The following is a 57333-nucleotide window of genomic DNA, read 5'->3' as shown; positions in this document are numbered from 1 at the left end:
AGGGGGCTGAGCAGCGCCAGCAGCAGCGCAGGGATCAAAAGCAGACGACCTTTCACGGCGGAAATCCTCACAAACAGGTTCATGCAACGGACGCGTCGAGCACCACAGCGGCGCGGCCGGTCAACAGGATGCGTGCGCCGCTGCGCACGGTGAATCGGTACAACACGTTGTTGCCGTCGCCACCGACGCGTTCGGCTTCGATGTCGAGCGGCGAATCGATGGTGTCGAGGCGCGGCACGTGCGCTTCAACGCTGCGCACGCTGGCGAGAAAGCCGGCGCGCGGGCGTGCTTGCGCAGCATCGCACAGGGCGCCATGCACGGCCATCGCCTGAGCGGCGTACTCGATGCCGCAGACAGCAGCCAACTGGCCGTGCGAGCGCAACGGGTTGGCGGCGTCACGATGGCTGGTGGCGTTGCAATGGATGTGGGCGTCGTCCCAGGCGACGACGGTGTCGAGCAGGCACATCGCGCCACTGTGCGGAATGCGCGCGGCGATCCAGTGGCGGTCGAGCGGCGGAGATGGCTGCGCGCTTGACGTCATGGCGTGCCGAAGGTGATGTCGACCCGCACGCGGGTATCGGGCAGATAGTCGAGCACGACGTTGGCTGCGCGCCGTGCCGCCAACGCTTCCAGCAGTGGCAGCGCGCGGGCCGCGGCGTTGCCGTGCCACAGCGCTTCCAGCTCGGGTTGCGCCAGCGCTGTTGATACCGCGTCGGTTAGCGCGACATCAATGCGCGCGAGCGTGCGCGGGCCTGCTTCGGGCGCGAGCACCAGCGCCACCGCAAACGTATCCGGCACGGGCCGCACCGCGTTCAACGGTTCGGGGTAGTCGCCGTCATATGCGATCAGCAGGGTGGGTGTGGCGTCAATCGCGACTTGGCAGAGGCTGTCCAGTAGGCCGGCGGCAAAGCTGCCGTCGTATGCGCACAGCACATTGGACGGCGCCATCGCGTGCGTGGCGATGCTCCAGTAGCCGGCCGGCGCGTTGTGCACGGAGTTGTGGAAGCGCGTGGGCGAGAGCTTGCGATCGTCGCCCGCCAGGGTTTCGCAGATGGCGTGGCAGTTATGGCCGTCGCCGCCGGACGAGCTGAAGACGGTGGCCAGCGAGGCGGCATCGCGTCCGCTGGCTGCGACGGCCTCGTGGCCGACCGCGAGCGCGAGCTTGACCACGGGCCCCGTGCGGCGGCGCTCGACCGATGGCAGGCCGTCCGGCGGCGGCAACTCGGTCGGTGCGTGTGCGTAGGGCGCACGGCCTGCGAGCACGTCGGCCGTGTGCGGCCAATCCCGCAGGCCGGGGCCCAGCACGCCGATGCTTTCGATAAAGGCGCTCAGTCGGGTCATGATGACAGGCCCACGTGGTCTGCACGGCCGAAGACCAGGCTGCAATTCGTGCCGCCAAATCCAAAGGCGTTGCTGAGCGCCGCGCGAACACCTGCGTGACGGCTCGTCGTCAGGTAGTTCACGGCCAAGGCCGGATCGCACTGCGCAGTGTTGATGCAGGCCGGCAGCAATTGATGGCGCAGCGCCAGCGCTGTGATCACCGCTTCCAACGCACCTGCCGCGCCCAGCGTGTGGCCGGTCGCGCCCTTGGTCGAGCTGCACGCCGTGCCGTCGAACATCGCTTGGATGGCGCGCGCCTCCGCTGCGTCATTGCTGGGCGTGCCGGTGCCGTGCAGGTTGATGTAATCGATGTCTGTTGCGGCCAGGCCGCTTGTGGCCAGCGCTTGCGCCACGGCAGCGCGGGCGCCCAATCCTTCGGGATGCGGCGATGACATGTGATGCGCATCGCTCGATTCGCCAATGCCGAGCAGCAGGATCGTATCGTCGTCCACCGCGCCCTTCGCCTCAGGGGCGCGCTCCAGCAGCGCAAAGGCTGCCGCCTCTCCGATGGAGATGCCGTCGCGCGCCGCATCGTACGGCCGGCACGGTTGGCGCGACAGCAGCTCCAGCGAGTTGAACCCGTACAGCGCGGTCAGGCATAGCGAATCGACACCGCCCACGACCGCCGCATCGATCAGGCCCGCAGCCAGCATGCGCCGCGCCGAGGCAAACACCTTGGCCCCCGACGAACATGCCGACGAGACCACCATGGCCGGCCCGCTCAATCCAAAGTAGGCCCGCACAAACGCTGCGGGCGAATAGATGTTGTGCGTCTGCGCGTAGTGAAAGCTCGCCGGCAGCGCGCCCGTTTGCGGATCGCGCTGCTGGTAGGCGCGTTCGGTTTCGAGAATGCCCGACGTGCTGGTGCCGATGAACACGCCGACGCGCGCGGCGCCATGGCGAGCCTTGGCGGCTTCAACGGCTTCGGCAAAACCGTCCTGAGTGAGGCCGATCTGGGCGAGCCGGTTGTTGCGGCAGTCGAAATCAGCCAGATCCGCGCGCACGGGCGTCGCGTCGGCGCCAGGCACTTCGCCGATCCACGTGTCGAGATCGGCGCGCGGGAACTTGCACGGCGTGAGCCCGCCACGTTGCCCGCGCAACGCGTCGAGCGTGGCGTCAAGGCCACGTCCGAGGCAGCTTGTGGCGGTGAAATGCGTGAGCAGGACGGGCTTCACTGGGGATGATGTCGCGGCAATTGTGGGGTGGGATGGTTCGGCAGACTGGTGTGCCGATCGTCAACAAATTTTATCAAATGGTCATTTGCGGGCGGGTGGCCTGCGCGGGCTGAGCCGGGAGGGCAGCGCGCAACGTCGTCCACTGCAATTGCGCGTGCGCGGCGGCTTCAAGCACATTCGGCAACACGGCCAGCAAAACGGGCGAGCCGTGTGCGTCGTGCGCCGCATGGCCATCGTGAAGCAGCAGGATGTCTTGCGGCGCCAGACCGTGCAGCAAGCGGTGGGCAATGGCTTCGGCGTTGCGGGAGCGGGTGTCGAAGCCGCGGCGCGTCCAGCTCGCCAGCTGCAGACCAAGCTGACACAGCACGGGCTCCAGAAACGGATTGCGCAGTCCGGCCGGCGCGCGGAAGAACAGCGGGCGCGTGCCGGTGATCTGCGTGAGCGTGTCTTGCGCGGCAGCAATCTCGCGCCGCAACGCGCCCGGCCCCTGCAGCGAAAACGTATGCCGGTGGCGCTGACTGTGGTTTTCCACCGCGTGTCCGCGCGCCACGATGGCCTCGACGCAGTGGGGGTGCCGCTGCGCCAATTCGCCGATGCAGAAGAAGGTGGCCTTGGCGCCGTACTGGTCGAGCATGTCCAGCACGCGCGGCGTGACATCGGGGTCGGGGCCGTCGTCGATGGTCAACGCAATCTGCTGGCCGGCCGTGGCGGGCAGATGCGTCCAGTTCGGGCCGAGCCAGTTGCTGCGTGGCCACAGACCGCCGGCCATCAGCACGAGATGCGAAGCGATGACGCTGCCGCCGGCCCACGGCCATGTCGATGGGGCGGCCGCAACGGCAACCGCCGCGCCCGCGTGCAGCGCCAGCGCGCCGTTGATCAGCGGGGTCGGCTTCCAGCGGCGGGCCGCGCCAGGCGATGTGGTGATCGGTGAGTTCATGCGGCGGCGTGCTGATCGTGATGGGCGCGCGGCGCGAGGATGGCGGCAAACACCAGCGCGAGCATGGCGCCCGGGCCGACGGTCAGCCCGAATGTTTCCAGCATCGGCACGCGGGAAAACGCCAGCAGGCCGAAGCCGGCCACGGTTGCCAGGTTGGCTACCAGCAGTGACACCAGCGTCTGGGGCGCAATGGCCTGCGTGCGTTGATTGAAGAACAGCGCGTAGTTCGAACCCACGGCCACGATCAGCAGCATGCCGACCAGATGCAGGATGGTCAGCGGCACGCGCGCCACCGCAAAGCCGGCCGTCACCACCAGCACCGCCGCCACCAGGGGCGCCAACGCGCGAAGGGTGCGCTGCGGTGAGCGCAGCGCCACGAGCAGCAGCAACGCGATCGCCGCAAAACCGGCGAGCGACAGGCGAAGGTCTTCCCGCACGTAGTTCACGTACAGCCGATCGGCCTCGGCCTTCATGTCGACGAAGAGGGCGCCCGGCACATCCGCATGCTCCACAGCGGTGCGAATCGGCGCGGCATCCAGGCTGGATGCGTTGAATGCGCTTTTCAAACTGGCCGGCGCAGCTGATGGTGCGCGCAACGGCAGCATGGCGCTCCATTGGCCGGCGCGTTCTGTCAGCAGTGCGTCCACCGCCAATGCCATCGATGTGCCCTTCAGGTCCGCGCGCCGTAAAAGTGGTTGCGCGCGCGCTGCATCTACATCGGCGACAAACGGGGCGAAGAGATCGGGCTTCACGCGGATCGGCTGATCTTCAACGGCGCCGCGCATGCGTGCCGCCAGCGTGTCAGAGGGGGGCAGGCTTGCGAGGCGCGCGCGCTGCGTGGCATCGCTCGGCAGATAGCGCGCGGGGTTCTCGAAGCCGGCGAGCACGCCGTTGTCCACCAGCGGTTGCAGTTGTGCGGCCACTTTTTCGGCACCTTCAAGCGCGGCTTGCTCGGTCGTGGCGGGAATCACCACCAGATAGCGCACGTCGGGCGCCCCCACATCTGCGCGCAGGCTGGCGTCGAGCGCCTGGCTCTTCGCAGGTACGGGGCTCAGCGCAGCGAGTTCGCGGCTCCACAGGCCATCGCGATGCAGCACCAGCGCCGCACATGCACCCCCGAGCACCACCGCCAACACCCAGCGCAGGCGGGGCGCGGCAGACGTCGCCCGTGCCAGACAGGCGCCCACGCGCGATACATCCCGCGTCGCCACGTCTGCACCACGCAGATGCGGCAGCACGTAGCGCGTGACAAGCGCAGCCGTCACCAACCCGACAATCGAATACAGCCCCAACTGCACGAGCCCCGGAAAGCCCGAGAACAGCATCGACGCAAAGCCGCACACCGAGGTCAGCACACCCAGGCGGATGGTCGGCCAGTACGTGGCAATCCATGCACGCAAGCTGTCGTTGGGGGTGGCGCCACGCAGGCGGGCCGATTGCACGAAGAGGTAGATCGAATAGTCGACCGCCTCGCCGATGAGCGTGGTGCCGAACCCGAGCGTGAGCCCGTGCACCGCGCCAAACGTAAGACTGACCGCCGCTACGCCTGCCGCCACGCCAGACAGCACCGGCAGCAAGCCCAACGCTACCGTGCGAGGCGATCGGTACACCATCAGCAGCAGCGCCACCACCAGCACGAGGCTGACGGTGGAAAGCCGCTCGACGTCGCGCTTGATGGTGTCGCGCGATTCAACGGAGAACACGCCCGGGCCCGTCATCAGGATGCGTGCTGAGGCAGCGTTGGGCACCTTGCGTGCAACCGCATCGAACGTGCGGCGCACGGTATCGATGGCCTGCGCCTGAGCGTCGGTGTCGGAGCCGGCTGCCGTTGTCTGCACGACCAGCACGGCACGCTGGCCATCGCGCGACGCCCACACGCCGTGCATTGATGACGGCAGCGCGGTGTTGTCGAGTTGGCTGACAAGCGCCGCCACCTCGCCGGTCGGGTCGCGCGGCAGCATGCTCTTGGCAAACAGCCCGGCTGACGAACTGAGCAGGTCCAGACTCTCGCCCAGCGCCGCGTGCAGGCCTTCAGCGGAAAAGCGTTGCGGCGTGACAGCTGGGCTGAGCACGTAGCGGTGGTCGAAGATGAACTGACGGTCGCGCGCCTCGCTCACGGGCTCACCGTTGTTGACGGCGCTGAATTGCGGGTCGGCACGCAGCGATGCGGCGAGCTGCTTTGAAAGCGCTGCGCGGGCGGCCGCGTCGCTGCCCTCGATGCCGACGAGGATGAGTCGTGACACCAGCCCCTCGCGCAACTGGTCGACCAGCACGCGCTGCTCCGCACTCGGCGAGCGCGGCAGAAACGCCGACAGGTCCGCCGTAAAGCTCGTCCGCCCGATCACGACCGCGCACAGCAGCAGGCCGGTCAACCAAACCAGCACGGCGGGCCGCTGCAGGGCGTGCAAGCGATTCATCTGCGCGGCGTCCTTAATTGCCCGGCACGCGTTGCAGGCGCATCAGCGAGTGATCGCCGTCGGCCTGGCGGATGGCGACGCTGCGCAGCACATCGCGCGTGCCCTCCAGCGTGATGGTGCTGACCACCTGCCGCATGCGTGCGTCGAGCGGCGAGAGGGTGAGCGTCCAGTCATCGCCGTGGCCAGCAATGGCGACCTTGTAGATCGCTTCGAGCGCATAGCGGTTACCGGCCAGCGTCGCGCGGATGCTCTCTATAAAAGCGCCCAGCTCGGGGTACTGCGACAGCGGCATCGTGAACTTGCGCTGGTTGCGCTCCACGGTCAGCTTGTCGCCGTCAATCACGAGGTGTTCGGGCTTGGGGGCCAGCGTGTGCTTTTCCAGATGATCGGGCGCCACGAACACCAGCTCGCCGGACGATTCAATGGGTTGTTGCGCAATCGACAGCGTCTTTGTTTCTGTAAACGTGGCGCGCCCCGACTTGTTGCGTGCAAGCGTGGACATGAGGCGGTCGAGCGTCCAGGCGGTATCCGCTGCGTGGGCGGCCGTTGCCAACATGCTGGCCGCGAGCATGGCCAGAAGGGCGCGGAGGAATGGGCGCATTGCAGTCATGGCGTTTGGGTGGTCTGGCGCTCGGCCGGGGTGGCATTCTGCGCGTCGGCTGCGTCGGCATCCTGCCAGAAGTCGAAGTAATTGAACCAGTTGTACGGCGCTGCGCGGCAGTAATGTTCAACGCGCTCAACGTAGCGGCCGAGCGCGGCCTGCACGGCGGCTGCGCGATCTTCGCGGCGCACGTCGGTGAAGTCCGCCAACGGATCGAAATGCACGGCGTAGCGATTGCCGCCCAAGTGCAGCCCTGTCATGAACAGCACGGGGCGCTTGAGCATGGCGGCCATGTGCAGTGGCCCCAGCGGAAACGCTGCCGGGCTACCGAGAAAATCCAGCCGCTGGACGGATGGCCCAGCATCGCGCAGCAGCGTGCGATCGGCCAGCATGCCGACGAGCCGGTTGTCGTCCAGCGCCTCGCGCACGTGCAGCATGGCGTCTACGCGCCCCAGCGGAATGACCTCCGGCGCCGCCGCCGGGTTGATGGCGGCAACCGCGGCGTTGATGTTGCGTGCGTTCTCTTCATACATGGCGACGGCCACGCGCAGATCGGGCACGGTGCGGCCGAGCGCGCGCACCACCTCGAAGCTGCCCAGGTGCGCGCCCAGCAGGAATGCACCGCGCCCCTGCGCCAGCACGTCGTGTATGTGCTGCTGGCCCTGCAACCGGATGTCGAACAGGTCGAAGCGCCCGCTGATCAAGTAGATGCGGTCATGGATGGTCGTGCCGAAGGTGAACATGTGGCGGAACACGTCGCGCAGCGTGGCTGGCCGGCCGAGGGCGCGGCGCAGATAGTCACGCGAAGCACGTCGCGCCTCCGGAGAGGCCGCCACGAAGTACACCGCAATCAGCCACAGCAGGACCCGGCCGAGCGGCCGCCCAAGCCGCAGCGAGAGCCACGTCATCGCGCGCAGCAGCGCGAGGTTGCTGCGCTCCGGACGCTCGGCCCAGTCGGTGCGCTTCATGCCGCAACGCCCTCCGGCGCCGATGCGGACAGCACGCCGCTGGCCACGTCGCGCTCGCCCGCGCGGATGGTGAAGCGGACGGCGTTGCTCGCCGTCGTCTCGAACGCGAGGTCGAGCAACTCCCCGGGTGTCGCAGGACTGAGAAACTTGGCCGAGCTGATCTTGCACGCATCGAGCGAGCGGCCCAGCGCCGCACCAATCGTGTGGAGCGCATGGTCGAGCAGCACCACACCCGGCACGATCGGGTGGCCTGGAAAATGCCCGGGCAACGCCGGGTGATCTGCGGGAATGGTGAAGCGCATGGCGGGCTTGTCTGCGTTGCGGTGCGAATGCTGTGCGACCAGCGCGGCCAGCACATCGCGCGCCAGTTTGCCGGTTTCGTTGCGCGGCAGCGCGTCTACCAGCAGCAGCGGGCGCGGCAGGAATGCTGCATCGATGCGGTCATGCAGGGCGCGCAGCACGTCCGCCGCGCTCAGGCCCGGCGCCACGACCAGTGCCACCAGGCGCGTGACTGCGGCGCTGCCGTGCGTATGCGGGGCGGTGGATGCATCGTCCGGCATGTAGAACACGCCGTCTTGCACACCGGCAATCGCGTTGAGCTGATGATTCAGATACGCCAGCGACGAGCGCTTGCCGGCAATGTTGATCAAATCGGTCTTGCGGCCGTGCAGGAGAAAGTGCGTGTCGTCGATCAGCTCAATCACATCGCCCATCGGCACAGGGGTTTCGACGTGGCCGCCATCGGCCCACACCGTTGGGCCATCGTCTTCGGGCGTGCCGGCGCGGGATTCCATGCGGATGCCGGGGTACAGATGCCATGCGGTGTCCTGCGCGGTACGGCGCGTTGCGACCTGGCCGGTTTCGGTGCTGCCGTAGATTTCCAGGAGCGGTGCAGACAGGCGCGTCTCGGCCTCCCGCGCCAGCGCCTGCGACAGCGGCGCAGTGGCCGACAGTACGAGCGATGCGCTCGGCAACGCGGCGTTCGATGCCAGCAGCGCCCGCAGATGCACCGGCGAGGTCACCAGCACGCGTGGTTGCGGTACGGCCTCAAGCGCCTCGCGAATGTCCGCCGGATAGAACGGCTGCCGGTTGCTGAATGCCAGACCGCCCTGCAGCGCCAGCAGCACCGTCACCTCAAACCCGTACATATGCTGCGCTGGCACGGTGCCGACCAGCGTGAAGGCGCGCCCGTCGTCCAGGCCAAGGTGCGCGACTGCCGTGCGCATGCAACGCACCAGCGCGCCCCATGTCTTGCGATGCGGCACCGGCGTGCCGGTGGATCCCGACGTGAACAACACCGCCATGACTTGCGACGCGTCGATCTGCGGCACGTCAACGAGCGTTGCTTCGACCGTCAACGCATCGGGATAACGAAAGCCCGGCAGGTCGACCGGGCAGGCGGGCGCATCGTGCAGGCAAAACACATCGGGCGCGAACGCCGAAAGCTGACGCACCATCTGCGGCGTCTGCATGGGCGGCAGCAGACTGATCTTGCCGGCCAACAGCGTCGCGCACAGCCCGACGGCAAAGCGGTAACGGTCTGCGCACGCGTTGAACACGTGGCCGCCCGGCGGCAGCGTCGCGGCCAGCGCCATCACATCGGCCACGAACGCACGTGCGGAGACGGGCGCGCCGTCACGCCAGGCCAGCGTGTGTTCGAGTGTTGGATGGGAGACCAGCGGGTAAGTCGGCATGAAGCGAACCTTGAGGGCGTGTGGGTTCAGCGGGAGCGCTCTGTGGCGACGGGTGTGGCGTGCCCGGATTGCTGCGATTGTCGATAGGCGCGTACCGCATCGAACAGACTGGAGTGTGGCTCGCCGCGCAGCACGATGCGGCGGCACAGGTATTCCGCCACGAACATCGCGCCCACCAGCGGCAACGACAGGTAGTTCGCAAACGTGGACCACGTTACGGTCGAGGCCGCGGCAAATAGCAGCGTGGACACGGCGGCGGTTGCCAGGAAGAACAGCGTCCATGCGAGCGTGACCCGCCGCGAGTAGCGCGCGATGCGAGGCGTGAGCGTGCCGTGCACCATGTGGGCAAAGCGCGTGCACAGCGGCTCGCGTCCTGCCACCAGCGTGCGGCCGAAAACGTAGGCCATCATCAGGTTGAAGCTTGCATGTTCTGCGTACAGGCCCCAGTCAAAATGCGCTGCCAGCGGCGCGCGGGCCGCCCACAGCATTCCGCAGACGAGCAGCCACAGCGGCAACACCCATGCCCGATGCGTGGAACGTGTGGCTGCGACCAAGGCAATTGCCAACGGCGGCACGAGCGCCATCGCCAGGCCTATGCCATGCGCGCCCGGCGTGGCCGCTGCGTAATGCGCACCGGCCTGATACGCCACGACCGCGCCCACGCCCGCAGCGCCCCGCGCAAAGCGGGTCAGTCGCTGCATGGCAGAGCAGGGTGGGAGGAGCGGCGCTGCATGGTGATCGTAGGTGGGTGCGGCAGTTTCATCGTAGGGCGGAGCACATTCTAGGGCCCCGGGCCGGTCTCGCCCGAACCGGCGCCGGCGTGTTTGTAACCGGATGTACGGCGGCCGGCCGGCCCTGCCGTCGCGTCCCTTGCCGCTTTGCGGCGCCCCGCAAGCCGTTGAATCGTTTGCGTCACTTCGGGCAGGCGCCGCCATATGCGGTCTTTGTCACGGTTTCGCGCTATACGGGGTGTGACCCTTCGTCTAGAATCCGCGTAGCTTAAACGACCCCCTTTCACAGGCTGGGCTGGACAAGGCAGGGGCTTCGGGCAAGGAGATCGTTGCGGGCTCTGGCCGCAATCCCCGCCGCACGCCGCCTGTGGTTGCAAGACCGATGAACGACCTGGAAAAAGAGCTCGCCGCGCTCATGATCGGCGAACTGAATCTCGAAGACATTCAACTCGATGCCCTGACCGCCGACACACCGTTGTATGGCGAAGGGTTCGGGCTCGATTCCATCGATATCCTCGAAGTGGCGCTGCTGATCTCGAAGAAATACGGCTTTGAGCTGCGCTCGGGCGATCCCGATAACCAGAAAATCTTCGCCTCGCTGGGCTCGCTCGCGGCCTACGTGGCAGAACACCGCACGCGATAGGCTCGCGCCAGCGCCCGACGCATTCCGTTTTCAACGTTTGGCCGGACCGACGCCATGCCGATGACCGGCGCTTCCACTTCGCACCTCGTTCTGATTCCAAGCTACAACCCAGGCCCCAAGGTTGACGACACCGTGCGCAGTGCGCGCGCGCAGTGGAACCCGGTCTGGGTGGTGGACGACGGCAGCACCGACGGCAGCACCGAACGTCTGCAGGCGATGGCCGCGCAAGACCCGGGGCTGCGCGTGATTGTGCTGCCGCGCAATCGCGGCAAGGGCGTGGCCGTACTGGCCGGGCTGGAAGCCGCTGCCGCTGCGGGCTTTACCTACGTGCTGACCATGGACGCCGACGGGCAGCATCCCGCCAACCTGATCCCCGAATTCATGGCTGCCTCGCAGGCGGCGCCCGACGCGATGATCCTCGGCCAGCCGGTGTTCGACGCAACGGCGCCGCAGATACGTGTGCACGGCCGGCGCCTCTCCAATGGCTGCGCAGACATCGAGACCCTGTGGGCCGGTATTGGCGATACGTTGTTCGGCTTTCGCGTCTATCCGATTGCACCGCTGGCCGCGATCATGCGCCGGCATATATGGATGCGCGGTTTCGATTTCGACCCGGAAGCGGCGGTGCGCCTGTGCTGGGCGGGCGTGCGTCCTGTCCGGCTGGCGGCACCAGTGCGCTACTTTCGCGCACACGAGGGCGGGGTGTCGCATTTCCGGTACCTGCGCGACAACATCCTGCTGGTCGGGATGCATCTACGCCTGGCGGCTGAGGGCATGCTGCGCTTGCCCTCGATGATTGCGCGACGGGTGCAGCGCGGCTGGTAGCCTGCGGCGGCCGGGTTTAGACCGCTTCGGTGGTCGCCCTGGCCTGGTTCAGAAGGGTTTCTGCGGCCTGCCAGGCCTGTGACGCGGCGGACGGATCGCCAATCGCGCGGGCGTCGGCCGTGGCGCCTGACAGCAGCATCACATACACGCCCGCGAGCTGTCGCGCCGCATTGGCGGGCACCACATCCTTGAGCAGCGTTTCCATCATTGCCAGCAGATCGTCGCGGTAGCGCACTGCCACGTCGGTCACCTTGGGGCAGGTGGCGCCAAACTCCGCCAGTGCGCGCTCGAACAGGCACCCTGCAAACTCGGGGGTGCGGAACCACGTGCCGTACCAATCGAAGATGCCCTTGAGGCGGGCAGTGGCGTCGGGCATGGGGCTGAGCGTCTCGGCAATGCTGCCCATGACGAAGGTATAGCGCTGCTCCAGCACTTCCTTGATCAGATCTTCCTTGCCGGCAAAGTGCCGGTACAGCGTCATCCGAGCGACGCCGGACTCGTCGATGATCCAATCGACGCCCACGGGGTGAAAGCCGTGCTTGGAAAACAGCTCGCCGGCCTTGTCCACCACCTGTTGGCGCTTACTTGCGCGCATTGCTACCTCTCTTGATTGCCGAGCCGCATCTTAGCATCGGCCCCTTGTTGCGACCTTGGCGGCTTGCCCCGAAAACGGTCGGCTGCAGCGTGTTGTTGCTTCGTCAGCTTTACGCTTTGATAACACAACGGCACACGCTTCACGCTAAAGTAGACCGATCTATATCATGTGCCCGCAAATCCTGCGGGGGCGCGGAAGAGAAAGCGTTGCGCAGCCGATCTGGCGGCTGCCGGTTTTGCGAACGGGATCGCAAAAACGACCGGCACTCGCCAGGCTCTCAACGGAGTTTCTCTCCAATCAACAGCAACAATAAAAATGAGGGTCAGGCGAATGCGGAATCGTTTGCTGATGTTGGGGGTCGTGTCACTGCTGGCAGCGTGTGCCCAGCCGCAGCCGCCCAGCGATGTGGTGCGGGTGTGCGATGACCGCGGCTGTGCCGATCGGCCGAAAGCCCAGGTGGCGTTTGATCAGGCAAATATCCCCGACGAAGATCCGCGCATTGCGGCACTCAAGGAAGTTGCCAAGCGGGAGCCCAAGGCCGCGTACGACCTGGGCCTGCGCTATTTCCGCGGCGACGGCGTCCGCCAGGACAGCTACCAGGCGCTGAACTGGATGCGCGAGGCTGCCGAGCACGGCAACCTGCAGGCGCAAAAGGCGCTCGGCGCGTTCTACCTGTTCGGGCTGGAAGAGATGGGCTCCGACCCGCGCGAAGCTGAAAAATGGCTGTCGATTGCCGTGAGCCGCGGCGACAAAGAATCGAAGAAGCTGCTTGAGCAGGCACGCGCGGCCAAGAAATCCGACGAAGACGACTACAAGTGGCGCACGCAATGGCGCAGCACTTACTACGGCTATTGGTATTCGGGTTATCCGTACCTCGGCGTCTGGCGCCAGACGAGCTGGTACTGGTACTGAGCAGACGCCGCAGTCATCCGTTTCAAAGCGTTTCAAGGCCGTTCGGGGAGGGGGAAAGCCTGTTGCACACCCCGTACGCCTGATCAAGGGGGGCTTATTGAGTCGCAGGACGCATAAGCCGAACATCGACTCAATGTGAGCCACACAACAATATGAAAACCAATCTTCTCAGCCGCACTGCCAAGGCCGCAGGCGTAGCACTGATCATCTCTTCCCTGGCTGCGTGCGCAGGCGGCGGCATGGTGACGCCGGGCGGTCAGAACGCCGGCGTGAGCGGTGCTGCAGCCGGCGGCTCCAGCGTGGGTGCAGACCCGACGCTCGAGCGCTGCGCCTCGCCGCTGGGCACCATCGCCATGGATGATGGCCGCAATGCCGACTGGTACGGCCAGTTCGGCAGCGCCACCAAGGTGACGACCATCGACCCGCTGCTGCGCATGGCCGTGCAGCAATCGAACTGCTTCGTGATCACGTCGATCGGCAACCAGAAGACCGACGCACGCCTGTCGCGCATCACCGATCTGCAGCGCAACTCCGGTGAATACCGTGCCGGCTCCAAGCAGCAGAAGGGCCAGCGCGTGGCGGCTGACTACTACATGGAGCCGCAGATCATCATCAACGACTCGCCGATCGGCGGTGTGGCGGGCGCCGTGGGCGGCCTGCTGGGCAACAGCGCCATCGCCGCGCTGGCCGGCAGCGTGAGGTCGAAGGCTTCGGTCGTGACGCTGACGCTGTTTGACGTGCGCTCGGCCGTGCAGATCGCAGCTGCGGAAGGCAGCTCGACGGCGACGAACTATGGCGCCGTGCTGGCCGGCTTCGGCGGCGGCGTGGGCGGCGGTCTGGCCGGCTTCTCCAGCACGCCGGAAGGCAAGGCCACGGTGGTCGCCTTTATCGACGCGTGGAACAAGATGGTCGTCGCGTTGCGCAGTTACAAGGCGCAGGACGTCAAGGGCGGCCTGGGCCGCGGCGGTCAGCTCAAGGTCAACTGATCGGGCTCAACGGGGCCCGCACTGAGAGGGGACTCCAGCGCCCGAAGGTGCGAAAGCAAAAAGCCTGCGGCGGTTGCGTCGCAGGCTTTTTGCTTTTGAAGCGGGGGTGCGCTCAGCGCGCGTCTTTCGGCTTGTCGCCCTTGGGCAGGCTTGCTGCTACGGCTTGAGAGACGGCGTTGCCCCATGGGGACACTCGCGTCCAAGCAGGGTGGGAACCGATTGTCTGGGCAGCGCTTCCTCGCTAGCCTGAGACTTTGCAGCGGAGGGTTGCGCGATGAGCTGGCAGAACTGGGTCGTCTCAAGGATGGTGCGCAACCAGGTCAAGAAGCCGACCGAGCGGGAACCCTTCGACCCCATTGCGACCCGCCTGCACGCTGAAAAGCGCAAGATGCCCGTACCGGTCGAGCTGCCGCCGGACTGGCGCATCGTGCCGGCCCATGGCGCTGGCGGCGACGGCCTCACCGGCGAATGGATCGAACCCGCTGATCCCGACCTGCATGCCGATGCGCCCGTCGTCCTTTATCTGCATGGCGGCGGCTATTTTTTCTGCAGCCCGCGCACACATCGCCCGATCACCATTGGCCTCGCCACGCATGCGCGGGCCCGCGTGTGCGTCCCGGACTACCGACTGGCACCCGAACATCCGTTTCCAGCACCGGTGGAAGATGCGCTCTTCACGTATCGCACGCTGCTTGCGCAGGGCGTGGCGCCATCGCGCATTGTGGTGGCCGGCGATTCCGCGGGCGGCGGGCTGGCGTTGGCGCTGCTGGTGGCCTTGCGCGATGCGGCTGACCCGCTGCCCGCCGGCGCGGTGCTGTATTCGCCGTGGACGGACCTGGCAGCCACCGGCCAGAGCCTGATCGACAACGATGAATCCGACGTGATGTTTCGCGGTGCCTGGATGGCGCACGGTGCGGCGCTGTACCTGGGCGATTCGGGCGCGCCGACGGACCATCCGCTCGCCTCGCCGTTGTATGCCGATTTCACGGGCCTGCCCACGCTGCACTGCTATGTCAGCACCAGCGAAGTGCTGCGCGATGACACCCTCCGAATGGCCGAGCGCGCGAGGGCTGCCGGGGTATCCGTTTCGGTAGAAATGGGGCGGCGGCTTCCGCACGTGTGGCCGATCTTCTATCCTTTCCTTCCAGAGGCGCGCGCAGCGCTCAAACGATCGGGCGAGCAGATCAGGCGATTGGTCGCCGCCCAGCATGAGAACCGAGAACCGGTGGAACTGACACCGGCATGACCCAACCGATGGCGCCCCTGCGTAGCCCGGTCGGGATGCGCAAACGGGGAGCCCAGCATGCGTCGGGTGGTGGTATTGGGATTGGTGCTGGCCGCGGCGGCCGGCGCCTGGCAATGGAGTCGGCTGCATCGGCTGAGGCTGGCGGATGTGCGTTTTGCGCCGATCGAAAATGTCGCCGCCGCGACAGGCACTGCGGGCGGCCCCACCTTCAATGCCAACAAATCGCACTGGCTCAAGGCGTGCGACCAGGCGCTCGGCCCGATGCGCGTGGAGGTGCGCGCCACTGAAACGCCGCTGTCTTTCTCCAACGACCGCTCGGTCGATCAACTCACCGCCGAAGCGCCGCCGTACGACCGCTCAGCGCGTGTGCTGGGCAAGACGTACGCGACGCTGGTCGCACGCTTCGACGTCAACAGCCGCTACATGGCCATCGCCACACAGCCGGCTACGACCTGCCTGCGGCCGTCCATCTCGGTGGAGCTTGTACTGAACAACTTCCGGGTGACGGTGGCGCGCGAATTTGCGCCGGGCACTTGCGCGTACAACGCCATCCGCGAGCATGAGTTGCGGCATGTGGCCGTCAACCGAGCGGTGCTGCCGCACGCCGCCGAGGTGATCCGCAAGGAGATCGAGAGCGAATACGGCGGCCGGCTCTACTTTGGAGACCCAGACCGCATTGCCGCAGATCTGCAGGCAGCGCTCACGCGCCATTGGCTGCCGCGCGTGCAATCGCTGATCGAACTGGGGCTGCAGGCGCACGAGCAGATCGATACGCCGCGTGAGCAGGAGCGCATGAGCCGCGTGTGCAACGGCGAGGTGCAAGCCGTGTTGCAACAACTCAGGCGCGGCTAGCCCTGATCGGGCAGGTTCAGGCGGCCGGGCGGTGCGCGGCGCGAGCCTGCAGTTGCGTGACAGCCTGGTCGACGATGGCTTCGGGCGGCAGCGCGATGTCGACGATGACCGCGTCGGTGGGCTCTTCCAGTGCCTCGAACTGGCTGCGCAGCAGGTTCGGGTTGAAGAAGTGGTCTTTCCGTGCAGCCAGACGGCTTTGCAGCAGATCGAAGTCGCCCTTCAGATAGACGAACTCGGCATTGCCGGCGGGGCCGCGCAGCACGTCGCGGTAGCGTTGCTTGAGCGCGGAGCAGGCAACCACCAGCGATTGTCCGGAGCTGGTCTTCTCATCCATGTAGGCGCGGATGGATTCGAGCCAGGGTTTGCGGTCGTCATCGTTCAGGGGGATGCCGGCGTGCATCTTGGCGCGGTTGGCCTCGGAGTGGAATTCGTCGCCATCACGGAAAGCACAGCCGAGCCGCTCGGCAATCTTCTGGCCCACCGTGGATTTGCCGCAACCCGAAACACCCATCACTACTACGATCATCGTCATTCCCTACGTGCAAGAAAGCGCAAAACGTCAGGCCGGCATGTTAGCGCGTTGATGGCGGCATCCACCGATTTTTGCTGCTGCAGCGCAGCAATTGTTCCGCGTCATTGTTCGTCCGGCAACGGATTGCCAAATACGTCAAGCTGCGTCAAATTGCGGTGGAAGCATTGGTTACAAATCATTCAGAACAAGGCCCCAAAAAGGCCAACGTTGATTGGAGGAGACATCCATGGCTGGTGAGGTTTTCGACGCGCGACCGCGCAACGGTGTGTCGTATGTCGTGGGCGATACGGCGGTGCCGCTGGCGCACGTGACGGTCTCGGCGTTGCTGGCGGAAACAGTACGCCGCTGCCCCGACGACGAGGCGGTTGTGTTCCGCGAACAGAACGTGCGCTGGACGTGGCGTGCCTTTGCCGAACAGGTCGATGCGTTGGCCGCCGGCCTGCACGCGCTGGGGCTCGAACGGGGAGACCGCATCGGCATCTGGTCGCCCAACCGCGTCGAATGGGTGCTCACGCAGTTCGCGACAGCGCGCCTGGGGCTCATCCTCGTCAACATCAACCCGGCATATCGGCTTTCAGAGCTGGAGTACGCGCTCAATAAGGTCGGCTGCAAGGCCATCGTGGCGGCCGAGGCGTTCAAGACCTCCCGCTATCTCGAAATGCTGCAGACGCTCGCGCCAGAACTGGCGACCGCGCAGCCCGGCGCGTTGAACGCGGCCAAATTGCCGGCGCTGCGTTGGGTCATCCGGATGGGCGAGGCCGAAACCCCCGGCATGCTGAACTTTGCCGACGTCATTGCGCGCGGAAAAAGCGTACCCGTTGATGCGCTGGATGCCATTACGACCAGGCTGTCGCCTGACGACGCCATCAATATCCAGTTCACCAGCGGCACGACCGGCGCGCCCAAGGGCGCCACGCTCACGCATGTCAACGTGGTGAACAACGCGCGCTTTGTTGCCATGGCGATGAACCTGCAAGAGGGCGATCGGCTGTGCATTCCCGTGCCGCTGTATCACTGCTTCGGCATGGTCATGTCGGTGCTCACCTGCACGGCCACGGGCGCGTGCATGGTGTTTCCGGGCGAGGCGTTCGATCCGCTGGCCACGCTGCGCACGGTGGCGGAAGAACGCTGCACGCAACTGCACGGCGTGCCGACGATGTTCATCGCGCAGCTCGATCATCCGGATTTCAAGAGCTTTGACGTATCGACGCTGCGCGGCGGCATCATGGCCGGATCGCCTTGCCCTATCGAGGTGATGAAACGCGTGGTGTCGGAGCTGAACCTGCGTGAAGTCACCATCGCGTACGGCATGACGGAGACGAGCCCGGTGTCATTCCAGAGCGCCGTAACGGACCCGCTCGACAAGCGCGTGACCACTGTCGGCCGTATCCAGCCGCATCTGCAGGTCAAGCTGGTGGATGGCGCGGGAGAGGTCGTGCCCGTGGGCGAAAAGGGCGAGCTGTGCACGAAGGGCTATTCGGTCATGCTCGGCTACTGGGACGACGAGGCCAAGACCGCCGAATCCATCCACGACGGCTGGATGCGCACGGGCGATCTGGCAACGTTCGATGCCGAGGGCTACTGCAACATCGTCGGCCGCGTGAAGGACATGCTCATCCGCGGCGGCGAGAATGTGTATCCGCGCGAGATCGAAGAATTCCTCTTCCGGCATCCGAAGGTGCAGGCCGTCAACGTGTTTGGCGTGCCCGACCCGAAGTACGGCGAAGAGGTCTGCGCGTGGATCGTGCTCAAGCCCGGCCAGCAGGCCACGGAAGAAGAGATTCGCACGTTCTGTCAGGGCCAGATCGCGCACTACAAAATCCCGCGTTATATCCGCTTCGTCACCGAGATGCCGATGACGGTGACGGGAAAGGTGCAGAAGTTCGTCATGCGCGACCGCATGATCGAAGAACTCAAGCTGACGGTGGCCGCCACGGCCTAAAACCGGAGCTTGCGGTTTCGCCGCTGAAATGCCAACCGGTTGCGCGCGGCTTTTCGTTGCCTTGACGATGCTTGCCGCGCGCAGCTTTGTTCGCCTGCCTGGGCAACGCCCGGGGTAAAAACCGAGACACGATTCCCGCGTGCGTCTTGCTGATAGGGGGCACTCGCAATCAAACGGCCACATAAGGCCGCGTGTTCGCGATGTGCATGCCATCGAGGCGCGCAACACGACGCGACGTGCGCCACGGCACGCTCACCCGCCGGCGACCCACCGCTCACGCAATGTGAACGACGAGGCGGCGGTGTATCACGCCTGAAACACCCACCCAATCGTCCGTCTCAAACATCTTCGCTGCGCGCATGCGTGCGTGTGGTTTGCGTCTTCGCGCGAAGGTCATGCGTGCCATGGCTGCCATGCGTGACACGACGGTGTATCGGTGCCGCAACCGAAAAGGCGCCAACAGCCCCCCAAAAGTTGCATGTGTCGACACGATTGCGTGGCACGGCGCGCGCCCATGTATGCGCGTGCCGGTGAAACTTTTGCGTTTTCAAACGCTTAGAACACCCGTGTGGGGCGGGCCGGGAAGTTGGCACCGATTATGCAAACGAGCCGCCCCGGGGTGGGTCATGTTTTTCCCACAGGCAGAGCGCGCCGGCCTCACTGGCTGCGTTTCCAGCCGTCCCTCTCACCTTTATGGAGTGCGTTATGAAGAAGACCTTACTGGCCACCGCGATCGCCATGGGATTGGGGGTCTCTGGCGTTGCATTGGCCGACATCGGGAACACGGCGTCCGGCGCGGGTGACAAGACCCAAACCAATACGTCAACCATCAACAGAACCAACACCAGCACAGACACGACGACGAACACCGCAACCACCACAACCACCACGGCAACCGATAACTCGAATCAGCACAACAACCAAAGCCAGGGCAGTAACCGCGACAACAGCGGCTGGGCCAATGCAGACGGCTATGGCACCGCCGCCGCCAACAACGGCGGTATGGCAACGGCAACATTCACCAACTCCTTTAACACAAGCAAGGCAATTGCAGTTTCGAAGCTGGATGGCACCGTCACCAACATCAGCGTGTCGGGCATCGGCAACGTCGCCACCGACAATGGCGGCTCGGCCAATGGCGGTGCCGGCGGGCGTGGCGGATACGGCTACGGCGGCACAGGCGCTGGCGGCAATGGTGGCGCTGGCGGTGCAGGCGGCAGCGGTGGCGCGGGCGGCAGCTCGGGCAGTGTCACGCACGGCAGTGCGACCAACGGCGGCGCAGTGGCCGGCAACGGTGGCAATGGCGGTGGCGCTGCAGGCAACGCAGGCGGCGGTGGTAGCGGCGGCAGTTCCGGCACGCTGTCGGCGAGCTTGGGCGCGGGCCTGGGTGGCTTGGCAGGCAGCGCCAGTGCGGCGGGCGGTGGCGCTGGAGGCAGCGGCGGCGGTGCCGGTGGCTCCAATGGCGGTGACGCCAATCACCATCACGGCTCAGGCTCAGCAACGGGCGGCGCTGCAGCCGCGGCCGGCGGAAACGGCGCGGCGGGCGGTAACGGCACCAGTGGCAGCTCTACAGCGTCTGGTGGCGCAGGCACTGGCACGAGCGCGGCCACCGGCACCAGCACGGGCGGCGCAGCAGGTGCGGGCGGTGCAGCTACCAACGTGGCCGGCAATGGCGGCGCAGGCGGCAGCGCGACCAACGGCAGCGCAACCAACGGCGCGGCATCGTCCACTGCGGGCAATGGCGCTGTGGGTGCAGTCGGTGCGGCCGGCGGTGCAGGCGGCGTGGGCAATGGCGGTGTCGGCAACGGTGCGGTGGGTGGCACCGGCGGTGCAGGCGGCACGGTCATGGTGGACGCAGGCACGTTCAACATGTCCAACGCCATGACCAGTGTCGGCCAGTCCGCTGCCGGGGTGATGATTGCGAACCAGAACAGCGGCTTTGCATCTCTCGTCCAGCAAAGCGTCAACGTGCAGGCCAACCTGAATGTCGGCCATTGAGTCGACATCGGGTGTGAGCGGGGAAGTGCCGCTGCGCGTGCGTTGATGTTGCGCGCATGGCGGTGGACAGGGCCGGACCGCATCCGTGGTCCGGCCCGCAGTTGGAGCGTATAGGAGACATTCGATGCGATCCGACAGAAGAACCACAGCAGGATGGGCAGCATGGTGGTTGGCATGCGGCCTGGCAGGGTGGCCAGCGGCAGCGGCGATGGCGGCGGACGATGCGTCCATCGCAGACGGTGCTCAGACAGCCAATACGGAAGCGGTGCGTCCCCCGGTCGCCGCGGCCGTGTCGGTGCCTGGGTTCGGTCATGCGGTGGGTGCAGATCGGCTCGACAGCTATCGCGGCGGCACGCAGGATCTCTACCAGACCGTCAATGACGCGCGCCTGTCGGGCACCGTGAGCGACAACGCCGCCGTGAACGTGGCGACGGGGTCGAACATCGTGCGCGACGGCTCGTTTGCCAACGCCAGCGGGATCCCCACGGTCATCCAGAACAGCGGAGCGAACGTGCTGATCCAGAACGCCACCATCGTCAACGTGCAGTTCCGGCCTTGAGTTCGTTGTGAAGGACGGAATGATGCGCAAGGCGTGCGGTGCAGTGCTGATGGCACTGATGTGCGGGCCCGCGTTGGCGGGCGCGATCGACATGCTCGGCACGGGCGGCGGCACGTATGCCGTGCCCGTGACGAGCATGAAGGCCGCGCGCTATCTGCGCACCGTGCATCAGCGCTTCGACTTCAGTTGCGGGTCGGCCGCAGTGGCGACGCTGCTCACGTATCAGTACGGCTATCCGGTGAGCGAGCAGGCTGTGTTCCAGGCCATGTACGAGCATGGCAACCAGGAGAAGATCCGGCGAGAAGGCTTTTCGCTGCTCGACATCAAACGCTATCTGCAGTCTGTGGGCTTTGAGGCCGATGGTTTCGAGCAGCCGCTGGATGCATTGAAGGACGCCCACTTGCCGGCCATCGTGCTGTTGACCGAGAACGGCTATCACCACTTCGTGGTGGTCAAGGGCGTGCAGGAAGGGCGCGTGCTGGTGGGCGATCCGGCCATGGGCACACGCGCGATCCCGCGTGCGAGTTTCGAGAGCATGTGGGACAACCATTTGCTGTTCGTCGTCCACAACCGCGAGGCGGGGGCGACGTTCAATGCCGCATCGGATTGGCGCGTGGCACCGCGTGCGCCGCTGGAGGAGGGCATGGACCGCAGTGGCCTGGGAAACATCGTCGTTCCCAAGCACGGTCCTTCCGACTTCTGAGCATCGTCTGCATGGCAGTCCGGTCGTCCGGCAGGAGGGCATCATGAAGCGGTTTGGCAAGATGGCGTGGGCCGGCTGGTTTGCGCTGGCTGCGGCCGGGCATGCGTTTGCTGCCGGCATGGATGGCATGGATGACAATCCCGTCCATGCCTGGCACGCCGTGTCCGAAGACAAGCTCGACGACATGCGCGGCGGGTTTGATGTGCCCTCGCTCGCAGGGCTGCGCATCTCGTTCGGCATCGACCGGGCGGTCTACGTCAACGGCGATCTGGTGGCGAGCGCATCGGTCAACATCCCCGATGTGGCACGCATGACGGCCACCCAGGCGCAGCAATTGGCCTCGGTGGTCAACACGGTCAACCTCGTGCAGAACGGCCCCAACAATGTCGCACCGCCCGATGTGAGCGCGGGCGCGGCAGCGGCGGCCACGGTCATCCAGAACAGCCTGAACAACCAGACGCTGCAGGCGGTGACGACCATCAATGCGGCGGTCAACAGCCTGCCGCAATTCCGTCAGATGAATCTAGCCAACGTGCTGCAAGGCGCGTTGGCCAACGTCGCCACCACACTGCACTGAGTTAGAACTGGATCGGCAGGCGAAGCGTGACGGTCAAGTCAGGCGTGTCGCGCGTCAGGCCTGCCCCCACCGACAGATTCAGCGACATCTTGGGCGAGAGGCGGTACGAATATCCGACCAGCAACGTTCCCAGAATTGTCCGCACCGAGCCCGGCACACGCTGGCCGTTCTGCTTGGTCGGCGCGATGATGCTCTGGTCGTAGCCAATCGAGAACGATGCCTTTTCGTTCAGCGCCAGCCCCATGCCGAAGTTCAGGCCGATGATGTCGCCGGCTTTCACGTTGCCCAGGAACTGCTGTGAGCCGTCCACCAGGTTCAGGCTCACGTCCTTGCGCTCGAAGTTGTGCAGGTAGCTGATGCTGCCGAAGAAAACCGCCGGGTCTGTCGGGAACAGCCACGTCAGCCCCGGCTGAACGGCGAAGAAGCCCGAGCCCGTGGGCTGCTGCAGAGGCAGGCCGGTGCCCGTGGTGTTGCTCACGCAGCGCGTCACGCAATCGGTGGTGACTTCAAACGGATCCTTGCCGGTGCGTGTCTTGAAGCGCAGCCAGCCGATGTAGAACGGCTTGTCGACGCCGCCCGCATTGATCTGGTAGCGCGCGGTCAGTTCCACATCGCCAATGCCGCGCCCATGCGAGCTGAAGGCGTTGTCTGTCGCGGTGCCGGTGAACAGTTCGCGGCTGACGGTGTCGCTGGCGCTGTACACATAGGGCACGCGCGCTTCCAGTTCCCAGCGCCGTGCCAGGCCGTAACGCAACGCAACCGTGCCCGTGAGCGTGGTGGTCTTGACCTGCCGTACGTCGATCAGCCCGATCAGCAGCGCGGGGATGATGGTGTAGCCCACCAGCGCCACGCGGTCGGACGACGAATACGCCATCTGCAATGACGGCTCGACGACGACCTTGCCCGGCGGTGTAAGCGCGCTGGGCTCATCGAAGATCTGCGCGATGCGTGGCGGCCGGTCAGGCGGCTCCGGCGGTTTGCCGACAGGCGTGGTGCCGGGCTGGTCGTTCTGCGCAATTTGCGATGCGTCGCCTGCCGCGCCAGGGGCACCGGCACCGCGCACGGTGTCGAGGCGGCCATCGCTCATGCCGAGCGCGCGCCGCATGCGCCGCAAGTGCGTTTCCTGTTGCTGGATCGAGCGCTTGAGTTCCTGCAGGCGCGCCTGCGTATCGGCAAGCTCGCGCTGCAGCGCTTCCAGGCTAGGTGGCTTGTCGTCCACCGGCTCGTTGGTCTGTGCAAGTGCCGACCTGCCGCACAGCAGCAGGCATGCGCACGCAACCGCGCGAAGCGGCCCCCATGGTGCGTTCTTCATGGCAATGTCCCCGTCGAGAGCGCCCTGTCCACGAAATGCGGATGGGCCCTTCACGATTTCCCCCGGGTGGCGTACTGCGGATACCACTATAGGCGAGCGGTCGTGAAACGACAGGGCGGAGCCGTCCACAAAATGGACGAGGCCGAACTGCCCGTTTGGTGGATCGCTCAGGCAAGAAAAAAGGCGCCCGAAGGCGCCTTGCGTGTCTTGCGTAGCGTCAGCGCTTACTGACGTGCATTGCGCAGGTTATCCGGCCACGGCGTGTTGTAGTTTGTGCGGAACGGGTTGATGTCCAGCCCGCCGCGCCGCGTGTAGCGCGCATACACGGCCAGCTTGACGGGCCGGCACTGGCGCAGGATGTCGGTAAAGATCCGCTCCACGCATTGCTCGTGAAACTCGTTGTGCTCGCGGAACGAAATCAGGTACTTGAGCAGCCCTTCCTGGTTGATCGGCGCACCCACATAGCGGATTTGCACGCTGCCCCAGTCCGGCTGGCCCGTTACAAGGCAATTGGACTTCAGCAGGTGCGACACCAGCGTTTCTTCGACCGGGCTTTCTTCCTCATCGGCATGCAGCAACTCGGGCGTGGGCTGGTAGACATCCGTTTCGATGTCCAGGCGGTCGAGCAGCAGGCCATCGAGCTCGCCCATCTTCTGCCGGGCAAATTCCTCCTGCGGCACGATGCGCACTTGCACCGGCGCGCCGCACGCCTCCGACAAATCGTGGTGGATCAACTGCTGCAGCGCTTCGTGCGACGCCACCTTCGTCTGGTTGAACGAATTCAGATACAGCTTGAACGATTTCGATTCAACGATGTTGGGCGAGTCCGCCGGCACGATCACGGTACCGACAGCCACCTGCGGCTTGCCGCGCAGGTTCAGCCACGACAGCTCGTACAGGTTCCAGAGATCCACGCCGAAGAAGGGCAGGGGCGTGCCGGCGGCGAGGCCGATCTCGTCGCGCTTGCCCTGGCGCGGAATCGGAAACAGCAGGCTCGGGTCGTACTCCGTCTTGTAGGCGGAGGTCTTGCCCAGCGGCGAATGTTCGGGTTGGTTGCTCATCACAAAAACAGGCTGTAGACGGGGTTCTCGCTTTCGTCCCAATAGGTATAGCCCAGCGTGGCGAGGAACGCCTTGAACTCGCGCTTCTCGTTCTTCGGTACCTGGATGCCGACGAGGATGTTGCTCGAATCCGCGCCCTGATTGCGGTAGTGAAACAGGCTGATGTTCCAGTTCGGGCTCATGCTCGAGAGGAATTTCATCAGCGCGCCGGGCCGCTCGGGAAACTCGAACCGGTAGAGATGCTCGTTTTCCGCCAGCGGCGAACGCCCGCCCACCATGTAGCGGATGTGCTGCTTGGCCAGTTCGTCGTTGGACAGGTCCAGCGTCGGGAAACCGTGTTTGCGGAAATTCTCGGCAATCTTGTCGCCCTCTGCGCGCGACGCAATTTGCACACCCACGAAGATGTGCGCGGCGTCCTTGCTGGCGATGCGGTAGTTGAACTCCGTCACGTTGCGCGACCAGCCGACCAGCTCGCAGAAGCGCTTGAAGCTGCCGCGCTCTTCGGGAATCGTCACGGCAAACACGGCTTCGCGCGCCTCGCCCACTTCGGCGCGCTCGGCCACGAAGCGCAGGCGGTCGAAGTTCATGTTGGCGCCGCTGGCCACGGCCACCAGCGATTCGTTCTTCAGCTTGTGCGTCTCGGCATACTGCTTGAGGCCAGCCAGCGCCAGCGCGCCGGAAGGTTCCAGCAGGCTTCGCGTGTCCTGGAACACGTCCTTGAGCGCCGCGCAGATGGCATCCGTATCGACGGTGATGATCTCGTCGACCAGCTCCCGCGTGATGCGGAAGGTTTCCTTGCCCACCAGCTTGACCGCGGTGCCGTCGGCAAACAGGCCGACGTCTTTCAATTCGACGCGCTTGCCCGCCGCCACCGAACGCGCCATGGCGTCGGAATCCACACTCTGCACGCCGATCACCTTGACGTCCGGCCGTACGGCCTTCACGTAGGCCGCAACGCCGGAGATCAGACCGCCACCGCCGATCGAGCAGAAGATGGCGTGAAGGGGCTGCGGATGCTGGCGCAGGATTTCCATGGCGATCGTGCCCTGACCGGCAATCACGTCGGGATCGTCGAACGGGTGCACGAAGGTATAGCCGTGCTTTTCCTGCAGCTTGGCGGCGTGGTTGTAGGCGTCGGAATAGCTTTCACCGTGGAGCACGACCTCGACCCACTCGCCGCCGCGCGAGCGCACGCCGTCGATCTTCAACTGCGGCGTCGTCACCGGCATGCAGATCACGGCCTTGCATTCCATCCGGGCCGCGCTGAAGGCCACCCCCTGCGCGTGGTTGCCCGCCGACGCCGTAATCACCCCGCGCTTGCGCTCGGCCGGCGTGAGCGAGGCCATCTTGTTGTAGGCGCCGCGCAGCTTGAACGAGAACACCGGCTGGTCATCCTCGCGCTTGAGGTAGACACGGTTGCCGGTGCGCGCCGACAGGTTTGGCGCGAACTTCAGCTCGGTTTCCACCGCGACGTCATAGACCTTCGCAGTCAGGATTTTCTTCAGGTAATCGATGGCCATGGTGCGGACCGGGTTGGACGTGAACAGAGCCCGTAAGCCTATCACGCGGCGTCTTGTGCGCCTTGTCGGACCGGCGTGCCGGTCGGTACACTGCCTCGGCCGCGTCCGGGCGGGCGCGGCGCATCATCGGCGAGAGGCCTCCATGAACACCCCGTCGTCTTCCTCGGAGCGTGCCGGGCGCGCACGCCGCGGTCGCAAAGTCTGGTCTGGCACGCAGCACGTCATTGCCTACGGCATGCCTCCGCTGGGCTGGCGTGACCTTTATCACCACGCGCTTGAAGTCAACTGGCCGACCTTTTTCGCGCTGCTGGCGACGATGTTCCTGGCGCTGAATGCGGTATTCGCGGGGCTGTATTCGCTGGGTGACGGCGCGATCGCGAACCAGTCGCCGCCGGGCTTCGTGGGGGCCTTCTTCTTCAGCGTCGAGACGCTGGCCACGGTGGGCTATGGCGACATGCACCCGCAAACGCTCTATGCCCATGTCATCGCCACGCTGGAGATCTTCATCGGCATGTCGGGCATCGCCATGGCGACGGGGCTGGTATTTGCGCGGTTCTCGCGCCCGCGCGCCAAGATCATGTTTGCCCGCAACGTTGTCGTGCGGCCGCTCAACGGCAGGTCCACGCTGATGCTGCGGGCAGCCAATGCCCGCCAGAACGTCATCGCAGAGGCCACCGCCCGGCTGCGCCTGATGCAGGACGAGGTCTCGCCCGAGGGCTACTCGATCTACAAGATCCACGACCTGAAGCTGGAGCGCAGCGAGCACCCGATCTTCCTGCTGGGCTGGGTGATGATGCACGTCATCGACGAAACCAGCCCGCTGCATGGCGCCACCGCAGAATCGCTCGCCGCCGGTGACGCCTTGCTGCTGCTCACCATCGAGGGCGCCGACGAGACCGCCGCGCAAACCGTGCAGGCGCGCTATTCCTGGCGGCATGACGAGATCCGCTGGAACTATCGGTATGCCGACCTCATCCGCGACGAGGGTGGCGTCACGTCGGTCGACTACGACAACTTCCACCTGATCCATCCGATCGAGACGCCCCCGCAGGCACAATGAGCGGCTTGTCCGATTCCAACGCGCACTCCCCGTGGCTCTGAACCTCGTCTGGCTCGCCTTCTTCCTCGTTGCCTTCGTTACCGCATGCGTTCAGGTGGTGCAGGGCGACATGGAAGTCTTCTCGCGCATGTTGACCGGCATGTTCGATGCCGCGCGCACCGGTTTCGAAATTGCGATCGGCCTGACCGGCATGATGGCGCTGTGGCTGGGCATCATGCGCGTGGGCGAGCGCGCCGGCGTGGTCGATCTGTTCGCGCGGCTCGTGAACCCGCTGATGCGGCACCTGTTTCCCTCCGTGCCAGCCGGCCATCCCGCCAACGGCGCGATGATGATGAATGTCTCGGCCAACGTGCTGGGGCTGGATAACGCCGCCACGCCGCTTGGTCTACAGGCCATGCGCGAGTTGCAGCAGATCAACCCGCAGCCGCAGCGCGCCAGCGATGCGCAGTTGATGTTCGTGGTGCTCAACACGGCTGGCGTGACGCTGGTGCCGACGTCCGTGATCGCCATCCGCCAGGCCATGGCGGTCAAGCAGGGGCTGGTCGGCTTTAACGCGGCAGACATCTTCCTGCCGACCTTGCTGTCCACGTTCATCGGCTTCTGCGCGGGCATTGCGGCGGTGGCGTGGTACCAGCGCATCAACCTGTTCAAGCCTGCGCTGCTGGCGTATTTCGGCGGCTTTGTCGCGGCGATGGGGCTGCTGTTTGCATGGCTGCGCCAGTTTCCGCCGCAGCAGATGGCGGCGTGGATCGGACTGATCGGCGCGGGCGCCATCCTCACCATCGTCGTGGCGTTCCTGGTCTGTGGGGCAATTCGCCGCATCAACGTGTACGAAACGTTCGTCGATGGCGCCAAGGATGGCTTTCAGGTGGCGATCGGCATCGTCCCTTATCTGGTGGCGGTGCTGGTGGGCATTGCCGTGTTTCGCGCGGCGGGGTGCATGGATTTCCTGATGCAAGGGCTTTCCGCGCTATTCGCGCACCTGGGCATCGACACGCGCTTTGTGCCGGCGTTGCCCGTGGGGCTGATGAAGACGTTGTCCGGCGCCGGTGCGCGCGGCCTGATGGTCGACGTGATGACCACGTACGGCGTCGATTCCTTCCAGGGCAAGCTGGCCGCCATCATCCAGGGCTCGACCGAGACCACGTTCTACGTGCTGGCGGTGTACTTCGGCAGCGTCGGCATCAAGGACACGCGTTATGCATTGGCGTGTGGCCTGTGGGCCGACCTGATCGGGCTCATTGGCGCCGTGCTGGTCGCCTATCTGTTCTTCGCCTGAGCGGCTAGGGCGGCCCCCAAGCGACGCCGCGACCGCCCGCCCTCTACAATCGACCGCATGGAACAGTGGATCGACACGCTTTTTGCCACGCTTGCCCTGCCCAAGGTCGGGCTGCCTGCCATCTTCGTCGTCAGTTTCATCTCGGCGACCCTCCTGCCGCTGGGCTCAGAGCCGGCGGTTTTTGCTTACATCAAGCTCAATCCGGACATGTTCTGGCCGGCCATCGTAGTAGCCACGCTCGGCAACACGCTGGGCGGTGTGGTCGATTGGTGGATGGGCTACGCGGCCAAGCTGGCGCTGGTGCGCTACCACCTTGCGCGCCGCCGCCGTCAGCACAACACCGAGCACGCCCAGCACGTGCCGCACCCCAAGCGCCACCGCGAGCCTCCGCTCGATAAAAAATACTTCCGCTGGATGCGCCGCATTGGGCCGGCGTCCCTGTTGGTGTCTTGGCTGCCCGGCATTGGCGACCCGCTCTGCACGCTGGCCGGCTGGCTGCGCCTGAAGTTCTGGCCCAGCGTCATGTACATGGCCATCGGCAAATTCCTGCGCTATCTGGCCATGACTGCGGCCTTGATGACCCTCCCCGACGGCTTCTGGCACGGCATCCTCGGTTGGATCAAGAGCGTGATGATGTGACGTTTGCGTGGTGCATGCGGCACTTTGGCGACCTTGCGCTTTTCGCAAGCCATTGAAAACGCGGCGGTTTTGCCGCCCATGTCACCGGCAGGGATACCGTTGCTGCGACGCATCAACGGCGCACGTTGCAGTACAATCGCCCTTTAAAGACCGCGCGGCTTGGGCCCTCTTTGCCGCGCCCTCCCTCCCCAGCGGCACGCCATGAATGCCCCACTTCTGATCGACGCCAAACTCACGGCGCAGGACGCTGCGCCCCGGCTGCGCGAGATTCCCTACAACTACACCTCGTTCTCGGATCGGGAAATCGTCATCCGTCTGCTGGGCGAGTCTGCGTGGCAAATCCTGGACGAACTGCGCGCCGAGCGTCGCACCGGCCGATCGGCACGCATGCTGTACGAAGTGTTGGGCGACGTTTGGGTGGTGCGCCGCAACCCCTATCTGCAGGACGACCTGCTCGACAACCCGAAGCGCCGGCAGATGCTGATCGACGCACTCAATCACCGCTTGGCGGAGATCGAGAAGCGCCGCGTGGCCGACCACGATTCGCACCACGACCCCGTGGGCGACGAGCGTGCCAGCAAGGTCGAGCAACTGGTCGTGCATGCACGCCGCGCCGTCAAGGCATTCCAGGAAGAATTCGCCCAGGTGTACGACCTGCGCCGTCGCGCACAGAAGGTGCTCGGCCGCGTCACCGCGAAGGACAACATCAAGTTCGACGGCCTGTCGCGCGTGTCGCATGTGACCGACGCCACCGACTGGCGGGTCGAATATCCGTTCGTGGTGCTCACGCCCGATACGGAAGAAGAGATTGCCGGGATCGTCAAGGGCTGCTTCGAGCTGGGTCTGACCATCATCCCGCGCGGAGGCGGCACCGGCTACACCGGCGGCGCCGTGCCGCTCACACCGTTCTCGGCCGTCATCAATACGGAAAAGCTGGAGCGGCTGGATGCGGTCGAGATGACGGACCTGCCGGGCGTCGACCATCCCGTGGCGACCATCTACTCGGGCGCCGGCGTGGTCACGCGTCGCGTGGCAGATGCGGCTGACAAGGCTGGCCTCGTCTTCGCCGTGGACCCGACTTCGATCGACGCGTCGTGCATTGGCGGCAACGTCGCCATGAACGCGGGCGGCAAGAAGGCCGTGCTGTGGGGCACCGCGCTGGACAACCTCGCCTGGTGGCGCATGGTTGACCCGGATGGCAACTGGCTCGAAGTCCAGCGCCTCAATCACAACCTCGGCAAGATTCACGACGCGCCGGTCGTCACGTTCGAGCTGAAGTGGTTCGACGGCAACGCGCCGGTCGGCGCCAAGCTGCTGCGCACCGAAACGCTCACCATCGAAGGCCGCAAGTTCCGCAAGGAAGGGCTCGGCAAGGACGTCACCGACAAGTTCCTGGCCGGCCTGCCCGGCGTGCAGAAGGAAGGCTGCGACGGCATCATCACGAGCGCGCGCTGGATCCTGCATCGCATGCCCAAGTCGATCCGCACCGTGTGCCTGGAGTTCTTCGGCCAGGCGCGCGACGCGATCCCGAGCATCGTCGAGATCAAGGACTACCTCGACGCCGAGACCAAGAAGCCCGGCGGCGCAATCCTCGCCGGTCTGGAGCACCTGGACGAGCGCTACCTGCGCGCGGTCGGCTACGCCACCAAGAGCAAGCGCAACGCGTTTCCGAAGATGGTGCTGATCGGCGACATTGTTGGCGACGACGATGATGCCGTGGCGCGCGCCACCTCGGAAGTGATCCGTCTAGCGAACGGCAAGAGCGGCGAGGGATTCGTGGCCGTGAGCCCCGAAGCACGCAAGAAGTTTTGGCTCGACCGCTCGCGCACGGCCGCGATTGCGAAGCACACCAACGCCTTCAAGATCAACGAAGACGTGGTGATCCCGCTCAATCGCATGGGCGAGTACACCGACGGCATCGAGCGCATCAACATCGAGCTGTCGATCAAGAGCAAGCTCAAGCTGACCGACGCGCTGCTGGATTTCTTCGCTGGAAGCAACCTGCCGCTCGGCCGCACCGACGACGCCAACGAAATCCCCAGCGCAGAACTGCTGGAAGACCGCGTGCAACAGGCGCAGCAACTGCTGCGTGCCACGCGCGCACGTTGGCAATACCTGCTGGACCATCTCGACACGCCGGTCACCACGGCGCGCGCAAGCCTCATCGGCCTTGGCCTGGGCTACCTTGCGCAGACCATCGACGACCGTCTGGTGAATCAGCCCGACGCTAACCTGTTCCACCTGCTGCAGGATCGGACGATCCGCGTGTCGTGGAAGGCGGAGATTCGCGCAGAGCTGCGCAAGATCTTCAACGGCGGCGAGTTCAAGCCGATCCTCGACGAAGCCCAGGCGATCCACAAGAAGGTGCTGCGCGGCCGCGTGTTCGTGGCGCTGCACATGCATGCCGGCGACGGCAACGTGCACACCAACATCCCCGTCAACTCGGATGACTACGACATGCTGCAGGACGCCCACAAGGCGGTGGCCCGCATCATGACGCTCGCGCGTTCGCTGGACGGCGTGATCTCGGGCGAGCACGGCATCGGCATCACCAAGCTGGAATTCCTCACCGACGACGAGATCGCCGACTTCGCTGCCTACAAGCGCCGCGTCGATCCGAACGGCCGCTTCAACAAGGGCAAGCTGCTGCGCGACATCAACGACCCGCAAGGCCTGGCCGCTGATCTGCGCAACGCCTATACGCCGTCGTTCGGCCTGATGGGGCATGAGTCGATCATCATGCAGCAGAGCGACATCGGCGCCATCTCGGAGTCGATCAAGGACTGCCTGCGCTGCGGCAAGTGCAAGCCGGTGTGCGCCACGCACGTGCCGCGCGCCAACCTGCTGTACAGCCCGCGCAACAAGATTCTTGCCACCTCGCTGCTCATCGAGGCCTTCCTGTACGAAGAGCAGACGCGCCGCGGCGTGTCGGTCAAGCACTGGGAAGAATTTGCCGACGTGGGCGACCACTGCACGGTCTGCCACAAGTGCGTGACGCCGTGCCCGGTCAAGATCGACTTCGGTGATGTGTCGATGAACATGCGCAACCTGCTGCGCAAGATGGGGCAGAAGAAGTTCAACCCCGGTACCGCAGCGGCGATGTTCTACCTGAACGCGACCAACCCCGAGACGATCAACCTCACGCGAAAGGTGATGTTCGACTGGGGCTACAAGGCGCAGCGTCTGGGCAACGACATCCTGAAGAAATTCGCGAAGAAGCAGACCGCCCGTCCGCCCGCTACGGTCGGTAAGCCGCCGGTGCGCGAGCAGGTGATTCACTTCATCAACAAGAAGATGCCGGGCAACCTGCCCAAGAAGACGGCGCGTGCCTTGCTGGACATCGAGGACAACGAGATCGTCCCGATCATCCGCAACCCGAAGGCGACCACGCCGGACAGCGAGGCGGTCTTCTACTTCCCGGGCTGCGGCTCGGAGCGCCTCTTCTCGCAGGTGGGTCTGGCCACGCAGGCAATGCTGTGGCACGCCGGCGTGCAAACGGTGCTGCCGCCGGGCTACCTGTGCTGCGGTTATCCGCAGCGGGGCACCGGCCAGTTCGACAAGGCCGAGAAGATCGTCACCGATAACCGCGTGCTGTTCCACCGCGTGGCCAACACGCTCAACTACCTCGACATCAAGACGGTAGTGGTGAGCTGTGGCACCTGCTACGACCAGCTGGCCGGGTATGAATTCGACAAGATCTTCCCGGGTTGCCGAATCATCGACATTCACGAATACCTGCTGGAGAAGGGCGTGAAGATCGACGGTGTGCAGGGCACGCGGTACATGTATCACGACCCCTGCCACACCCCGATCAAGACCATGGACCCGACCAAGCTGGTCAACCAGCTGATGGGCGGCAACATCGGCGCCGACGGCCAGACCCGCGCGATCGAGAAGAACGACCGCTGCTGCGGCGAGTCGGGCACGCTGGCGATTTCGCGCCCCGACATTTCCACGCAAGTCCGCTTCCGCAAGGAAGAGGAGATGCAGAAGGGCGCCGACAAGCTGCGCAGCCTTGGCCAGACCAACGGCCAGGGCGAGGCGTTCAACGGCGACGTGAAGATCCTCACGAGCTGCCCGGCGTGTCTGCAGGGTCTGTCGCGCTACACCGAAGATGTCTCGGTGCAGGCCGACTACATCGTGGTCGAGATGGCGCGTCATGTGCTCGGCGAAACCTGGCTGCAGGACTACGTTGCGCAGGCCAACGCCGGCGGCATCGAGCGCGTGCTGGTGTGACGACGATCGAGCGGACGCCAGGCTGCGCGCTGTGCGAGGCGGATGGCGGCGAGCCCGTCTGGCGTAATGCCAAGGCGCGCGTGGTGCTGGTCGAGCACGCGCGCTTTCCGGGCTTCTGCCGGGTCATCTGGAACGACCATGTGGCCGAGCAGACCGATTTGTCCGATGCCGATCGCCACTGGCTGATGGAAGTCGTCGCCCGGGTCGAGCGCGTGCTGCGCGCCGACCTGGCGCCGGACAAGATCAACCTCGCCAGCTTCGGAAACTTCGTGCCGCATCTGCATTGGCACGTCATTCCGCGCTATCGGTGGGATACACATTTTCCGGAAGCCGTGTGGGGCCCCGATCAGCGCGCGCCCGATACCGCGCGCATGGCCGAGATCACGGCCAAGCTGCCGGCGCTGTCGTACGCGCTGCAAGCGGCGCTGGCCGACGCTTGAGCCCGTCGGCGATAGCGTCGGGTAACGCCTGGTAACGCATCGCCACGTCGTGCGCGGAACCCCTGTGGCGCGCACAACGTCTGACTCTCTTTCTGTTGCGCCAACGCCCTCGCCATGACGACTCCGCGCACCGCCGCCACGCCCGATTCCCACAAGGATTCCATCTCCGAACTGACCGTCCATCATGGGCGGCTCAATCTCTCGGAGACCTGGCAACTGATTCGTCCGTACTGGTTTTCGGATGATCGCCACAAGGCGTGGGGTCTGCTTGCCCTGGTGATCGGTCTGAACCTGTTCCTGGTCTACATGAACGTGCTGTTCACCGATTGGAACCGGCTTTTCTACAATGCGCTCGAGCAGAAGAACTACGGCGAGTTCTGGGCGCAGCTGCTGCGTTTCTCATGGATTGCCGCGCTGCTGATCATTGGCTCGATCATGCGGCTGTACTACTCGATGATGTTGCAGATGCGCTGGCGGACGTGGATTACCGGCAGCTTCCTCGACGACTGGCTCGGCAAGCAGGCGTTCTACCGCCTCGAGCAGACGCGTAGCGCCGACAACCCCGACCAGCGGATTGCCGACGACCTGCGCACCTTCACCGATGCAACGCTCACCTTGGCGCTGGGGTTCCTGAATTCGGCTGTGACGCTGGTGTCGTTCTTCGGCATCCTGTGGGCGGTGTCGGGGCCGCTGGCGTTCAGCCTGGGTGGCCACGACTTCGTGATTCCCGGCTACATGGTGTGGTTTGCGCTGCTGTACTCGATCGTGGGCTCGGTCATCATCCATTTCGTGGGGCGGCCGCTGATTGGGCTGTCATTCCAGCAGGAACGTTACGAGGCGTACTTCCGTTTCCTGCTCGTGCGCGTGCGCGAGAACAGCGAGAGCATTGCCCTGTACCGCGGTGAGCCGACCGAGAAAGCCATCCTGAGCGGCCGCTTCGAACGCATCCGCACCAACTGGAATCAGTTGATGGACTACACGCGGCGCCTGACTTTCGCCAGTTCCGGCTATGCGCAGTTCGCCATCATCTTTCCGTTTCTGGTGTCGGCGCCACGCTACTTTGGCGGCACACTCACGCTGGGCGGGATGATGCAGGTCGCCACCGCGTTCGGGCAGGTACAGGACGCGATGTCGTGGTTTGTCACGAACTACCGCACGCTGGTCACCTGGAAAGCGTCCACTAACCGCCTGATCGAATTCCAGCGCGCCATCCGCGCCGCCGAGCGCGAAGAAGAGCACCGCGCCGGCGTGCGCGACGTCGAGGTCGAAACAGCGGCCGTACCCGCTATCGAAGCCCGCGGTCTCGCGCTGAACCTCCCGAACCGCAAGCCCGAAGATTTGCTGGTCGAGCCATTCGACATGACGCTCGCACGTGGTGAGCGCGTACTCGTCAATGGCCCGTCGGGCTGCGGCAAAAGTACGCTGGTCCGCGCCGTGGCGGGTATCTGGCCGTATGGCAGCGGCCGCATCGAGGTGCCGGACGATGCCCGCGTCCTGTTCCTGCCGCAGCGCAGCTATCTGCCGTCCGGGACGCTGGCCGATGCGCTTTCGTATCCGGATCTGGCCACCCAGTACACCGCTGAGCGTCTGACCCAGGTGTTGAACGCGTGCCGGTTGCCGGCACTGACCGACCTGTTGGACGAGGTGAGCAACTGGAGCCTGCGCCTGTCCCCCGGCGAGCAGCAGCGCCTGGCTTTTGCGCGGGCGTTGCTGCAGCGCCCCGATTACCTTTTCCTCGACGAGGCCACCAGCGCACTCGACGAAGACACCGAGGCGTTCATGTACAGCCTGATGCTCGAATCGATGCCTGATGTGACCATCGTCAGCGTGGCACACCGCAGCACGGTGGCACGATTCCACCATCGCCGCCTGCGCTACATCCCCGAGGGCGATCCGTTGACTGCGGTAAGCTATCGGGTGGTGGAAGAGCCTGCGCACATGGCACTGGCAGCTTCCTGAAACACAGTTTTTTGACTCGACGAGACGTTTTTCATGGCCGGACTTTCCGCCGACACCCCGCACCCGACCGGCATCACCGTGCATACGCAATCACGCGTGCTGGAGATCGCCTTTGCCGATGGCAAGCAGTTCAGCCTGCCGTTCGAATACCTGCGCGTGCTGTCGCCGTCGGCCGAAGTGCAGGGGCACGGGCCCGGCCAGGAAGTGCTGCAGACCGGCAAGCGCGAGGTGGGCATCGTCGGCGTCGAGCCGGTGGGCAATTACGCGATCCGGCCGCTGTTCTCCGACGGCCACGATTCGGGCATCTTCGATTGGGCTTACCTGTACCGCCTCGGCATCGAGCACGACATGCTGTGGCAGGCCTATCTCGATCGCCTGGCCGCTGCCGGCGTCGACCGTGACGCCCCGATGGCCGAGAACGCCGGTCACGCCTGCGGCCACAGCCACTGATTTCCGATTCACTTCGCAGCGCCTGCGCGCTGCATCCGTATCCCTTTCTGTCATGAGCCAAACCCACTTCGGATTCCAGCAGGTCGAAGAGCAGGAGAAGGCCGGCAAGGTTGCCGGCGTGTTCCATTCCGTCGCGAGCAAGTACGACGTGATGAACGACCTGATGTCCGGCGGCCTGCACCGCGTGTGGAAGATGTTCACCATCGCCCAGGCAGCGGTGCGCCCGGGCTACAAGGTGCTCGATATTGCCGGGGGCACAGGTGATCTGGCCAAGGCTTTTGCGCGCCAAGCCGGCCCCACCGGCGAGGTGTGGCTGACCGATATCAACGAGTCGATGCTGCGCGTCGGCCGTGACCGCCTGCTCGACGCCGGCGTGCTGACGCCCACTGCGCTGTGCGACGCCGAGCACATTCCCTTTCCGAATGCTTACTTCGATGTGGTGACAGTGGCTTTCGGCTTGCGCAACATGACGCACAAGGATCGCGCGCTCGCTGAAATGCGCCGCGTGGTGAAGCCAGGGGGCAAGGTCATGGTGCTCGAGTTCTCCAAGGTGTGGCAGCCGCTGGAGAAGGCCTACGACCTGTACTCGTTCAAGGTGCTGCCGTGGTTGGGCAGCAAAGTGGCGGGCGACCCCGAGAGCTACCGCTACCTGGCCGAGTCCATCCGCATGCACCCGGATCAGGAAACGCTCAAGCAGATGATGGAACAGGCCGGATTGGACTCGGTCGAATACTTCAATCTGACAGCGGGGGTCGTGGCGCTGCACGTCGGCCGTCGCCTCTAAGTGTTTCCGTCGTTCCACCAGATGGGCGATGTAGCGCGCTGCGGCGATATGCCACGATCCTTCACATTGAATTTCGGCATTGACGTCTTCATCTAACGGCGTCACTGCCATTGGAGAGAAGACAGCGATGAGTTTGCACTGGGGTGGAAAATTGATGGCGGGCGCGCTGGTCGCGACGCTCGCACTGGGCACGGCAATCGACGCCAACGCTAAGCGCATGGGCGGCAGCCGCAGCATCGGCAAGCAGTCGTCCACCGTGACGCAACGCCAACAGACGCCGCCGGCCACAACGCCGTCGCCGACACAGCAGGCCACACCCGCCGCGCAACCCTCGCCGGCTGCACCGGCTCCGACGGCGCCGGCCGCAAAGCCCGGACGTAACTGGGGCGGCATGCTGGGTGGCTTGGCAGCCGGTCTGGGTATCGGTTATCTGCTGTCGAAGTTCGGTCTGGGCGCGGGCCTTGCCTCGTTGTTGTCGAACCTGATCCTGATCGCGCTCGTCGCGTTCGTGGTGATGTGGATCATCCGCAAGGTGCGCGGCAGCCGTCCGCAAGGTCCGGCCTACGCCACGGGTGGCCCGTCGCTGGGCGGCGACCGTGAGCCGTACGTGCCGCAACCTGCCGCACCGGCCCCGCAGGCTTCCGCACCGGCGGCCGCATCGCTCAACACCGGCAATACGTCGGGCCTGGGCGCTGGCGCGGCAACCGCTGCGCAGTCGTGGAACCTGGGTGGTCCGGCGGCTTCCAGCGCGCAGGCCCTCAACGCGCAGCCTGCTGCGGCCGCACCGCAGCAGCCGTGGGGCGTGCCGGCAGATTTCGACACGCAAGCCTTCCTGCGCAACGCCAAGGTCTACTTCATCCGCCTGCAGGCGGCTTGGGATGCCGGCAATCTCAATGACATCCGCGAGTTCACCACGCCGGAGATGTTTGCCGAGATCAAGATGGACCTGGCTGACCGCGGCACGTCGCCCAACAAGACCGACGTGGTCTCGGTCGAAGCCGAAATGCTGGGCATCGAAACGCAAGCCCCCGAGTACCTCGCGAGCGTGCGCTTCTCGGGCATGATCCGCGAAGAAGCCAATGCGCCGGCGCAGCCGTTTGCCGAGGTATGGAACCTGACCAAGCCGACGCAGGGTGCGGGTGGCTGGGTGTTGGCGGGTATCCAGCAGCTGCAGTGATGCTGTAACAACTTGAAGCGCCGCAAAACGGCCGTTTCAACATTCCCCGTAAAATAGGGCCCGACCATCTGGTTCGGGCCTTTTTTGTTGCCCCCGCCAGCCCGCTTCTTGCTGCTTTCTTGCTGTTTTTGCGCACCATCACCGCATGTCTTCGACAGCCACTTCGTCTCCGTTTCCGCTTGTGCTGATGCAGCCGCTGCTGCTCGCGCTCAACCATCTGCTGCGCCAGGAGCCCTGGGCGCAGGAGACACTGCGCCCGTTCGCGGGCCGCGTGGCGCGCTTTAACCTGGCGCCCATGTCGATGACCTTGCAGGTGGATGCCACCGGCTTGGTGACCGCTCCCGACCCTGATGTTGAACCGGCCGTGACGGTTGTCGTACCGCTCGCGGCCGCTGCGGGCGATTACGCCACGGGCGGGCAGGCCGCCGTGCTCAAGCACGTGCGCATCGACGGCGAGGCCGAATTTGCCAACGTGCTGTCCACGCTGCTGCGCAATCTGCGCTGGGATGCGGCGGAAGATCTCTCGCGCGTGTTTGGCGATGTGATCGCGCAGCGTATGGTGAGCGGCGCGCAGGCCGCCCGCACCGAGGCCACGCGCGTCAGCCGTTCGCTGGCGGAATCGGTGGCGTCGTACCTGACCGATGAGCAACCGACGCTCGTGCGCCATGCGCGCCTCGCGCAGTTCGCCGCCGACGTGGCGGCACTGCGTGATGCCGAAGCGCGTCTGGTCAAGCGGCTGGAGCGGCTCGAAAAGCTCCCGCGACCTGCTGCCCGGACCGCTCGTCAGGGTGAATCGGCATGACGCGCTTCTTCCGGCTGGGCAAGATTGTTTTCGTCATCCTGTATTACGGGCTGGATCAGCTCGCGTTGTCGGGCTTCAAGAGCCGCCGCATTCGCGCGCTCGTCTGGCTGCTGACGCTGGGTCGCAAGCCCAAGCTCCCGCGCGGTGAGCGCCTGCGCCTGGCGCTTGAACAGCTCGGCCCCATCTTCGTGAAGTTCGGGCAGGTGCTGTCGACGCGGCGCGATCTGCTACCGCCCGACGTGGCCGACGAGCTGGCCAAGCTGCAGGATCGCGTGCCGCCGTTCGACCCGAAGGTTGCGGCAGCCATCGTGGAGAAATCGCTCGGCAAGCCGCTGTCGGCGCTGTTCCATCGTTTCGATCATCACCCGGTGGCGAGCGCGTCGATCGCGCAGGTGCATTTCGCCACGCTGCGCGGCGGCCCGGACGACGGCCGCGAGGTGGCGGTCAAGGTGCTGCGCCCGGGCATGCTGCCCGTGATCGACAGCGACCTCGCGCTCATGCGGGACTTGGCGACCTGGATGGAAAAACTGTGGGCCGATGCCAAGCGCCTGAAGCCGCGCGAGGTGGTCGCCGAGTTTGACAAATACCTGCACGACGAGCTTGACCTGATGCGCGAGGCGGCCAACGCCAGCCAGTTGCGCCGCAATTTTGCCAAGTCCGACCTGTTGCTGGTGCCGGAGGTCTTCTGGGATTGGTGCACGTCTGAAGTGTTCGTGATGGAGCGCATGCACGGTATGCGAATCTCGCACACCGAAGAGCTGCGCGCCGCCGGCGTCGACATGCACAAGCTCGCGCGCGACGGCGTGGAGATTTTCTTCACACAGGTCTTCCGTGACGGCTTTTTCCATGCCGACATGCACCCCGGCAACATCCTGGTGAGCGTGGCGCCCGAGACGCTGGGCCGCTATATCGCGCTGGATTTCGGTATCGTCGGGGCGCTGTCGGAGTTCGACAAGAACTACCTCGCGCAGAACTTCCTGGCATTTTTCCAGCGCGATTACCACCGCGTGGCCGTGCTGCACATCGAGTCCGGCTGGGCGCCGGAAGAGACGCGCGTGGAAGAACTCGAAGGGGCCATCCGCGCATGCTGCGAGCCGTATTTCGATCGGCCGCTGGGTGAAATTTCGCTGGGTCTGGTGCTGATGCGGCTGTTCCAGACCTCGCGCCGCTTCAACGTGGAAGTGCAGCCGCAGCTCGTGCTGCTGCAGAAGACCCTGCTCAACGTCGAGGGCCTTGGCCGCCAGCTCGATCCGGATCTGGACCTGTGGAAGACGGCCAAGCCATTCCTCGAACGCTGGATGCACGAGCAGATCGGCTGGCGCGGCTTTGTCGAGCGCCTGAAGGTGGAGGCGCCGCAGTGGGCCAACAAGCTGCCCGACTTCCCGCGGCTGGTGTACCAGATTCTGGATCGCCGCTCCCGCGAGGATGGCAACGCGCAGACCGCGGCGCTCACAGCGCTGCTTGCCGAGCACAAGCGCACGAACCGGCTGTTGTCCGCAGCCTTGCTGTTCGTCGGCGGCTTCGCGGTCGGCATCATTGCGACGCACGTGCTGGCCTGGATGGGCCGTTACTGAACCGCTGTCAACTTTCGAGCGCCATGGCCCAACCGCCCGTCTTCCAGTCTCGTGACGCCGCCGATCCCGCTTTCTGGGACGAACGCTTCAGCCGCGAGCACACGCCCTGGGACGCCGCCGGTGTGCCCGCCGCGTTCCGGCAATTCTGCGAAGCGCAGCCCGCGCCGCTTTCCACGCTGATTCCCGGTTGCGGCAACGCCTACGAAGCCGGCTGGCTGGCCGAGCGCGGCTGGCCGGTCACGGCCATCGACTTTGCGCCGAGTGCCGTGGCATCAGCCAAGACCGTGCTGGGTTCGCACGCCGACGTGGTCGAGTTGGCGGACTTCTTCCGCTTTTCGCCGCCTCGTCCGGTGCAATGGATCTACGAACGCGCTTTCCTGTGCGCCATGCCGCGTCGTCTGTGGCCAGATTACGCCGCGCAGGTGGCAAAACTGCTCCCGCCTGGCGGGTTGCTGGCCGGCTTCTTTGCCGTGGTGGAAGGCCGAGAGGCGGCGCCCAAGGGGCCGCCGTTCGAGACCACGCAACCCGAGCTGGATGCGCTGTTGTCGCCGGCGTTCGAGCGCATCAGCGATATGCCCATCGCCGAGGCCGATTCCATTCCGGTGTTTGCCGGGCGTGAGCGCTGGCAAGTCTGGCGCCGCCGCGCCGATTGATGCGTTTTCCCGGTCAGTGTTGGTGCAAAGCAACATGGGCCGTGGTCAACAAAAAGCCTGCCGACGCCCGTTGCGGGCGGGTGCCTGGAAATCGGGCAAACGGGGCGGCGTTCGTGGTCGCGCCGATGCCCCGGCACCCGGTCCCATCGCTATAATCCGGCCACTTTGCCCGCGCCCAGGGGCCCAAAACCTGGCCGCCATGGGGTTTTCCAGCTTCTTTCCGCGCTGCCATGCTGATCTGGTTTGTCATTATTTACTGGGTAATTTCGGTCGGTATCGGCCTATGGGCTGCACTGCGGGTGCGCAATACCGCCGACTTCGCCGTGGCTGGCCGCAGCCTGCCGTTCTACGTCGTGACGGCAACGGTGTTCGCCACGTGGTTTGGCTCCGAGGCGGTGCTCGGGATTCCCGCAGAATTTCTCAAGGATGGCCTGCACGGTGTGGTGGCCGATCCGTTTGGCTCGTCGCTGTGCCTGATCTTGGTGGGTTTGTTCTTCGCCAAGCCGCTGTACCGGATGAACCTGCTCACCATTGGTGACTTCTATCGCAACCGCTTTGGCCGCGTGGCCGAAACGCTGACCACCTTGTGCATCGTCGTGTCGTACCTGGGCTGGGTGGCGGCGCAGATCAAGGCGCTGGGCCTGGTGTTCTACACCGTGTCTGACGGCGCGGTCTCGCAAGACCTCGGGATGATGATTGGCGCGGGCAGCGTGCTCGTCTACACGCTGTTCGGCGGCATGTGGTCGGTGGCGGTGACGGATTTCATCCAGATGATCATCATCGTGATCGGCATGCTGTACATCGGCTGGGAGGTGTCGGGGCAGGCTGGTGGCGTGGGCACGGTGGTGGCGCACGCGGCGGCTTCGGGCAAGTTCTCGTTTTGGCCGGCGTTCAACCCGATCGAGGTCATCGGCTTCGTGACGGCGTGGATCACCATGATGCTCGGCTCGATCCCGCAGCAGGACGTGTTCCAGCGGGTGACATCGTCGCGCACCGAGCGCATCGCCGGCACGGCGTCGGTGCTGGGCGGCGTGCTGTACTTCATGTTTGCGTTCGTGCCGATGTTCCTGGCGTATTCCGCCACGCTCATTGACCCGGAGATGGTCGCAAAGTACATCGACACCGATTCGCAGATGATTTTGCCGAACCTGGTGCTGCAGCATGCGCCGATCTTCGCGCAGGTGATGTTCTTCGGCGCGCTGCTCTCAGCCATCAAGAGCTGCGCGAGTGCGACGCTGCTGGCGCCGTCCGTGACGTTTGCCGAAAACGTGCTGCGCCCGCTGTTGCCCAACATGGACGACAAGCGCTTTTTGCGCGTGATGCAGGCGGTGGTGCTGACCTTCACGGTGCTGGTGACGTTGTTCGCGCTGAACTCGCATCTGTCAATCTTCCACATGGTCGAAAGTGCTTACAAGGTAACGCTCGTGGCTGCTTTCGTACCGCTGGCCTTCGGTCTGTTCTGGAAGCGTGCGACCAAGCAGGGCGGTCTGCTGGCCATCATCCTGGGCCTCGCGGCATGGATCTGGTGCGAAGTGTTCCTGCCCGATGCGATGCTTCCGCCACAATTGGTTGGCCTCCTGGCCAGCTTTGGGGCGATGGTCCTGGGCTCGCTCGGACCGCAGTGGATCGCGAACCGCGCGCCGACCACCAAGGCGGCCACGCAGGCCTGAGCGCCTTGCTGCAGGCGTGCGCGGTGTGCCACTTTGTCGCGCATCGCCATCGCCCGATCCGAATCTACGGTCGGGAATTCCCGCAAAAGGGTTTATAATTCAAGGCTTTGCGCGCCAGCACTTGTATGGCGCGCAGTTGCCCCAATCTTTCGCAAGCCCGTGCGTATTTCCCGCACTGCGTTCGCGGTCTGGGCGGGCAATCCAATCGCTTACTTGTCATTTGTTTGTTCCAGGGTGAGGACACCATGCCGATCTATGCTTATCGATGCGACGCCTGCGGCCACGCCAAAGATGTGCTGCAGAAGATGAGCGACGCGCCGCTGACGGATTGCCCCGCATGCGGCGCGCCGGCGTTCAAGAAGCAGCTCACTGCTGCCGGCTTCCAGCTCAAGGGCTCGGGCTGGTATGTGACGGACTTCCGCGGCGGTTCGGGCGGTGCATCGGCTGCGGCGCCCGCGACCGGTACGGCGGCCAAGGCGGATGCCGCTGCGCCCGCCGCCGCACCGGCCGCGTCGTCGGACAGCGCGTCGTCCAGTGCGAGCACGCCGGCTGCGTCCGGTGGTTGCGGCACGTCGTGCGCCTGCCACTGATCGCATCGCTCACCTTTCGGTCCATCGCTCCATGAAACAGAAAACCAGCGCACTCAAGACATGGTTCCTGACCGGTCTTCTGGTGCTTGTCCCGCTTGCGATCACGCTGTGGGTGCTGTCGCTCATCATCGGCACGATGGACCAGAGCCTGGCGCTGCTGCCGTCGGCATGGCAGCCCGATCAGCTATTTGGCCGGCGCATTCCTGGCGTGGGCGCGATTCTCACGCTGGCGTTCATCCTGATCGTGGGCGTGCTGGCGCACAACTTCATCGGCCAGAAGCTGGTGCTGTGGTGGGAAGCGCTCGTGGGCCGCATTCCCGTGGTCGGCCCGATCTATTCGAGCGTGAAGCAGGTGTCGGACACGCTGCTTTCGTCCAACGGCAATGCGTTCCGCAAGGCCCTGTTGGTGCAATACCCGCGCGAAGGCTCATGGACGATCGCGTTCCTGACTGGCCGCCCCGGCGGTGATGTCGAGAACCACCTGCAGGGCGAGTACGTCAGCGTGTACGTGCCGACTACGCCCAACCCGACATCGGGCTTCTTCCTGATGATGCCCAAGGCTGACACCATCGAGCTGGACATGACGGTGGATGCGGCGCTCAAGTACATCGTGTCGATGGGGGTCGTGGCGCCCGAAGCGCTGCCGCGCCGCATGGACCCGCCCGATGCCTCGCCACAGACGGAGGACCGGTCGCCGGCTCAAGAGCCGCGCGACCCTTCGAATCCGACCGCGCTGCCCGCAGAGGGCGGCGCCATCGCGGCACCCTGAGCCGGCGATACGAACGAAGTCGAATCGACCCCGGCCCCCCGATCAACTTTCACGCGCGACGCTTTCTTGGCGGCGCGCTTCGCGGAAAAACACAACATGCAAATGCGTACTCAATACTGCGGTCAGGTCACCGAACAACTGCTCGGCCAGAGCGTCACGCTGTCGGGCTGGGCCCATCGTCGTCGTGACCACGGCGGCGTGATCTTCATCGACCTGCGCGACCGTGAAGGCCTGGTGCAGGTCGTGTGCGACCCGGACCGCCCGGAGATGTTCAAGGTCGCCGAAGGTGTGCGCAATGAGTTCTGCCTGCAGGTGAAGGGCGTCGTGCGCGCCCGCCCGGAAGGCACCACCAACGCCAACCTGACCAGCGGCAAGGTCGAAGTGCTGTGCCACGAGCTGACGGTGCTCAACGCTTCCGTCACGCCCCCGTTCCAACTGGACGACGACAACCTGTCCGAAACCACGCGCCTGACGCACCGCGTGCTGGACCTGCGTCGCCCGCAGATGCAGTACAACCTGCGCCTGCGCTACAAGGTCGCGATGGAAGTGCGCAAGTACCTGGACGACAAGGGCTTCATCGACATCGAAACGCCGATGCTGACCAAGAGCACGCCGGAAGGCGCGCGCGACTACCTCGTGCCCTCGCGCGTGAACGCCGGCCAGTTCTTCGCGCTGCCGCAATCGCCGCAGCTCTTCAAGCAGATGCTGATGGTGTCGGGCTTTGACCGCTATTACCAGATCACCAAGTGCTTCCGCGACGAAGACCTGCGCGCTGACCGCCAGCCCGAATTCACCCAGATCGACTGCGAAACGTCGTTCCTGACCGAGCAGGAAATCCGCGACCTGTTTGAAGAGATGATCCGCACGGTGTTCAAGAACACCATGTCGGTCGAGCTGGACGCCAAGTTCCCGGTGATGGAGTTCCGCGAGGCGATGGCCCGCTTCGGTTCGGACAAGCCGGACCTGCGCGTCAAGTTGGAATTCACCGAACTGACCGACGCCATGAAGGACGTCGACTTCAAGGTGTTCTCGGGCCCGGCCAACGCCGAAGGCGGCCGTGTCGTGGCACTGCGCGTACCGGGCGGTGCTTCCCTGTCGCGTGGCGATATCGACGCCTACACCAAGTTCGTCGAAATCTACGGCGCCAAGGGCCTGGCCTGGATCAAGGTCAACGAAGTGGCCAAGGGCCGTGACGGCCTGCAATCGCCGATCGTGAAGAACCTGCACGACGCGGCGATCGCCGAGATCCTCAAGCGCAGCGGCGCACAGGATGGCGACATCCTGTTCTTCGGTGCTGACCGCGCGAAGGTCGTCAACGACGCGATGGGTGCGCTGCGCCTGAAGGTAGGCCATTCGGACTTCGCCAAGAGCAACGGGCTGTTCGAAGACGCCTGGAAGCCGCTGTGGGTGATCGACTTCCCGATGTTCGAGTACGACGAGGATGACGCGCGCTGGGTTGCCATGCACCACCCGTTCACGAGCCCGAAGGACGAGCACCTGGAATACCTGGAAACCGATCCGGGCAAGTGCATCGCCAAGGCGTACGACATGGTGCTCAACGGCTGGGAAATCGGCGGCGGCTCGGTGCGGATCTATCGCGAAGAAGTGCAGAGCAAGGTGTTCCGCGCGCTGAAGATCAACGATGAAGAAGCGCGTGCCAAGTTCGGCTTCCTGCTGGACGCACTGCAGTACGGTGCGCCTCCGCACGGCGGTATCGCGTTTGGTCTCGACCGCGTCGTCACGATGATGGCCGGCGCGGACTCGATCCGCGACGTGATCGCCTTCCCGAAGACGCAGCGTGCGCAGGATCTGCTCACGCAGGCCCCGAGCCCGGTCGACGAAAAGCAATTGCGCGAATTGCACATCCGCCTGCGCGCCGCCGAGGCCAAGGTGGCTGCACCGACGGCCGCAACGAGTGCCTAAGCGCCCGCGCTGACGCTCCACAACGAACCGCGCCGCCTGACAAGGGCGGCGCGGTTTGTTTTTGGGCGCCTGCCAGGCAACGCGCAGCAATCGGGAACATTGCGTGCTAAACCGAATCTTTCGTTTCTGTCACGTTGGGTGACAACGAAGGAGGAGTGTTTAGATGGACTACATCGACTTTGCGCGCACATGGGTCGTCGCCCACGCGGAGTTCCTGCTCACCTGGCTGATCGCCGCGCTGGTGGTGATGCTGCTGGCCTGGATCGAAATCCGCCGCGCCACCCGGCGCGCCGCCGTGGCGATGGCCGAGGCTGTGGCCACCACGGTTGCGGCCTGCGTGCCAGAGATCGCGGCAGCGGCGCAGAGCGCACATCCCGGCGTACCTGTATCGGCGACGTCTCCGGGTCTGGCGGAGGCGATGCGCGCGCTGGGTCACCTTGCGGCAGAGCGGATGCGGTGGCTGCACGCGGTCGCCAACCTGCGTCTGCCCGAAACGGCGTTGCCTCCCGCCGCACCAAGCATGCCGGTGCATCCCCTTGTCTACGACACGCCGCGCCCCCTGGCCGAAGCTCACTTGGCGGCAGAACTCCGCTTTGCCGACCACGCGCGTGTTCTGCAGGCCGAACGCCGCGCCCTGCAAGCGCTGGAGACCGCTGAACGTGAGGGCACCAGCGAATTGCATCGCATCGAGCGCGAGACCTCGGCCATCGTTGAACGCTTCGATCAGGCCAACGCTCAATCGGAGCAGACGGATGTGCAGCGCTTCCTCATTCAGAAATTCAACACGCTGGGCAATCGCGAACGCGAGTTGACCGCACAGCTCGCTGCGCTGCGCCAACAAATCGGCGAGCGTACAGAAGCGTTGTGGGCGCAATCACAGCGCGCGGCCGAAGACTATGCTGCGATGCTCGATCCGCTGCTGGCCGCGGCCCGCCGCGAGTTGGGTCACGAAACGGTGGCGGATGAGACGGCGCTGTGGCTCGCCCGCACGCGCACGGGTCAAGGGCCGCTGCGGGCCGCCTGATTGTTGCCACGGCATGGCGGCACGCTGAACGTCACGGTGGCACGCTTCTGGCTGCGGTAAGCTATTGCCTCGCAGCGCGATCGCGCCGCCCATCGAAGCACGCAGCAACCGCACCCATGTCGCACAAGATTCCCGTCTCCGTTCTCGTCGTCATTCACACGCCCGATCTGCATGTGTTGGTGATGGAGCGGGCAGATCGTCCGGGCTTCTGGCAATCCGTGACGGGCAGTTGCGATGCGCTCGACGAACCCCTGTCTGATACCGCCCGCCGCGAGGTGTTCGAAGAAACCGGTATCGACTCGGCCCAGCATCATCTGATCGATTGGGGCCACCACATCGAATACGAGATCTACCCGCATTGGCGGCACCGTTACGCACCGGGCATCACGCGCAACACCGAGCATTGGTTCGGTTTGCTGGTGAGCGGCAAGGTGCCGGTGCGGATGTCCCCACGCGAGCATGTGCAGGCCGAATGGCTGCCCTACCAGGATGCCGCCGCGCGGTGCTTCTCCCGCAGCAACGCCGAGGCCATTTTGCAGTTGCCCGAACGCCTTGCTGCCTATCACGCGCGTCAGGCCGCACTGACAAAGGACCGAGCCTGACATGCTCCGTTTGCGCGTTGCCACCTACAACATCCACAAAGGCGTGACAGGCATCGCGCGGCGCGTGCGCGTGCATGACGTGCGGCAGGGCCTGCATACGATGGACGCCGACATCGTCTTCCTGCAGGAAGTACAGGACCGCAACGACCGCCTGGTTGCCGCCGAGCTGTTCGATCCGAACTACACGCAGCTGCGCTACCTTGCGACCGACGTCTATCCGCACTCGGTCTATGGCCGCAACGCCGTCTACGAGCATGGCCACCACGGCAACGCCATCCTCTCGCGGTTCCCGATCCTGCTGTCGGAAAACCTCGATATCTCCGACCACCGTTTCGAGCAGCGCGGCCTGCTGCACGCCGTGACCGATCTCGGCTTTGGAGAGGTCCATTTGCTGTGCGCTCACTTCGGCCTGTTTGCCCGCAGCCGGTTGCGGCAGGCAGAGGCGCTCGTCGATCGCGTGCGTTCCGTCGTGCCACCGGATGCGCCGCTGGTGGTGGCGGGTGATTTCAACGATTGGAACAACCGGCTCGATCGCATGATCTGCCAGGCGCTGGGTGCGACCGAAGTGGCCGACAAGGCCGCCGATGCGCGCCCGGTGCGCACTTTCCCGAGCCACATGCCCTGGTTGCGGCTGGACCGCATTTACGTGCGCGGGTTTGAGATCGAACGTGCGCATGCGTTGACGGGCCGCGAATGGGCGCAGCGCTCTGATCACGTGCCCCTGCTGGCGGAACTGGCACATTCATGAGGGTCGTTCGCGATGCAGGGCCCCTGCGCTCGGAGTGGCGGCGGGGTAAGCCCCTGCCGGGCAACGACGTCGACCTGCTGTGCGGCGGTGCCGAGTTCTTCCCAGCCTTGATCGAGGCAATCGACGCCGCGCAACGCCGCGTTGCGCTCGAAACCTACATCTACAGCGACGACGCCACCGCCCACAGCGTGACAGAAGCGCTCGCCCGCGCGGCGCGCCGCGGCGTGGATGTCAACCTGACCATCGACGGCTTCGGCACCGGGCTGCTGCCCGACAGCATCGGCGCAATGCTCGAAGCGGCGGGCGTGAGCTTGCGCATCTATCGTCCGGTGCGCGGCTTTCGCCTGCAGCGCCGCTACTTGCGACGGCTGCATCGGAAGATCGTCGTCATCGATGACGACGTGGCGTTCGTGGGCGGCATCAACATCATCGACGACCTGAATCACGCGCCATTTCACGACGCTGCGCTGGGGCCGCGTTACGACTTTGCAGTGCGGGTACGCGGGCCGCTGGTCGCGCAGATTGCGCTGACCGTCGACCGGCTCTGGTGGCAGATGGGCGTACGCGCTGGCATGCGGGAGGTCGGTGTCACAGGCGTCGCCGCCGAGTTTCCGGTGATGACGGATACGCCGCGACCCCGGCATCGCGGAGCATCCGGACGGGAAAGTGAGCGCGCACCGGGCACCGTGTTGGCTTCGCTGGTGCTGCGTGACAACGTCCGTAACCGGCGTGCGATCGAACGCGAGTATCTGCGCGCGCTGGGTGTGGCGCGGCACGAGGTGATCATTGCCAACGCGTACTTCCTGCCGGGCGTGCGTTTCATGCGCGCGCTGGCTGCATGCCGACGGCGCGGTGTGCGCGTGCGGCTGTTGCTGCAGGGGCAGGTCGAATATCGGTTGCAGCACTACGCGACGCGGTCGCTGTATCACATGCTGTTGCGCGACAACGTTGAGATCCACGAATACACGTCCAGCTTCCTGCATGCCAAGGTAGCCGTGGTGGACGATCGATGGGCCACGATCGGCTCCAGCAACATCGACCCGTTCAGCCTGCTGCTGGCACGCGAAGCCAACGTCGTCGCGTGGGATGCGACCGTGGCCAACGAATTGCGCGGCGCACTTGAAGACGCGATCACTCATCACGCACGCCGCGTCCTGGCTGATGAGCACGCCGCGCGCCGCTGGTGGTGGCGCCTGGCAGATTGGTGCGCCTACCGCCTCGTGCGCCTTGGCGTCGTCATCAGCGGGCGCGCAGCGCAGTATTAGCGGTGCAGACACCTGCAAAAACATAACAAGACGGAGGAGACATGCAAGTCATCACAGCCGATGAGGCGGCGCGGTTGGTACAGCCGGAGTGGACGGTCGCATGCGCCGGATTTGTCGGCGCGGGCCATGCAGAAGCCGTCACGCACGCGCTGGAGCGGCGCTTTCTGGCCACCGGCGAGCCGCGCGATCTCACACTGGTCTACTCCGCCGGACAAGGCGATCGTGCCACGCGCGGCGTCAACCACTTCGGCAATCCCGGGATGACGCGCTGTGTGGTCGGCGGGCATTGGCGCTCTGCCACACGACTGGCGGACCTGGCGCTTGCCGAACAATGCGATGCGTTCAACCTGCCCCAGGGCGTGCTCACGCATCTGTACCGCGCCATCGCGGGTGGCAAGCCCGGCGTGCTGACCAAGATGGGTCTGCACACCTTCGTCGACCCACGCACGGAGCTTGACGCGCGCTACCACGGCGGCGCCATCAACGCCCGCGCCAAGGCAGCACGCGCTGCTGGCACAGCCTCGTGGGTTGAGTACGAGCGCTTTCGCGGCGAAGACTATCTCTTCTACCCCAGCTTTCCGCTGCACTGCGTCTTTCTGCGAGGCACGGCCGCCGATCCGCGCGGCAATATCAGCACCCACGAAGAAGCCTTTCACCACGAACTGCTGGCCATGGCGCAGGCCGCACGCAACTCGGGTGGCATCGTCATCGCGCAAGTGCGTCGGCTCGTCGATCGGCACGACAACCTGCAGGCGATCCACGTGCCGGGCATCCTCGTCGATTACGTGGTCGTCGCCGACGATGAAACAGAACACCAGATGACCTTCGGAGAGGCGTTCAACCCGACCTATATCCGCCCCTGGCAAGGTGAGGCGATCCAACTCAAGGAAGACGCCATCGAAGCGAGCGAGGCGCTGGAGACGAGCCAGCACGGCGCGCTCGATGCCCGCACGCTGGTGCAACGCCGTGCCGTGCTGGAACTGATGGCGCAGCAACCGCGCGTCGTGAACCTGGGCGTCGGCATGCCCGCAGCTGTCGGCGCACTGGCTGAACAGGAGGGCGCGCGTGGCTTTACGCTCACCGTGGAGGCCGGCCCAATCGGCGGCACGCCGGCAGATGGCCTCAGCTTCGGCGCCTCGGCCTATCCTGAAGCCGTGGTGGACCAGCCTGCGCAGTTCGACTTCTACGAAGGTGGCGGCATCGATCTCGCCATCCTCGGGCTGGCAGAGTTGGACGGTGCCGGCAACGTCAACGTCAGCCTGTTTGGTGAGGGCGGTGACACCGTCGTCGCAGGTGTCGGCGGCTTCATCAACATCACGCAGAGCGCGCGCTCGGTCGTGTTCATGGGCACGCTCACCGCTGGCGGCCTTCAAGTCGAAGCCGAGGACGGCAAACTGCGCATCGTGCGGGAAGGACGGCTCAAGAAGATCGTGCCCGCCGTCTCGCATCTGACCTTCAACGGTGAATATGCGGCGCAATCAGGCATTCCCGTGCGCTACGTGACCGAACGCGCCGTCTTCGAGATGCGCGACGATGGCCACGGCACACGGCGCCTTACACTGACCGAAATCGCTCCCGGCATCGATCTGCAGCGCGACGTGTTAAACCAGTGCGCTGCGGAGGTTGCCGTGGCAACTGATCTGCGTGAAATGGACGCTCGCATCTTCCGCCGTGGCGCCATGTGCGCAGGCATCACGCCGGGCTGAATTTCCGCCAGTTTATTTACTGATGAGTAGCACTAGAAAATTCATCAATTATGCTGCGCCGCTCGCGTTTTCTGGGTGCGGCGCACATCCTGCAAAGCCTTTCAAATAAAGGGTTTGCACGATCTGCGCTGCACTGCGAAAGATGGCGATTCCGTATTGCCATTTAGATGCCGCTTTCTAATAAAACACTTGCCGCTCCAAGGGCCCCTGTAAATAATTGAACGACCGTTCGATTTTGGGCTAGAGTGTTTGCGCAGGCTGGTTTACAGTCCTGCCCGGCATGCGAAAGGCGCCCCGCAAGAAGCCATTTATTTCGCGTGTCACGCCCCAGAAAAGAACGGAGAGAAATCATCATGCGTCACCCGACCGCTCGTCTCGAATCGAATCACGCAGCAGCCACGCCGATGCGCAAGGGCGAGCTGACGCGTGCAGCGATTCTCGATGCCGCGCTGGAACTGGCCTCGCGCGACGGACTGGAAGGATTGACGATCGGTGTGCTCGCGGAGCGCATGCAGATGAGCAAGAGCGGGGTGTTCGCGCACTTCGGCTCGCGTGAGGATCTGCAGGTGGAAGTGGTTCGCGAGTATCACAAACGGTTCGAGCAGGAAGTCTTCTACCCGAGCTTGACGGAACCGCGCGGTCTGCCGCGCCTGTGGAGCATGGTGCGACGCTGGATGGAGCGCCGCATTCAGGAAGTGACCACGGGCTGCATCTACATCAGCGGCGCGGTGGAGTACGACGATCGTGCCGAAAGTCCGGTGCGCGACGAACTCGTCAAGAGCGTGACGATCTGGCGTGCAGCATTGGCCCGCGCGATCGCACAGGCAAAGGAAGAGGGCCACCTGCGTGCAGAAGCGGACCCGCAATTGATGCTCTTCGAGATGTACAGCCTGGAGTTGGGTCTGCATCACGATGCGCGTTTCCTGCGGTTGCCGAACAGCGCCGAGCTGGCCATGGTGGCGCTCAACAAACTCATTCAGTCTTACCGAACCTGACGCGGCATCGCACACCTAGCGGTCGCGCAGTACACACCAAGGAGTTGCAAGATGGGTCAATACACCGCACCGCTGCGTGACATGCAGTTTGTTCTCCACGAGCTTCTCGGCGTGGAGGACCACCTGAAGCAAATGCCGCAGCACGCGGAGATCGATGCCGACACCATCAATCAGGTGATCGAGGAAGCCGGCAAGTTCTGCTCCGAAGTCATCTTCCCGCTCAATCAGTCCGGCGATCGCGAAGGCTGCACGTACCACGGCGACGGCGTGGTGACTGCTCCGAAGGGCTTCAAGGAAGCGTATCAACAGTACGTCGAGGCCGGCTGGCCCTCGCTGGGCTGCGATCCGGAATACGGCGGTCAGGGCTTGCCCATTCTGATCAACAACGCGCTGTACGAGATGCTGAATTCGGCCAACCAGGCCTGGACGATGTATCCCGGCCTCTCGCATGGCGCGTACGAAGCGCTGCACGCGCACGGTACCGACGAACTCAAACAGCGCTACCTGCCGAAGCTGGTGTCGGGCGTGTGGACCGGCACGATGTGTCTGACCGAGCCGCATTGCGGCACCGACCTCGGCATTCTGCGCACCAAGGCCGAGCCGATGGCCGATGGCTCGTATGCCATTACCGGCACGAAGATCTTCATCTCGGCGGGCGAGCACGACCTGGCCGAAAACATCATCCACCTGGTGCTGGCACGCCTGCCGGATGCGCCGGGCGGCACGAAGGGCATCTCGTTGTTCGTAGTGCCGAAGTTCATCCCCGATGCCAACGGCAACCCGGGCGAGCGCAACGGCGTGAAGTGCGGCTCCATCGAACACAAGATGGGCATCCACGGCAACGCCACCTGCGTGATCAACCTGGATGGTGCCAAGGGCTGGATGGTCGGCGAACCGAACAAGGGCCTGAACGCCATGTTTGTGATGATGAACGCCGCCCGCCTGGGCGTCGGCATGCAGAGCCTGGGCCTGACCGAAGTGGCTTACCAGAACTCGGCTGCCTACGCCAAAGAACGCCTGCAGATGCGCAGCCTGTCGGGCCCGAAGGCACCGGACAAGCCGGCCGACCCGATCATCGTGCACCCGGACGTGCGCCGCATGCTGCTGACCCAGCGTGCGTTTGCCGAAGGTGGCCGCGCATTCAGCTACTGGATCGCCCTGCAGATCGACCGCGAGCTGTCGCACGAAGACGAATCCGTGCGCAAGGACGCGGCTGACCTGGTCGCGCTGCTGACCCCGATCGCCAAGGCCTTCCTGAGTGACAACGCATTCATCTCCACCAACGAAGGCATGCAGGTCTTCGGTGGCCACGGCTACATCGCCGAGTGGGGCATGGAGCAGTACGTGCGCGACGCCCGCATCAACATGATCTACGAAGGCACGAACACCGTGCAGTCGCTGGACCTGCTGGGCCGCAAGATCCTCGGCGACATGGGCGCCAAGATGAAGAAGTTCGGCAAGCTGGTGCAGGACTTTGTGGAAGCCGAAGGCACCAACGAAGCGATGCAGGAATTCATCAACCCGCTGGCCGACATCGGCGACAAGGTCCAGAAGCTGACCATGGAAATCGGCATGAAGGCCATGGCCAATCCGGACGAAGTGGGCGCAGCTGCTGTGCCGTACCTGCGCGTGGTCGGCCATCTGGTGTTCTCGTACTTCTGGGCCCGTATGGCCAAGATCGCTCTGGAAAAGCAAGACAGCGGCGACACCTTCTACAAGGTCAAGCTGGCAACGGCGCGCTTCTACTTCGCCAAGCTGCTGCCCGAAACGGCTTCGCAGATTCGTATGGCACGTGCCGGCGGCGCCACGCTGATGGCACTCGAAGCCGACCTGTTCTAAGGAAACCAGCCCACGATCCGACTGCGCGGCGCGATCTTGGCCTTGTGATGCTCGCCGTACCCATGTACGGCTGCGCTTCTCAGGCCAACCTCGAGCCGCTCGCTATGGATCGTGAACAGGTTTCAACGCCTCTTTGTGTCGCTCCCGCTTGTGCGGGGGTGATAACTCCTCTTCTTTCCGCGAGGACACCATGACCCGCACTGAACTCTCCACCAGCGCGCAGCCGCAGGCCGGCCAGCGCTCCAACTTCCTCGTCCGGCGCGTTGCTGTGCTGGGCGCCGGCGTGATGGGCGCGCAGATTGCTGCGCACCTGGTCAACGCCAAGGTTCCCGTCACGCTGTTCGATCTTCCGGCCAAGGAAGGCCCGAAGAGCGGCATCGCGCTCAAGGCCATTGAAAACCTGAAGAAGCTGTCGCCGGCGCCGCTGGGCATCAAGGACGACGCCAACCTCATCCAGGCTGCCAACTACGAAGACGACATCGAGAAGCTGCGCGACTGCGACCTCGTCATCGAGGCCATTGCCGAACGCATGGACTGGAAGCACGACCTGTACAAGAAGGTCGCGCCGCACATCGCCCCGCACGCGATCTTCGCGTCGAACACGTCGGGCCTGTCGATTACCGAACTGTCGGATGGTTTCGATGCCGAGCTGAAGTCGCGCTTCTGCGGCGTGCACTTCTTCAACCCGCCGCGCTACATGCACCTGGTCGAGCTGATCCCGACTGCCCACACGCGCGGCGACATTCTCGACAAGCTGGAAACGTTCCTCACCTCCGCGCTCGGCAAGGGCGTGGTGCGCGCGAAGGACACGCCCAACTTCATCGCCAACCGCGTCGGCATCTTCTCGATCCTGGCGGTGTTTGCAGAATCGGCCAAGTACGGCATTCCGTTTGACGTGGTGGACGACCTCACGGGCTCGAAGCTGGGCCGCGCCAAGTCGGCGACGTTCCGCACGGCGGACGTGGTGGGTCTGGACACGATGGCCCACGTCATCAAGACAATGCAGGACAACCTGAAGGACGATCCGTTCGCCCCGGTCTACGCCACGCCGCCCGTGCTGGCCAAGCTGGTCGAGGCGGGCGCCCTGGGCCAGAAGGCCGGCGCCGGTTTCTACAAGAAGGAAGGCAAGGAAATCAAGGTGCTGGACCCGCAAAGCGGCCAGTACGGCCCGAGCGGCAAGAAGGCAGATGACATCGTTGTGCGCATCCTGAAAAAGGAGCCCGCCGAACGCCTGAAGCTGCTGCGCGAATCGACCAACCCGCAGGCGCAGTTCCTGTGGGCAGTCTTCCGCGACGTGTTCCATTACATCGCTGTGTATCTGGAGCAGATTGCGGATTCGGCTGCGGAAGTCGATCTGGCGATCCGCTGGGGCTTCGGCTGGAACAGCGGCCCGTTTGAAGACTGGCAAGAGGCGGGCTGGAAGCAAGTGGCCGAGTGGGTGAAGGAAGACATCGAAGCCGGCAAGGCGCTGTCGAACGCAGCGCTGCCGCAATGGGTGTTCTCCGGCCCCGTGGCGGACAACGGCGGTGTGCATTCGTCACAGGGTTCGTGGTCTGCGAATCAGAGCGCGTTCCTGTCGCGCAGCACGCTGCCGGTGTATGGCCGTCAGGTGTTCCGTGCACCGATCAAGGGTGCGACGACGGTCAACCCGCTCACGTATGGCAAGACCATCGAAGAGACCGATGCCGTGCGCATCTGGGTGGACGACGCGGCAGGCCAGGACGACGTGCTGATCGTCTCGTTCAAGAGCAAGATGAACACGATCGGACCGAGCGTCATCGACGGTCTGACGCGTGCCGTTGATCTGGCTGAAGCCGGCTACAAGGGTCTGGTGGTGTGGCAGCCGACGTCGCTCAAGCTGGGTGCGCCGGGCGGTCCGTTCTCTGCCGGTGCCAACCTCGAAGAGGCCATGCCGGCCTTCATGATGGGCGGCGCCAAGGGCATCGAGCCGTTCGTCAAGAAGTTCCAGGACGGCATGATGCGCGTGAAGTACGCCGGTGTGCCGGTCGTGTCGGCCGCATCGGGCATCGCACTGGGCGGTGGCTGCGAACTGCTGCTGCACTCGGCCAAGCGTGTGGCTGCACTGGAAACGTACATCGGTCTGGTGGAAGTGGGCGTGGGCCTCGTGCCGGCAGGTGGTGGCCTGAAGGAAGCTGCGCTGGCCGCTGCCAAGGCGGCACAGGCAGCAGGCAGCACGAACATCCTGCAGTTCCTGACCAACCGCTTCCAGGCCGCGGCCATGGCCAAGGTGTCGTCTTCCGCGCTGGACGCGCAGAAGATCGGCTACCTGCAGCCGACCGACACCATCGTCTTCAACGTGCACGAACTGCTGCATGTTGCGCGCAACGAAGTGCGTGCGCTGTCCGATTCGGGCTACCGCGCGCCGCTGCGTCCGGTCGGCATTCCGGTGGCAGGCCGGTCGGGCATCGCCACGATCAAGGCGTCGCTGGTGAACATGCGTGATGGCGGCTTCATCTCGCAGCACGACTTCACGATCGCCTCGCGCATTGCTGAAGCCGTGTGCGGCGGCGACGTTGAAGCCGGCGCGCTGGTGGATGAAGACTGGCTGCTGGCGCTGGAGCGCAAGGCCTTCGTGGATCTGCTCGGCAGCTCCAAGACCCAGGAACGCATCATGGGCATGCTGCAGACCGGCAAGCCGGTGCGCAACTAATTGCCGCGACGACAGAGAAACAGGAGTTTCATCATGACCAAGCAACTGCAAGACGCCTACATCGTCGCCGCGACGCGTTCCCCGATCGGCAAGGCGCCGAAGGGCACGCTCAAGAACCTGCGCCCGGACGATCTGCTGGCGACCATCCTCAAGAGCGCCGTCGCCCAGGTGCCGAACCTGGACCCGGCGCTGATCGAAGACGCCATCGTCGGCTGCGCGATTCCGGAAGCGCAGCAGGGCCTGAACGTTGCGCGTATCGGCGCGCTGCTGGCCGGCCTGCCGAACACGGTGGGCGGCGTGACCGTCAACCGT

At 64.9% G+C, this 57333-nt stretch carries 51 protein-coding genes (2 of these 51 only partly in view); 36 read left to right on the top strand and 15 right to left on the bottom strand.

Annotated elements, in window-relative coordinates:
- The 10 genes from ACTJK6_RS07150 to ACTJK6_RS07105 all read right to left on the bottom strand — a co-directional run.
- On the bottom strand, window positions 1-56 hold the 5' portion of the coding sequence (locus tag ACTJK6_RS07150) for a hypothetical protein (protein ID WP_433867611.1). Its footprint begins 205 nt before the window's first position; the window shows 56 of its 261 coding nt (coding positions 1-56); it begins with the start codon at window positions 54-56; the stop codon falls past the left edge of the window.
- 23 nt (window positions 57-79) lie between these two features.
- Window positions 80-541, bottom strand: coding sequence for a hotdog family protein (locus ACTJK6_RS07145; RefSeq protein ID WP_322017767.1), 462 nt, complete (start codon window positions 539-541; stop codon window positions 80-82).
- Window positions 538-1341 carry a beta-ketoacyl synthase chain length factor gene (locus tag ACTJK6_RS07140; protein ID WP_440838614.1) on the bottom strand — a complete coding sequence of 268 codons (804 nt, stop codon included), beginning with the start codon at window positions 1339-1341 and terminating at the stop codon, window positions 538-540. Before ACTJK6_RS07140 ends, ACTJK6_RS07145 begins: the two co-directional genes overlap by 4 nt.
- Window positions 1338-2555: a beta-ketoacyl-[acyl-carrier-protein] synthase family protein gene (locus tag ACTJK6_RS07135; RefSeq protein WP_440838613.1), complete on the bottom strand. Its 1218-nt coding sequence runs from the start codon at window positions 2553-2555 to the stop codon at window positions 1338-1340. Before ACTJK6_RS07135 ends, ACTJK6_RS07140 begins: the two co-directional genes overlap by 4 nt.
- A 73-nt stretch (window positions 2556-2628) precedes the next feature.
- Window positions 2629-3492 carry a polysaccharide deacetylase family protein gene (locus ACTJK6_RS07130; protein WP_440838612.1) on the bottom strand — a complete coding sequence of 288 codons (864 nt, stop codon included), beginning with the start codon at window positions 3490-3492 and terminating at the stop codon, window positions 2629-2631.
- On the bottom strand, window positions 3489-5909 hold the full coding sequence (locus tag ACTJK6_RS07125; protein ID WP_440838611.1) for an MMPL family transporter: 2421 nt from the start codon (window positions 5907-5909) through the stop codon (window positions 3489-3491). Before ACTJK6_RS07125 ends, ACTJK6_RS07130 begins: the two co-directional genes overlap by 4 nt.
- A 13-nt stretch (window positions 5910-5922) precedes the next feature.
- Window positions 5923-6519, bottom strand: a complete 597-nt coding sequence (locus ACTJK6_RS07120) for an outer membrane lipoprotein carrier protein LolA (protein ID WP_322017763.1) — start codon at window positions 6517-6519, stop codon at window positions 5923-5925.
- Entirely contained in the window at window positions 6516-7478 is a 963-nt protein-coding gene (locus tag ACTJK6_RS07115; RefSeq protein WP_440838610.1) for an LpxL/LpxP family acyltransferase, read from the bottom strand. The genes ACTJK6_RS07120 and ACTJK6_RS07115 overlap by 4 nt, the downstream gene beginning before the upstream one ends.
- A complete protein-coding gene (locus ACTJK6_RS07110; RefSeq protein ID WP_440838609.1) occupies window positions 7475-9172 on the bottom strand; it encodes an AMP-binding protein in 1698 nt (565 codons plus the stop codon). Before ACTJK6_RS07110 ends, ACTJK6_RS07115 begins: the two co-directional genes overlap by 4 nt.
- Before the next feature lie 26 nt (window positions 9173-9198).
- Complete coding sequence (locus ACTJK6_RS07105; RefSeq protein ID WP_440476099.1) at window positions 9199-9873, bottom strand: hypothetical protein; 675 nt, start codon at window positions 9871-9873, stop codon at window positions 9199-9201.
- A 412-nt stretch (window positions 9874-10285) separates the two neighbouring features.
- Here ACTJK6_RS07105 and ACTJK6_RS07100 point away from each other — a divergent pair, with 412 nt between their 5' ends.
- Entirely contained in the window at window positions 10286-10546 is a 261-nt protein-coding gene (locus tag ACTJK6_RS07100) for a phosphopantetheine-binding protein (protein ID WP_004633317.1), read from the top strand.
- A gap of 54 nt (window positions 10547-10600) precedes the next feature.
- Window positions 10601-11371 carry a glycosyltransferase family 2 protein gene (locus ACTJK6_RS07095; RefSeq protein ID WP_440838608.1) on the top strand — a complete coding sequence of 257 codons (771 nt, stop codon included), beginning with the start codon at window positions 10601-10603 and terminating at the stop codon, window positions 11369-11371.
- A gap of 16 nt (window positions 11372-11387) precedes the next feature.
- Here ACTJK6_RS07095 and ACTJK6_RS07090 read toward each other — a convergent pair whose 3' ends face one another.
- The gene (locus ACTJK6_RS07090) at window positions 11388-11966 is read right to left on the bottom strand and encodes a TetR/AcrR family transcriptional regulator (RefSeq protein ID WP_232041909.1); all 579 of its coding nucleotides are present in this window, start codon (window positions 11964-11966) and stop codon (window positions 11388-11390) included.
- A 330-nt stretch (window positions 11967-12296) separates the two neighbouring features.
- Between ACTJK6_RS07090 and ACTJK6_RS07085 the strand changes: the two genes are divergently transcribed.
- The 4 genes from ACTJK6_RS07085 (at window position 12297) to ACTJK6_RS07070 (ending at window position 15962) form a co-directional block, all read left to right on the top strand.
- Entirely contained in the window at window positions 12297-12878 is a 582-nt protein-coding gene (locus ACTJK6_RS07085; protein ID WP_232041910.1) for a tetratricopeptide repeat protein, read from the top strand.
- A 152-nt stretch (window positions 12879-13030) separates the two neighbouring features.
- On the top strand, window positions 13031-13864 hold the full coding sequence (locus tag ACTJK6_RS07080) for a hypothetical protein (protein ID WP_045203800.1): 834 nt from the start codon (window positions 13031-13033) through the stop codon (window positions 13862-13864).
- A gap of 274 nt (window positions 13865-14138) precedes the next feature.
- Window positions 14139-15110 carry an alpha/beta hydrolase gene (locus ACTJK6_RS07075; RefSeq protein ID WP_232041911.1) on the top strand — a complete coding sequence of 324 codons (972 nt, stop codon included), beginning with the start codon at window positions 14139-14141 and terminating at the stop codon, window positions 15108-15110.
- A gap of 57 nt (window positions 15111-15167) precedes the next feature.
- On the top strand, window positions 15168-15962 hold the full coding sequence (locus tag ACTJK6_RS07070; protein ID WP_343620897.1) for a hypothetical protein: 795 nt from the start codon (window positions 15168-15170) through the stop codon (window positions 15960-15962).
- Window positions 15963-15978: 16 nt separating this feature from the next.
- Here ACTJK6_RS07070 and ACTJK6_RS07065 read toward each other — a convergent pair whose 3' ends face one another.
- A complete protein-coding gene (locus ACTJK6_RS07065; protein ID WP_232043087.1) occupies window positions 15979-16488 on the bottom strand; it encodes a gluconokinase in 510 nt (169 codons plus the stop codon).
- Between the two features lie 232 nt (window positions 16489-16720).
- Between ACTJK6_RS07065 and ACTJK6_RS07060 the strand changes: the two genes are divergently transcribed.
- The 5 genes from ACTJK6_RS07060 (at window position 16721) to ACTJK6_RS07040 (ending at window position 22273) form a co-directional block, all read left to right on the top strand.
- A complete protein-coding gene (locus tag ACTJK6_RS07060) occupies window positions 16721-18436 on the top strand; it encodes an AMP-binding protein (RefSeq protein WP_414560155.1) in 1716 nt (571 codons plus the stop codon).
- 705 nt (window positions 18437-19141) lie between these two features.
- Window positions 19142-20434 (top strand): hypothetical protein, encoded by a 1293-nt coding sequence (locus tag ACTJK6_RS07055; protein WP_440838607.1) that lies wholly within the window; start codon window positions 19142-19144, stop codon window positions 20432-20434.
- A 124-nt stretch (window positions 20435-20558) separates the two neighbouring features.
- Window positions 20559-20993, top strand: a complete 435-nt coding sequence (locus ACTJK6_RS07050; RefSeq protein ID WP_260803090.1) for a hypothetical protein — start codon at window positions 20559-20561, stop codon at window positions 20991-20993.
- Between the two features lie 19 nt (window positions 20994-21012).
- A complete protein-coding gene (locus ACTJK6_RS07045; protein ID WP_433866258.1) occupies window positions 21013-21696 on the top strand; it encodes a C39 family peptidase in 684 nt (227 codons plus the stop codon).
- 43 nt (window positions 21697-21739) lie between these two features.
- On the top strand, window positions 21740-22273 hold the full coding sequence (locus ACTJK6_RS07040; RefSeq protein ID WP_440076641.1) for a hypothetical protein: 534 nt from the start codon (window positions 21740-21742) through the stop codon (window positions 22271-22273).
- Window position 22274: 1 nt separating this feature from the next.
- Here ACTJK6_RS07040 and ACTJK6_RS07035 read toward each other — a convergent pair whose 3' ends face one another.
- The 3 genes from ACTJK6_RS07035 to ilvA form a co-directional block, all read right to left on the bottom strand.
- Window positions 22275-23585: a transporter gene (locus ACTJK6_RS07035; RefSeq protein WP_232041917.1), complete on the bottom strand. Its 1311-nt coding sequence runs from the start codon at window positions 23583-23585 to the stop codon at window positions 22275-22277.
- A 224-nt stretch (window positions 23586-23809) separates the two neighbouring features.
- Window positions 23810-24646 carry an NADPH-dependent 7-cyano-7-deazaguanine reductase QueF gene (gene queF, locus ACTJK6_RS07030; RefSeq protein WP_232041918.1) on the bottom strand — a complete coding sequence of 279 codons (837 nt, stop codon included), beginning with the start codon at window positions 24644-24646 and terminating at the stop codon, window positions 23810-23812.
- Window positions 24646-26166: a threonine ammonia-lyase, biosynthetic gene (gene ilvA / locus ACTJK6_RS07025; RefSeq protein ID WP_232041919.1), complete on the bottom strand. Its 1521-nt coding sequence runs from the start codon at window positions 26164-26166 to the stop codon at window positions 24646-24648. The genes queF and ilvA overlap by 1 nt, the downstream gene beginning before the upstream one ends.
- Before the next feature lie 142 nt (window positions 26167-26308).
- On the opposite strand from ilvA, the gene ACTJK6_RS07020 reads away from it, so the two are divergent.
- The 25 genes from ACTJK6_RS07020 to ACTJK6_RS06900 form a co-directional block, all read left to right on the top strand.
- On the top strand, window positions 26309-27226 hold the full coding sequence (locus ACTJK6_RS07020) for an ion channel (RefSeq protein ID WP_232041921.1): 918 nt from the start codon (window positions 26309-26311) through the stop codon (window positions 27224-27226).
- A 31-nt stretch (window positions 27227-27257) separates the two neighbouring features.
- Window positions 27258-28505 (top strand): nucleoside recognition domain-containing protein, encoded by a 1248-nt coding sequence (locus ACTJK6_RS07015; RefSeq protein ID WP_232041922.1) that lies wholly within the window; start codon window positions 27258-27260, stop codon window positions 28503-28505.
- Window positions 28506-28562: 57 nt separating this feature from the next.
- Window positions 28563-29144: a YqaA family protein gene (locus tag ACTJK6_RS07010; RefSeq protein WP_232041923.1), complete on the top strand. Its 582-nt coding sequence runs from the start codon at window positions 28563-28565 to the stop codon at window positions 29142-29144.
- Window positions 29145-29345: 201 nt separating this feature from the next.
- Window positions 29346-33380 carry a DUF3683 domain-containing protein gene (locus tag ACTJK6_RS07005; protein ID WP_232041924.1) on the top strand — a complete coding sequence of 1345 codons (4035 nt, stop codon included), beginning with the start codon at window positions 29346-29348 and terminating at the stop codon, window positions 33378-33380.
- Complete coding sequence (locus ACTJK6_RS07000) at window positions 33377-33820, top strand: HIT family protein (RefSeq protein ID WP_440838606.1); 444 nt, start codon at window positions 33377-33379, stop codon at window positions 33818-33820. The genes ACTJK6_RS07005 and ACTJK6_RS07000 overlap by 4 nt, the downstream gene beginning before the upstream one ends.
- Before the next feature lie 114 nt (window positions 33821-33934).
- A complete protein-coding gene (locus ACTJK6_RS06995) occupies window positions 33935-35779 on the top strand; it encodes an ABC transporter ATP-binding protein/permease (protein WP_232041926.1) in 1845 nt (614 codons plus the stop codon).
- Between the two features lie 33 nt (window positions 35780-35812).
- Window positions 35813-36229 carry a gamma-butyrobetaine hydroxylase-like domain-containing protein gene (locus ACTJK6_RS06990; protein WP_232041927.1) on the top strand — a complete coding sequence of 139 codons (417 nt, stop codon included), beginning with the start codon at window positions 35813-35815 and terminating at the stop codon, window positions 36227-36229.
- Window positions 36230-36281: 52 nt separating this feature from the next.
- Entirely contained in the window at window positions 36282-37013 is a 732-nt protein-coding gene (ubiE, locus tag ACTJK6_RS06985; RefSeq protein WP_232041928.1) for a bifunctional demethylmenaquinone methyltransferase/2-methoxy-6-polyprenyl-1,4-benzoquinol methylase UbiE, read from the top strand.
- A gap of 127 nt (window positions 37014-37140) precedes the next feature.
- Window positions 37141-38190: a Tim44 domain-containing protein gene (locus ACTJK6_RS06980; protein WP_440838605.1), complete on the top strand. Its 1050-nt coding sequence runs from the start codon at window positions 37141-37143 to the stop codon at window positions 38188-38190.
- Between the two features lie 145 nt (window positions 38191-38335).
- Window positions 38336-38992 (top strand): ubiquinone biosynthesis accessory factor UbiJ, encoded by a 657-nt coding sequence (locus ACTJK6_RS06975; protein WP_316868302.1) that lies wholly within the window; start codon window positions 38336-38338, stop codon window positions 38990-38992.
- Complete coding sequence (gene ubiB, locus ACTJK6_RS06970; RefSeq protein WP_232041931.1) at window positions 38989-40566, top strand: ubiquinone biosynthesis regulatory protein kinase UbiB; 1578 nt, start codon at window positions 38989-38991, stop codon at window positions 40564-40566. Before ACTJK6_RS06975 ends, ubiB begins: the two co-directional genes overlap by 4 nt.
- A gap of 23 nt (window positions 40567-40589) precedes the next feature.
- Window positions 40590-41219, top strand: coding sequence for an SAM-dependent methyltransferase (locus ACTJK6_RS06965; protein WP_440838604.1), 630 nt, complete (start codon window positions 40590-40592; stop codon window positions 41217-41219).
- A 230-nt stretch (window positions 41220-41449) separates the two neighbouring features.
- Window positions 41450-42889 (top strand): sodium:solute symporter family protein, encoded by a 1440-nt coding sequence (locus tag ACTJK6_RS06960; RefSeq protein ID WP_232041933.1) that lies wholly within the window; start codon window positions 41450-41452, stop codon window positions 42887-42889.
- Between the two features lie 245 nt (window positions 42890-43134).
- Complete coding sequence (locus ACTJK6_RS06955) at window positions 43135-43479, top strand: FmdB family zinc ribbon protein (RefSeq protein ID WP_232041934.1); 345 nt, start codon at window positions 43135-43137, stop codon at window positions 43477-43479.
- A 31-nt stretch (window positions 43480-43510) separates the two neighbouring features.
- Window positions 43511-44248, top strand: a complete 738-nt coding sequence (locus ACTJK6_RS06950) for a DUF502 domain-containing protein (RefSeq protein ID WP_232041935.1) — start codon at window positions 43511-43513, stop codon at window positions 44246-44248.
- A 96-nt stretch (window positions 44249-44344) separates the two neighbouring features.
- Window positions 44345-46171 (top strand): aspartate--tRNA ligase, encoded by a 1827-nt coding sequence (gene aspS, locus ACTJK6_RS06945; protein ID WP_440838603.1) that lies wholly within the window; start codon window positions 44345-44347, stop codon window positions 46169-46171.
- 163 nt (window positions 46172-46334) lie between these two features.
- The gene (locus ACTJK6_RS06940) at window positions 46335-47195 is read left to right on the top strand and encodes a hypothetical protein (protein WP_232041937.1); all 861 of its coding nucleotides are present in this window, start codon (window positions 46335-46337) and stop codon (window positions 47193-47195) included.
- Window positions 47196-47311: 116 nt separating this feature from the next.
- Window positions 47312-47797 carry a dihydroneopterin triphosphate diphosphatase gene (nudB, locus tag ACTJK6_RS06935; protein WP_433866271.1) on the top strand — a complete coding sequence of 162 codons (486 nt, stop codon included), beginning with the start codon at window positions 47312-47314 and terminating at the stop codon, window positions 47795-47797.
- Between the two features lies 1 nt (window position 47798).
- On the top strand, window positions 47799-48545 hold the full coding sequence (locus ACTJK6_RS06930) for an endonuclease/exonuclease/phosphatase family protein (protein ID WP_252691761.1): 747 nt from the start codon (window positions 47799-47801) through the stop codon (window positions 48543-48545).
- Window positions 48542-49810: a cardiolipin synthase ClsB gene (gene clsB, locus ACTJK6_RS06925; protein ID WP_260803079.1), complete on the top strand. Its 1269-nt coding sequence runs from the start codon at window positions 48542-48544 to the stop codon at window positions 49808-49810. Before ACTJK6_RS06930 ends, clsB begins: the two co-directional genes overlap by 4 nt.
- A 41-nt stretch (window positions 49811-49851) precedes the next feature.
- Window positions 49852-51516, top strand: a complete 1665-nt coding sequence (locus ACTJK6_RS06920; RefSeq protein ID WP_232041941.1) for an acyl CoA:acetate/3-ketoacid CoA transferase — start codon at window positions 49852-49854, stop codon at window positions 51514-51516.
- A 404-nt stretch (window positions 51517-51920) separates the two neighbouring features.
- Complete coding sequence (locus ACTJK6_RS06915; protein WP_021196492.1) at window positions 51921-52511, top strand: TetR/AcrR family transcriptional regulator; 591 nt, start codon at window positions 51921-51923, stop codon at window positions 52509-52511.
- 51 nt (window positions 52512-52562) lie between these two features.
- On the top strand, window positions 52563-54350 hold the full coding sequence (locus tag ACTJK6_RS06910; protein ID WP_260803077.1) for an acyl-CoA dehydrogenase C-terminal domain-containing protein: 1788 nt from the start codon (window positions 52563-52565) through the stop codon (window positions 54348-54350).
- Between the two features lie 190 nt (window positions 54351-54540).
- On the top strand, window positions 54541-57021 hold the full coding sequence (locus ACTJK6_RS06905) for a 3-hydroxyacyl-CoA dehydrogenase/enoyl-CoA hydratase family protein (RefSeq protein ID WP_440815988.1): 2481 nt from the start codon (window positions 54541-54543) through the stop codon (window positions 57019-57021).
- Between the two features lie 33 nt (window positions 57022-57054).
- Window positions 57055-57333, top strand: the start of a protein-coding gene (locus tag ACTJK6_RS06900; RefSeq protein WP_092973292.1) for an acetyl-CoA C-acyltransferase. Its footprint extends 921 nt past the window's final position; the window shows 279 of its 1200 coding nt (coding positions 1-279); the start codon lies at window positions 57055-57057; its stop codon lies beyond the right edge, outside the window.

This window comes from Ralstonia sp. 22086, from assembly GCF_052045975.1.
GTDB lineage: Bacteria > Pseudomonadota > Gammaproteobacteria > Burkholderiales > Burkholderiaceae > Ralstonia > Ralstonia wenshanensis.
The sequence above is the reverse complement of the archived record's forward strand: the minus strand, read 5'-3'. Positions and strand labels throughout refer to the sequence as shown.

What these genes read in the sequence shown, in the direction of transcription:
- ACTJK6_RS07145 (WP_322017767.1), bottom strand. Translation starts at nt 541, where the DNA reads ATGACGTCAAGCGCGCAGCCATCTCCGCCGCTCGACCGCCACTGGATC.
- ACTJK6_RS07140 (WP_440838614.1), bottom strand. Translation starts at nt 1,341, where the DNA reads ATGACCCGACTGAGCGCCTTTATCGAAAGCATCGGCGTGCTGGGCCCC.
- ACTJK6_RS07130 (WP_440838612.1), bottom strand. Translation starts at nt 3,492, where the DNA reads ATGAACTCACCGATCACCACATCGCCTGGCGCGGCCCGCCGCTGGAAG.
- ACTJK6_RS07125 (WP_440838611.1), bottom strand. Translation starts at nt 5,909, where the DNA reads ATGAATCGCTTGCACGCCCTGCAGCGGCCCGCCGTGCTGGTTTGGTTG.
- ACTJK6_RS07120 (WP_322017763.1), bottom strand. Translation starts at nt 6,519, where the DNA reads ATGACTGCAATGCGCCCATTCCTCCGCGCCCTTCTGGCCATGCTCGCG.
- ACTJK6_RS07115 (WP_440838610.1), bottom strand. Translation starts at nt 7,478, where the DNA reads ATGAAGCGCACCGACTGGGCCGAGCGTCCGGAGCGCAGCAACCTCGCG.
- ACTJK6_RS07110 (WP_440838609.1), bottom strand. Translation starts at nt 9,172, where the DNA reads ATGCCGACTTACCCGCTGGTCTCCCATCCAACACTCGAACACACGCTG.
- ACTJK6_RS07105 (WP_440476099.1), bottom strand. Translation starts at nt 9,873, where the DNA reads ATGCAGCGACTGACCCGCTTTGCGCGGGGCGCTGCGGGCGTGGGCGCG.
- ACTJK6_RS07100 (WP_004633317.1), top strand. Translation starts at nt 10,286, where the DNA reads ATGAACGACCTGGAAAAAGAGCTCGCCGCGCTCATGATCGGCGAACTG.
- ACTJK6_RS07095 (WP_440838608.1), top strand. Translation starts at nt 10,601, where the DNA reads ATGCCGATGACCGGCGCTTCCACTTCGCACCTCGTTCTGATTCCAAGC.
- ACTJK6_RS07090 (WP_232041909.1), bottom strand. Translation starts at nt 11,966, where the DNA reads ATGCGCGCAAGTAAGCGCCAACAGGTGGTGGACAAGGCCGGCGAGCTG.
- ACTJK6_RS07085 (WP_232041910.1), top strand. Translation starts at nt 12,297, where the DNA reads ATGCGGAATCGTTTGCTGATGTTGGGGGTCGTGTCACTGCTGGCAGCG.
- ACTJK6_RS07080 (WP_045203800.1), top strand. Translation starts at nt 13,031, where the DNA reads ATGAAAACCAATCTTCTCAGCCGCACTGCCAAGGCCGCAGGCGTAGCA.
- ACTJK6_RS07075 (WP_232041911.1), top strand. Translation starts at nt 14,139, where the DNA reads ATGAGCTGGCAGAACTGGGTCGTCTCAAGGATGGTGCGCAACCAGGTC.
- ACTJK6_RS07070 (WP_343620897.1), top strand. Translation starts at nt 15,168, where the DNA reads ATGCGTCGGGTGGTGGTATTGGGATTGGTGCTGGCCGCGGCGGCCGGC.
- ACTJK6_RS07065 (WP_232043087.1), bottom strand. Translation starts at nt 16,488, where the DNA reads ATGATCGTAGTAGTGATGGGTGTTTCGGGTTGCGGCAAATCCACGGTG.
- ACTJK6_RS07060 (WP_414560155.1), top strand. Translation starts at nt 16,721, where the DNA reads ATGGCTGGTGAGGTTTTCGACGCGCGACCGCGCAACGGTGTGTCGTAT.
- ACTJK6_RS07055 (WP_440838607.1), top strand. Translation starts at nt 19,142, where the DNA reads ATGAAGAAGACCTTACTGGCCACCGCGATCGCCATGGGATTGGGGGTC.
- ACTJK6_RS07050 (WP_260803090.1), top strand. Translation starts at nt 20,559, where the DNA reads ATGCGATCCGACAGAAGAACCACAGCAGGATGGGCAGCATGGTGGTTG.
- ACTJK6_RS07045 (WP_433866258.1), top strand. Translation starts at nt 21,013, where the DNA reads ATGATGCGCAAGGCGTGCGGTGCAGTGCTGATGGCACTGATGTGCGGG.
- ACTJK6_RS07040 (WP_440076641.1), top strand. Translation starts at nt 21,740, where the DNA reads ATGAAGCGGTTTGGCAAGATGGCGTGGGCCGGCTGGTTTGCGCTGGCT.
- ACTJK6_RS07035 (WP_232041917.1), bottom strand. Translation starts at nt 23,585, where the DNA reads ATGAAGAACGCACCATGGGGGCCGCTTCGCGCGGTTGCGTGCGCATGC.
- queF (WP_232041918.1), bottom strand. Translation starts at nt 24,646, where the DNA reads ATGAGCAACCAACCCGAACATTCGCCGCTGGGCAAGACCTCCGCCTAC.
- ilvA (WP_232041919.1), bottom strand. Translation starts at nt 26,166, where the DNA reads ATGGCCATCGATTACCTGAAGAAAATCCTGACTGCGAAGGTCTATGAC.
- ACTJK6_RS07020 (WP_232041921.1), top strand. Translation starts at nt 26,309, where the DNA reads ATGAACACCCCGTCGTCTTCCTCGGAGCGTGCCGGGCGCGCACGCCGC.
- ACTJK6_RS07010 (WP_232041923.1), top strand. Translation starts at nt 28,563, where the DNA reads ATGGAACAGTGGATCGACACGCTTTTTGCCACGCTTGCCCTGCCCAAG.
- ACTJK6_RS07005 (WP_232041924.1), top strand. Translation starts at nt 29,346, where the DNA reads ATGAATGCCCCACTTCTGATCGACGCCAAACTCACGGCGCAGGACGCT.
- ACTJK6_RS06995 (WP_232041926.1), top strand. Translation starts at nt 33,935, where the DNA reads ATGACGACTCCGCGCACCGCCGCCACGCCCGATTCCCACAAGGATTCC.
- ACTJK6_RS06990 (WP_232041927.1), top strand. Translation starts at nt 35,813, where the DNA reads ATGGCCGGACTTTCCGCCGACACCCCGCACCCGACCGGCATCACCGTG.
- ubiE (WP_232041928.1), top strand. Translation starts at nt 36,282, where the DNA reads ATGAGCCAAACCCACTTCGGATTCCAGCAGGTCGAAGAGCAGGAGAAG.
- ACTJK6_RS06980 (WP_440838605.1), top strand. Translation starts at nt 37,141, where the DNA reads ATGAGTTTGCACTGGGGTGGAAAATTGATGGCGGGCGCGCTGGTCGCG.
- ACTJK6_RS06975 (WP_316868302.1), top strand. Translation starts at nt 38,336, where the DNA reads ATGTCTTCGACAGCCACTTCGTCTCCGTTTCCGCTTGTGCTGATGCAG.
- ubiB (WP_232041931.1), top strand. Translation starts at nt 38,989, where the DNA reads ATGACGCGCTTCTTCCGGCTGGGCAAGATTGTTTTCGTCATCCTGTAT.
- ACTJK6_RS06965 (WP_440838604.1), top strand. Translation starts at nt 40,590, where the DNA reads ATGGCCCAACCGCCCGTCTTCCAGTCTCGTGACGCCGCCGATCCCGCT.
- ACTJK6_RS06960 (WP_232041933.1), top strand. Translation starts at nt 41,450, where the DNA reads ATGCTGATCTGGTTTGTCATTATTTACTGGGTAATTTCGGTCGGTATC.
- ACTJK6_RS06955 (WP_232041934.1), top strand. Translation starts at nt 43,135, where the DNA reads ATGCCGATCTATGCTTATCGATGCGACGCCTGCGGCCACGCCAAAGAT.
- ACTJK6_RS06950 (WP_232041935.1), top strand. Translation starts at nt 43,511, where the DNA reads ATGAAACAGAAAACCAGCGCACTCAAGACATGGTTCCTGACCGGTCTT.
- aspS (WP_440838603.1), top strand. Translation starts at nt 44,345, where the DNA reads ATGCAAATGCGTACTCAATACTGCGGTCAGGTCACCGAACAACTGCTC.
- ACTJK6_RS06940 (WP_232041937.1), top strand. Translation starts at nt 46,335, where the DNA reads ATGGACTACATCGACTTTGCGCGCACATGGGTCGTCGCCCACGCGGAG.
- nudB (WP_433866271.1), top strand. Translation starts at nt 47,312, where the DNA reads ATGTCGCACAAGATTCCCGTCTCCGTTCTCGTCGTCATTCACACGCCC.
- ACTJK6_RS06930 (WP_252691761.1), top strand. Translation starts at nt 47,799, where the DNA reads ATGCTCCGTTTGCGCGTTGCCACCTACAACATCCACAAAGGCGTGACA.
- clsB (WP_260803079.1), top strand. Translation starts at nt 48,542, where the DNA reads ATGAGGGTCGTTCGCGATGCAGGGCCCCTGCGCTCGGAGTGGCGGCGG.
- ACTJK6_RS06920 (WP_232041941.1), top strand. Translation starts at nt 49,852, where the DNA reads ATGCAAGTCATCACAGCCGATGAGGCGGCGCGGTTGGTACAGCCGGAG.
- ACTJK6_RS06915 (WP_021196492.1), top strand. Translation starts at nt 51,921, where the DNA reads ATGCGCAAGGGCGAGCTGACGCGTGCAGCGATTCTCGATGCCGCGCTG.
- ACTJK6_RS06910 (WP_260803077.1), top strand. Translation starts at nt 52,563, where the DNA reads ATGGGTCAATACACCGCACCGCTGCGTGACATGCAGTTTGTTCTCCAC.
- ACTJK6_RS06905 (WP_440815988.1), top strand. Translation starts at nt 54,541, where the DNA reads ATGACCCGCACTGAACTCTCCACCAGCGCGCAGCCGCAGGCCGGCCAG.